The organism is bacterium (genome assembly GCA_019912885.1).
GTDB lineage: Bacteria > Lernaellota > Lernaellaia > JACKCT01 > JACKCT01 > JAIOHV01.
The window spans coordinates 1-55,740 of the sequence record JAIOHV010000197.1 but is presented as its reverse complement, the minus strand read 5'-3'; the positions used below and the strand labels follow the sequence as shown (position 1 = coordinate 55,740).

The 55,740-nt window shown below is 62.3% G+C and carries 61 protein-coding genes and 1 tRNA gene (1 of these 62 only partly in view); 39 read left to right on the top strand and 23 right to left on the bottom strand.

The window, feature by feature from the left end; translation table 11 throughout:
- The 24 genes from K8I61_17350 to K8I61_17235 all read left to right on the top strand — a co-directional run.
- A protein-coding gene (locus K8I61_17350) for a hypothetical protein (GenBank protein MBZ0273809.1) crosses the window boundary here: on the top strand, window positions 1-480 show its 3' portion. 225 nt of this gene lie to the left of the window's left edge; 480 of the gene's 705 nt are visible here — the last part of the coding sequence; the start codon falls outside the window, past its left edge; the stop codon is at window positions 478-480.
- Between the two features lie 50 nt (window positions 481-530).
- Window positions 531-923, top strand: coding sequence for a hypothetical protein (locus K8I61_17345; GenBank protein ID MBZ0273808.1), 393 nt, complete (start codon window positions 531-533; stop codon window positions 921-923).
- Window positions 920-2,521, top strand: a complete 1,602-nt coding sequence (locus K8I61_17340; GenBank protein MBZ0273807.1) for a hypothetical protein — start codon at window positions 920-922, stop codon at window positions 2,519-2,521. Before K8I61_17345 ends, K8I61_17340 begins: the two co-directional genes overlap by 4 nt.
- Before the next feature lie 32 nt (window positions 2,522-2,553).
- Entirely contained in the window at window positions 2,554-3,927 is a 1,374-nt protein-coding gene (locus K8I61_17335) for a hypothetical protein (GenBank protein ID MBZ0273806.1), read from the top strand.
- Between the two features lie 191 nt (window positions 3,928-4,118).
- Window positions 4,119-5,627, top strand: coding sequence for a hypothetical protein (locus tag K8I61_17330; protein ID MBZ0273805.1), 1,509 nt, complete (start codon window positions 4,119-4,121; stop codon window positions 5,625-5,627).
- 7 nt (window positions 5,628-5,634) lie between these two features.
- The gene (locus tag K8I61_17325) at window positions 5,635-5,889 is read left to right on the top strand and encodes a hypothetical protein (GenBank protein ID MBZ0273804.1); all 255 of its coding nucleotides are present in this window, start codon (window positions 5,635-5,637) and stop codon (window positions 5,887-5,889) included.
- Window positions 5,890-6,049: 160 nt separating this feature from the next.
- The gene (locus tag K8I61_17320) at window positions 6,050-6,895 is read left to right on the top strand and encodes an ATP-dependent Clp protease proteolytic subunit (GenBank protein ID MBZ0273803.1); all 846 of its coding nucleotides are present in this window, start codon (window positions 6,050-6,052) and stop codon (window positions 6,893-6,895) included.
- The gene (locus K8I61_17315) at window positions 6,885-8,054 is read left to right on the top strand and encodes a hypothetical protein (GenBank protein ID MBZ0273802.1); all 1,170 of its coding nucleotides are present in this window, start codon (window positions 6,885-6,887) and stop codon (window positions 8,052-8,054) included. Before K8I61_17320 ends, K8I61_17315 begins: the two co-directional genes overlap by 11 nt.
- Before the next feature lie 12 nt (window positions 8,055-8,066).
- Entirely contained in the window at window positions 8,067-8,447 is a 381-nt protein-coding gene (locus K8I61_17310) for a hypothetical protein (GenBank protein MBZ0273801.1), read from the top strand.
- Between the two features lies 1 nt (window position 8,448).
- On the top strand, window positions 8,449-9,324 hold the full coding sequence (locus K8I61_17305; GenBank protein ID MBZ0273800.1) for a hypothetical protein: 876 nt from the start codon (window positions 8,449-8,451) through the stop codon (window positions 9,322-9,324).
- Window positions 9,325-9,349: 25 nt separating this feature from the next.
- Window positions 9,350-9,685: a hypothetical protein gene (locus K8I61_17300; GenBank protein ID MBZ0273799.1), complete on the top strand. Its 336-nt coding sequence runs from the start codon at window positions 9,350-9,352 to the stop codon at window positions 9,683-9,685.
- A gap of 3 nt (window positions 9,686-9,688) precedes the next feature.
- Window positions 9,689-10,129, top strand: coding sequence for a hypothetical protein (locus K8I61_17295; protein MBZ0273798.1), 441 nt, complete (start codon window positions 9,689-9,691; stop codon window positions 10,127-10,129).
- Window positions 10,126-10,536, top strand: coding sequence for a hypothetical protein (locus K8I61_17290; GenBank protein MBZ0273797.1), 411 nt, complete (start codon window positions 10,126-10,128; stop codon window positions 10,534-10,536). Before K8I61_17295 ends, K8I61_17290 begins: the two co-directional genes overlap by 4 nt.
- Window positions 10,536-11,114, top strand: coding sequence for an HK97 gp10 family phage protein (locus K8I61_17285; GenBank protein ID MBZ0273796.1), 579 nt, complete (start codon window positions 10,536-10,538; stop codon window positions 11,112-11,114). Before K8I61_17290 ends, K8I61_17285 begins: the two co-directional genes overlap by 1 nt.
- On the top strand, window positions 11,114-11,674 hold the full coding sequence (locus K8I61_17280) for a hypothetical protein (protein MBZ0273795.1): 561 nt from the start codon (window positions 11,114-11,116) through the stop codon (window positions 11,672-11,674). The genes K8I61_17285 and K8I61_17280 overlap by 1 nt, the downstream gene beginning before the upstream one ends.
- A complete protein-coding gene (locus K8I61_17275) occupies window positions 11,661-12,017 on the top strand; it encodes a hypothetical protein (protein ID MBZ0273794.1) in 357 nt (118 codons plus the stop codon). Before K8I61_17280 ends, K8I61_17275 begins: the two co-directional genes overlap by 14 nt.
- 6 nt (window positions 12,018-12,023) lie before the next feature.
- Complete coding sequence (locus K8I61_17270) at window positions 12,024-13,478, top strand: DUF2586 family protein (protein MBZ0273793.1); 1,455 nt, start codon at window positions 12,024-12,026, stop codon at window positions 13,476-13,478.
- 3 nt (window positions 13,479-13,481) lie between these two features.
- On the top strand, window positions 13,482-13,964 hold the full coding sequence (locus K8I61_17265) for a hypothetical protein (GenBank protein ID MBZ0273792.1): 483 nt from the start codon (window positions 13,482-13,484) through the stop codon (window positions 13,962-13,964).
- Window positions 13,965-13,989: 25 nt separating this feature from the next.
- Window positions 13,990-14,478, top strand: a complete 489-nt coding sequence (locus tag K8I61_17260; protein ID MBZ0273791.1) for a hypothetical protein — start codon at window positions 13,990-13,992, stop codon at window positions 14,476-14,478.
- Window positions 14,479-14,702: 224 nt separating this feature from the next.
- On the top strand, window positions 14,703-17,084 hold the full coding sequence (locus tag K8I61_17255) for a phage tail tape measure protein (protein MBZ0273790.1): 2,382 nt from the start codon (window positions 14,703-14,705) through the stop codon (window positions 17,082-17,084).
- On the top strand, window positions 17,071-17,772 hold the full coding sequence (locus K8I61_17250; GenBank protein ID MBZ0273789.1) for a hypothetical protein: 702 nt from the start codon (window positions 17,071-17,073) through the stop codon (window positions 17,770-17,772). Before K8I61_17255 ends, K8I61_17250 begins: the two co-directional genes overlap by 14 nt.
- On the top strand, window positions 17,772-18,548 hold the full coding sequence (locus K8I61_17245) for a hypothetical protein (GenBank protein MBZ0273788.1): 777 nt from the start codon (window positions 17,772-17,774) through the stop codon (window positions 18,546-18,548). Before K8I61_17250 ends, K8I61_17245 begins: the two co-directional genes overlap by 1 nt.
- Window positions 18,545-19,747: a phage baseplate assembly protein V gene (locus K8I61_17240; GenBank protein ID MBZ0273787.1), complete on the top strand. Its 1,203-nt coding sequence runs from the start codon at window positions 18,545-18,547 to the stop codon at window positions 19,745-19,747. The genes K8I61_17245 and K8I61_17240 overlap by 4 nt, the downstream gene beginning before the upstream one ends.
- Before the next feature lie 566 nt (window positions 19,748-20,313).
- Window positions 20,314-23,127, top strand: a complete 2,814-nt coding sequence (locus K8I61_17235; protein ID MBZ0273786.1) for a hypothetical protein — start codon at window positions 20,314-20,316, stop codon at window positions 23,125-23,127.
- Window positions 23,128-23,363: 236 nt separating this feature from the next.
- On the opposite strand, the gene K8I61_17230 is transcribed toward K8I61_17235, so the two are convergent.
- Both K8I61_17230 and K8I61_17225 read right to left on the bottom strand, forming a co-directional pair.
- Window positions 23,364-23,999, bottom strand: coding sequence for a hypothetical protein (locus K8I61_17230; GenBank protein MBZ0273785.1), 636 nt, complete (start codon window positions 23,997-23,999; stop codon window positions 23,364-23,366).
- Window positions 23,996-24,625 (bottom strand): DUF4145 domain-containing protein, encoded by a 630-nt coding sequence (locus K8I61_17225; GenBank protein ID MBZ0273784.1) that lies wholly within the window; start codon window positions 24,623-24,625, stop codon window positions 23,996-23,998. Before K8I61_17225 ends, K8I61_17230 begins: the two co-directional genes overlap by 4 nt.
- A gap of 401 nt (window positions 24,626-25,026) precedes the next feature.
- Here K8I61_17225 and K8I61_17220 point away from each other — a divergent pair, with 401 nt between their 5' ends.
- The 3 genes from K8I61_17220 to K8I61_17210 are packed head-to-tail and all read left to right on the top strand — an operon-like array spanning window position 25,027 to window position 29,168.
- Entirely contained in the window at window positions 25,027-26,340 is a 1,314-nt protein-coding gene (locus K8I61_17220; protein MBZ0273783.1) for a hypothetical protein, read from the top strand.
- A gap of 9 nt (window positions 26,341-26,349) precedes the next feature.
- On the top strand, window positions 26,350-27,483 hold the full coding sequence (locus K8I61_17215; protein ID MBZ0273782.1) for a baseplate J/gp47 family protein: 1,134 nt from the start codon (window positions 26,350-26,352) through the stop codon (window positions 27,481-27,483).
- Window positions 27,483-29,168, top strand: a complete 1,686-nt coding sequence (locus K8I61_17210) for a hypothetical protein (protein MBZ0273781.1) — start codon at window positions 27,483-27,485, stop codon at window positions 29,166-29,168. Before K8I61_17215 ends, K8I61_17210 begins: the two co-directional genes overlap by 1 nt.
- A gap of 42 nt (window positions 29,169-29,210) precedes the next feature.
- Here K8I61_17210 and K8I61_17205 read toward each other — a convergent pair whose 3' ends face one another.
- The 3 genes from K8I61_17205 to K8I61_17195 all read right to left on the bottom strand — a co-directional run bounded on the left by K8I61_17205 (window position 29,211) and on the right by K8I61_17195 (window position 30,729).
- On the bottom strand, window positions 29,211-29,348 hold the full coding sequence (locus K8I61_17205) for a hypothetical protein (GenBank protein ID MBZ0273780.1): 138 nt from the start codon (window positions 29,346-29,348) through the stop codon (window positions 29,211-29,213).
- A 196-nt stretch (window positions 29,349-29,544) separates the two neighbouring features.
- Window positions 29,545-30,144: a hypothetical protein gene (locus tag K8I61_17200; protein ID MBZ0273779.1), complete on the bottom strand. Its 600-nt coding sequence runs from the start codon at window positions 30,142-30,144 to the stop codon at window positions 29,545-29,547.
- 213 nt (window positions 30,145-30,357) lie between these two features.
- A complete protein-coding gene (locus K8I61_17195) occupies window positions 30,358-30,729 on the bottom strand; it encodes a PilZ domain-containing protein (protein MBZ0273778.1) in 372 nt (123 codons plus the stop codon).
- 9 nt (window positions 30,730-30,738) lie between these two features.
- Between K8I61_17195 and K8I61_17190 the strand changes: the two genes are divergently transcribed.
- Together K8I61_17190 and K8I61_17185 are read left to right on the top strand one after the other, a co-directional pair.
- A complete protein-coding gene (locus tag K8I61_17190; GenBank protein ID MBZ0273777.1) occupies window positions 30,739-30,915 on the top strand; it encodes a hypothetical protein in 177 nt (58 codons plus the stop codon).
- 449 nt (window positions 30,916-31,364) lie between these two features.
- The gene (locus K8I61_17185; protein MBZ0273776.1) at window positions 31,365-33,533 is read left to right on the top strand and encodes a hypothetical protein; all 2,169 of its coding nucleotides are present in this window, start codon (window positions 31,365-31,367) and stop codon (window positions 33,531-33,533) included.
- Between the two features lie 6 nt (window positions 33,534-33,539).
- On the opposite strand, the gene K8I61_17180 is transcribed toward K8I61_17185, so the two are convergent.
- The 10 genes from K8I61_17180 to K8I61_17135 all read right to left on the bottom strand — a co-directional run bounded on the left by K8I61_17180 (window position 33,540) and on the right by K8I61_17135 (window position 39,890).
- On the bottom strand, window positions 33,540-34,610 hold the full coding sequence (locus K8I61_17180; protein ID MBZ0273775.1) for a hypothetical protein: 1,071 nt from the start codon (window positions 34,608-34,610) through the stop codon (window positions 33,540-33,542).
- 84 nt (window positions 34,611-34,694) lie between these two features.
- A complete protein-coding gene (locus tag K8I61_17175; protein MBZ0273774.1) occupies window positions 34,695-34,988 on the bottom strand; it encodes a hypothetical protein in 294 nt (97 codons plus the stop codon).
- Window positions 34,978-35,889 carry a hypothetical protein gene (locus K8I61_17170; GenBank protein MBZ0273773.1) on the bottom strand — a complete coding sequence of 304 codons (912 nt, stop codon included), beginning with the start codon at window positions 35,887-35,889 and terminating at the stop codon, window positions 34,978-34,980. The genes K8I61_17175 and K8I61_17170 overlap by 11 nt, the downstream gene beginning before the upstream one ends.
- Entirely contained in the window at window positions 35,879-37,480 is a 1,602-nt protein-coding gene (locus tag K8I61_17165; protein MBZ0273772.1) for a DUF4041 domain-containing protein, read from the bottom strand. Before K8I61_17165 ends, K8I61_17170 begins: the two co-directional genes overlap by 11 nt.
- Window positions 37,481-37,702: 222 nt before the next feature.
- Entirely contained in the window at window positions 37,703-37,915 is a 213-nt protein-coding gene (locus tag K8I61_17160) for a hypothetical protein (protein MBZ0273771.1), read from the bottom strand.
- Window positions 37,909-38,181, bottom strand: a complete 273-nt coding sequence (locus tag K8I61_17155; protein MBZ0273770.1) for a DUF3606 domain-containing protein — start codon at window positions 38,179-38,181, stop codon at window positions 37,909-37,911. The genes K8I61_17160 and K8I61_17155 overlap by 7 nt, the downstream gene beginning before the upstream one ends.
- 182 nt (window positions 38,182-38,363) lie before the next feature.
- Entirely contained in the window at window positions 38,364-38,669 is a 306-nt protein-coding gene (locus K8I61_17150) for a hypothetical protein (protein MBZ0273769.1), read from the bottom strand.
- 84 nt (window positions 38,670-38,753) lie between these two features.
- Window positions 38,754-38,945 (bottom strand): DUF3606 domain-containing protein, encoded by a 192-nt coding sequence (locus tag K8I61_17145; protein ID MBZ0273768.1) that lies wholly within the window; start codon window positions 38,943-38,945, stop codon window positions 38,754-38,756.
- Between the two features lie 49 nt (window positions 38,946-38,994).
- Window positions 38,995-39,324, bottom strand: coding sequence for a helix-turn-helix domain-containing protein (locus tag K8I61_17140; protein MBZ0273767.1), 330 nt, complete (start codon window positions 39,322-39,324; stop codon window positions 38,995-38,997).
- 293 nt (window positions 39,325-39,617) lie between these two features.
- On the bottom strand, window positions 39,618-39,890 hold the full coding sequence (locus tag K8I61_17135; protein MBZ0273766.1) for a hypothetical protein: 273 nt from the start codon (window positions 39,888-39,890) through the stop codon (window positions 39,618-39,620).
- A 399-nt stretch (window positions 39,891-40,289) separates the two neighbouring features.
- Between K8I61_17135 and K8I61_17130 the strand changes: the two genes are divergently transcribed.
- The 8 genes from K8I61_17130 to K8I61_17095 all read left to right on the top strand — a co-directional run bounded on the left by K8I61_17130 (window position 40,290) and on the right by K8I61_17095 (window position 45,979).
- Window positions 40,290-40,850, top strand: a complete 561-nt coding sequence (locus K8I61_17130) for a hypothetical protein (GenBank protein ID MBZ0273765.1) — start codon at window positions 40,290-40,292, stop codon at window positions 40,848-40,850.
- Window positions 40,847-41,566, top strand: a complete 720-nt coding sequence (locus K8I61_17125; GenBank protein ID MBZ0273764.1) for a glycosyltransferase family 2 protein — start codon at window positions 40,847-40,849, stop codon at window positions 41,564-41,566. Before K8I61_17130 ends, K8I61_17125 begins: the two co-directional genes overlap by 4 nt.
- On the top strand, window positions 41,563-42,315 hold the full coding sequence (locus K8I61_17120; protein ID MBZ0273763.1) for a glycosyltransferase: 753 nt from the start codon (window positions 41,563-41,565) through the stop codon (window positions 42,313-42,315). Before K8I61_17125 ends, K8I61_17120 begins: the two co-directional genes overlap by 4 nt.
- Window positions 42,305-42,973, top strand: coding sequence for a hypothetical protein (locus K8I61_17115; protein ID MBZ0273762.1), 669 nt, complete (start codon window positions 42,305-42,307; stop codon window positions 42,971-42,973). The genes K8I61_17120 and K8I61_17115 overlap by 11 nt, the downstream gene beginning before the upstream one ends.
- Entirely contained in the window at window positions 42,970-43,731 is a 762-nt protein-coding gene (locus tag K8I61_17110; protein MBZ0273761.1) for a hypothetical protein, read from the top strand. The genes K8I61_17115 and K8I61_17110 overlap by 4 nt, the downstream gene beginning before the upstream one ends.
- On the top strand, window positions 43,728-44,861 hold the full coding sequence (locus tag K8I61_17105; protein MBZ0273760.1) for a glycosyltransferase family 9 protein: 1,134 nt from the start codon (window positions 43,728-43,730) through the stop codon (window positions 44,859-44,861). Before K8I61_17110 ends, K8I61_17105 begins: the two co-directional genes overlap by 4 nt.
- A gap of 198 nt (window positions 44,862-45,059) precedes the next feature.
- Window positions 45,060-45,743: an N-acetylmuramidase family protein gene (locus K8I61_17100; protein ID MBZ0273759.1), complete on the top strand. Its 684-nt coding sequence runs from the start codon at window positions 45,060-45,062 to the stop codon at window positions 45,741-45,743.
- Window positions 45,740-45,979, top strand: coding sequence for a hypothetical protein (locus K8I61_17095; protein ID MBZ0273758.1), 240 nt, complete (start codon window positions 45,740-45,742; stop codon window positions 45,977-45,979). The genes K8I61_17100 and K8I61_17095 overlap by 4 nt, the downstream gene beginning before the upstream one ends.
- 165 nt (window positions 45,980-46,144) lie before the next feature.
- Here the strand turns inward: K8I61_17095 and K8I61_17090 are convergent.
- The 4 genes from K8I61_17090 to K8I61_17075 form a co-directional block, all read right to left on the bottom strand.
- A tRNA-Thr gene (locus K8I61_17090) sits at window positions 46,145-46,216 on the bottom strand.
- 73 nt (window positions 46,217-46,289) lie between these two features.
- Window positions 46,290-47,534, bottom strand: coding sequence for a serine hydroxymethyltransferase (locus K8I61_17085; GenBank protein ID MBZ0273757.1), 1,245 nt, complete (start codon window positions 47,532-47,534; stop codon window positions 46,290-46,292).
- Window positions 47,535-47,850: 316 nt separating this feature from the next.
- Window positions 47,851-48,180 carry a hypothetical protein gene (locus K8I61_17080; GenBank protein ID MBZ0273756.1) on the bottom strand — a complete coding sequence of 110 codons (330 nt, stop codon included), beginning with the start codon at window positions 48,178-48,180 and terminating at the stop codon, window positions 47,851-47,853.
- Window positions 48,177-49,991 (bottom strand): short-chain dehydrogenase, encoded by a 1,815-nt coding sequence (locus K8I61_17075; GenBank protein MBZ0273755.1) that lies wholly within the window; start codon window positions 49,989-49,991, stop codon window positions 48,177-48,179. Before K8I61_17075 ends, K8I61_17080 begins: the two co-directional genes overlap by 4 nt.
- A 90-nt stretch (window positions 49,992-50,081) precedes the next feature.
- Here K8I61_17075 and K8I61_17070 point away from each other — a divergent pair, with 90 nt between their 5' ends.
- Window positions 50,082-51,878 (top strand): glycosyltransferase family 39 protein, encoded by a 1,797-nt coding sequence (locus tag K8I61_17070; GenBank protein ID MBZ0273754.1) that lies wholly within the window; start codon window positions 50,082-50,084, stop codon window positions 51,876-51,878.
- Here K8I61_17070 and K8I61_17065 read toward each other — a convergent pair.
- Window positions 51,843-53,036, bottom strand: a complete 1,194-nt coding sequence (locus K8I61_17065; protein ID MBZ0273753.1) for an AI-2E family transporter — start codon at window positions 53,034-53,036, stop codon at window positions 51,843-51,845. The two genes, K8I61_17070 and K8I61_17065, sit on opposite strands and share 36 nt — an antisense overlap.
- On the opposite strand from K8I61_17065, the gene K8I61_17060 reads away from it, so the two are divergent.
- Entirely contained in the window at window positions 53,017-53,460 is a 444-nt protein-coding gene (locus K8I61_17060) for an FYDLN acid domain-containing protein (protein MBZ0273752.1), read from the top strand. The two genes, K8I61_17065 and K8I61_17060, sit on opposite strands and share 20 nt — an antisense overlap.
- On the opposite strand, the gene K8I61_17055 is transcribed toward K8I61_17060, so the two are convergent.
- From K8I61_17055 to K8I61_17045, 3 genes are all read right to left on the bottom strand, one after another.
- The gene (locus K8I61_17055) at window positions 53,457-53,771 is read right to left on the bottom strand and encodes a hypothetical protein (protein ID MBZ0273751.1); all 315 of its coding nucleotides are present in this window, start codon (window positions 53,769-53,771) and stop codon (window positions 53,457-53,459) included. The genes K8I61_17060 and K8I61_17055 overlap by 4 nt on opposite strands.
- Before the next feature lie 56 nt (window positions 53,772-53,827).
- Window positions 53,828-54,634 (bottom strand): nucleoside triphosphate pyrophosphohydrolase, encoded by an 807-nt coding sequence (gene mazG / locus K8I61_17050; GenBank protein MBZ0273750.1) that lies wholly within the window; start codon window positions 54,632-54,634, stop codon window positions 53,828-53,830.
- Window positions 54,631-55,740 (bottom strand): pyridoxal-phosphate dependent enzyme (locus K8I61_17045; GenBank protein ID MBZ0273749.1); only part of this gene is annotated, 1,110 nt, incomplete at its 5' end. The genes K8I61_17045 and mazG, both read right to left, overlap by 4 nt.

Below are 55,740 nucleotides of genomic sequence, written 5' to 3'. Positions count from 1 at the left end.
ATGGTCGGCCGGCGCCGGCGCTTTCTGACGGTCCCGGAGATCGCGCAGGTGATCGAGCGGACGGCGATTTGTGCGGACGACCTGGGCGTGAGCCTTTTCGGTTGGAATCAGTCGAACGGCGACGTGCGCAAGACGCGCGGTTTCGAGCCGTTTGGGCTGACCTCCTGGGTGAGCGGAATTCTCGGCGTCATCGGCCGCGATTTTTATTGGGACGAGGAGCTGATTTTTCGAAGCGACGCGGACTTCAATCTCCGTCACCTTCTGGAGGAGCGCGTGATTTGGAGTGACCAGCGGTTCTCTTTCGTCCAGAAACGCGAGACGAACCGTGGTGGGAACGCGCTCTATCGCACCGCGGAAAAGGTCGAGCGCGAGATGCGCGTTCTGAAACGACGCTGGGGACAATACATCAGTTTCAAACGCCACAAAGGCGTGGTGGGGCTGACCCTCTCGGTCCCGCGGCGGCAATCTCTTCCAACCTAAAAAAATCGCCGCCCTTCAAAACATGAAAACGCGCCGCGCATAAAGGCGGAATGAGCGTCGAATCGACCGCCGGCCGTCCTGCGCATGCCGTTCTTGCCGCGATCAAGGGCGAGGCGGCCTACGAGGACATTGTGCCGCTGCTCGAGGATATCGAGCTGCAGCGCCTCATCGTCGTCTGGTCGAAATTCCCCGTCGTGTTCACGCCCGACGAAAGCGAACCACCGATCAATGCGCGATCGCGGTGGGAGTGGCTTTGGCAATTTTCCCGGTTTGATGAATCGGAACTGGAACGCCACCTCGCGTGCCCTTCCTCGATCCGCGTACTCATCACGCGCGCGAAGGCGACGCGGCTGATCTATCCGGACGGGACGGTCCAAGACAACGCCTTGAAGCTGTTGCGTTCGCGTATCGCGGCCGCGCTCACCGGAAAGCTGAAGCGATGAGCGCCGCACCGTCGCACGGTTACGAAATTGATCCGAGAGCGCTCGAAATCCTCCTTTCGCCGCGGCTTTGGGGCGAAACCTACCTCGTCGATCGCGACCTGTCGAAGCGGAGGTTCTGGGATCACCAGGTCGAAGACCTCGAATGTCCCGATCCCCGGATCATTCATCAGGACGGCCGCGACGTCGGGAAGTCCATCGACATTTCCGGCCTCGGCCTGCATTTCTGTTTCACGAACAAGGGCAAGGAGGTTCTCGTCACCGCGCCGCTTCAGGGGCACCTGGACAACATCGTCGAGGAGATCGAGTGGCAAATCGATCACGTCCCGGAGATCAACGCGTCCGTCGCGAGAAAGCGGGGCGGGCGATCGCTCGATATCAAGCGCGCGCCGTACTACCGGTTGCGCTGGGCCAATGGCTGCCTGCTTCATCTGGTTCCCGCCGGGCATGACGGATCCGCGCTGCGCAGCTATCACGTCGACTTTCTCATCGTCGACGAGGCGGCGCGCCTGACCAACAAGGCGTGGAAAGCGGTGGACGGCTGCCTGAAATCGGGGGGGCGCCTGCGCGCATATTCAAATCCCGATGGCCGCCGCGATACGCCCTACTACCGATACACGAACTCGAAAGACTGGACGGTGTTCAAGTGGCCGTCGTGGCTGAACCCGAACTGGAACGAGGAAACGGCCAGACGCAAGGAGGAACTGCACGGCGGGCGCAACACGGAGGGGTGGGTCCACGAGGTGGCCGGCGAGCACGGCTCTCCCGCGTACGCGGCGTTCAACCTCGATCATTTCTACCGCTGTCAGCGCGAGAAGACCGGATGGAATTATCTGGCGATCAACGGAGAGGATTTCGAGGACATCCTGTCGCTGAGCGACGACGGCCACGGCGTGGAAGAGCCGATCCGCGAGCGGATCGCCGAACTGCTCGGCCCTCTCGCCGGCGTGCCCGGCGTCGAGCATCACGCCGGCGTGGACTTCGGTTATACGAACGATCCGTCCGAGATCGTCATCGCCGCCGTGGAGGAGACCGAAAAGGGTATTCCCATTCTTGTCAGCAAGGTTCGCATCCATTGTGAGCGGCTTCCGTATCCGATCCAGGCGGCGCTGCTTGGCGAGATCGATCGCCTTTACGGCTTCGGCAGTATCGGCCTTGACGCCGGAGGAAACGGCCTTTCCGTCTATCAAGAACTGAAAACGCTCGACGCGTTCGCCGATCTGCGCGGGGACGGTCTGATCGATCGGCTGCGCGTCTATCAGTTCGGTGAAAACATTCTCGTCGATCGCGACGAGGACACCGAAGAAAAGATCCTGCGAAACGCGAAGGTCTTCGCGACGGACCTCTGGTCGAAATGCATGCAAAGGAAGGGCGTCGTTTTCCCAAAGGAAGACGAGCAGCTCGAAGACCAGATCATCGGACACACCTACACCCGAACCGCGCGGACCATCGTTTATCGGAAAGGTTCCGATCACATCCTCGATGCCTATCGCGTTCTTTTCCTCGCGCGCGAGTCCGTGACGCGGCTGGACCGGCTGAAAGAAGCCGTCGAAATCGAAGTTCCTCGGGTGCATTCGCGCTCCACGGAAGCTTTTTGGTGAGGTGAACTGTGGCGGAAGATCAAAGCCAGGGAATGACAACGGGAAACGTCGAGGTGCTGCCGGTCGAGCTGCTCGAAACGAAGGCGAGCCGACGATTTTCGGCTCGCACGGACTCGGCGACCGTTTACCCGAAGACATGGCACGAAGAAGCCTTCAAGGCCGCCGACCATTACCGCAAGGCGGGATATCCCCGTTCGATCGTCAACGCCTTCATCACACTGGCTTTCGGCGACGCCATCTTCGCGCAAAAAGTCGTCGATGAGAGCGGCGAGGATCTCGGCGAAGACAGGCTTAAGGAGGTCAACGGGGCGATCCGGAAAAAGAAGGTTCTCTCGCACTTGAAGCAGCAGATTCAGCAGCTGCTCGTGAAAGGGGATCTCGTCGGTTTCTGGGAAAGCGACCGCGACATGGCGCGCGTCGTCAATCCCATCGGCATCGAACCGAAATACGAGAAGGGCGAGCTGAAAAGCGCGATCCAACTCCCGGTCGACAAAAAGGGGAAGGCGCGAACAGGCGGGCTGGGTGAAAGCCTCGACATCGAGGGTCTTTTTCATGCGCGCTGGGACGCCGCGGAATTCGAGGCTCACGGCAATTCCATGCTGTTGCCCGCGTTTGAAGAGATTGAACTTCTCGGGGATTTGCGAGCCGCGGATCGGGCGATCGCCAAACGCTGGGCGAATCCGATCCTGATCGCGCGCGCCGGCGGCATGTTCGGCAACAAGCTGATTCATTGCACGCAGGACATGCTCGATGACATGGCGAAAAACATCGACGAGTCGGACAAGCGCAGCACGCTGATCTGGCCGTATTACTACGACGCGAAGCTCCTTGGCACCGAAGGCGAGGTTCTCGATACCGATACCCGCAAGAAGTCCGCGCAGGAAGCGATCGCCGTCGCGATGGGATTCCCCCGCACTCTTTTGACCGGCGACGGCGCCACATTTTCGACGGCGCAGGTGGCGAGCGAAAAACTCGCGCTCACGCTCGACGCGATTCGCGAATACGCCTGGGCGTATCTGGATTGGCTGTTCGGCTTTCTCGTGCGTGGCGCGACGGTCGAATGGGGTCATCGCGGTTTTTCCCAGTTCTCGACCACGGCGTTCAAGGAGATGGTCGGGAAACTTCACGAACAGGGAATCATCAGCCGCCGCACCGCCCAGACGTGGCTCGCGATCAATCCCGACGAGGAAGCGGCTCAGGCCGCGCAGGACGAAATCCGCGTGCGCCCGACGATGAGCGTGCAAGACATCATCGGGCTCGTTTCGACCGGTGTCATCACGCCGCAGGACGCAGCGGAGATGCTGGGATTTGATCCGGGCAAGGCCACGGGAAGCGCGACGCAGGACCCGGCGACGGTCGCGGGTCGCGCCAACAACGGTGTGCCGCCCAACGACAAGGCCGCGTAAGCGTCGTGCGCGTTCGCCCCGCCAGAATCGCTCGGGCGCGTGTCGCGAAGAAATTCGCGCCGGCGCTTCGTCTCGCACGGCGGCGCTCGGCGATCGCGCGGTCGCCATCGAAGCACGAGCACCGCGCGGCGTCGATGGGAACAGGCGCGAACGTCCTCGCCGATCGGATACAGCGATCCGCCGACGACGCCATGGCGAAGTTGCGCGAAAAATCCGACGCGCATCTTGGCGAATACTTCGAGCATCTCGCCGCCGCGGAAAAGGACGTTCGGCAGGCGATCGCGGAATTCACGCTGGATCCTCAATCCGAAAGTCCGGCCAAGCTCGCGCGCCTCGAATCGCTGAAGTCCGAAATCGATCGCATCGTCGACGACATGAAGGCGCGGCACGAGGGGCTCGCGGAGCGCCAAACGGAGGAGGGGTTCGACGACGGCATCGGCTCCGGCGTCGCCGGCATGCGCGCGCGCCCCGCCCCCCGTGGATGGGGAGTCCTCACAGACGCGCAGATCGCAACCGCAACGGCGCGCGCGGCAACGCTGATCGACCGGGCGGGGCTGGAGTTTCTCTCCGCGTATCGTCTCGAGCTCGCCGGCAACGTCGCCGACGAACTGAAGTCGAAAATCAAATCGGCGGTCGCCGGCGGAATCGTCCGTGGTGATTCGATATCGACGGTTGTCCAGAACCTCGGCCGGGTCATCACCGACCCGGAAAAATTTCGCCGCGCCGGGCAGGAAACGCCACGGGGATTCGTGGGGCGGGTATTCCCCTCGGCCGCGAACCGGCTTGCCGCGATCGTCGAGACGGAAAACAACCGCGCCCACAATCAGGGGCGCGTGGCCTTTTACACGGATGTCGGCATCGGGCGCGTGCGGTGGCTGACGTCGGGGCTGTATGACTGCCCCGTCTGCTCGCCGCGAAACGGCAAGGTCTACAAGCTCGACGAACTCCCGACGATCCCCGCGCACACGCATTGCGACTGCGTTGTCGTCGGAGAGCCGGATGTCGATGACCGTGACGAGATGAGTGCGATGAAAGCCCCCGGGGATTACGGTGTCGTCGATGAGCCGGATTCGCCCCCGACAAAAAAAACCGGTGCGAAATCGAGGTTTGAGCCGAAAAAAATCAAGCACCTCCGTGGCGTCGAAAACCACATCAAAAGCGAATACGGAATTCAGAGCGTCAGCTTGAAGGACGCGACGATTGAAGTCGCGCAGGAAACGGCGCGCGCGGTGGAGGAGATGTTTCGTCGTGGTTACCCAATGCCGAGGACCATCAGCACCTACGCGCGGAAAGATGGCGTGCTGGCAATGGCGGACCACGAAAGCGTTTCCCTGAACGTGACATCATTGAACAAGATGGAAAAGGCGATTCGTGCCGGCAAGAACAAGATCGATCCGAGGTGGTTCAGGGACAACAGCACGGCAGGCACGGTTAGACACGAATTCGGGCACGTCGCGCATCGCCAAAGCGTACCTGTTTCCGATTTGAAAAAAGCAATGAAAATTTCCGAGGCCAGCCCGCATGACTTTATTGAAAGTCTCGCCGATGGAGTCGAAATCGAGAACTGGATGAGCAAATACGGAATGACGAAAAACGCCGAATTCATCGCCGAGACCATCTCGGCGCACACGGGCGGGCAGCCCGTTCCGCCCGCCGTGTTGAAGGTTTATAATGCGGTTGGCGGCCCGCCGCTGAAATGAGGCAACGATGATCCCCGCGAATGGTTCGCAGTGCGACGCGTGCAAGAATAAGATTGATGACGCCAATCCACATGTCTGGAAGTGCCCCGCCTACCCGGATGGCATCCCGGTGGCGTTTTGGGGCAGCGAGCGCGCGCACGACGCCGTTCAGGACGACCAAGAGGGCGATACCGTATTCGAGCCGGTTGACGGCAAATCGAAGGCCTCCGACTTCATCCCGGACGTTTCGCCTGCCGAGTTCATCAAACGCCTTTTCAGCTAGGGATTGTGTTGATTTTCAGTTCCGCAAACGCCGCTCGCCCAGGTTTCTAAAAAACACGCCGCCCTCCCTTTGTAAAAATTCTCTCGCGTAATCTTCGACTCGCTAAACGAGGCGTAAGCCTGTTGATCGAGGGAAGCGAGTGAATTTCGGTTTCCACAAAATGGGAGCACGTTATGAAAGCCTGCTGAAAGGCGTCGGCGGCTATCTGCGTCGTCGCGAGCCCGTGTTGGAGGCGGCGACGCAGACGGTCCCCGCGCCCGAAATCGGCGCGCCATCGCTTCAGCGCCAGCTTCTCGAAATCGACCTTATGCGCTCCCTCATGACGGGCGCCTCGCGGTTGCCCGTGCCGACCAACAGCGCCGGCCACCACGGCGACATGGTCGCGATGATGCCGGCGCCGCGCCCGCCGATGCCCCGAACGATCTGGGTGCACGGCTTCTGGGACGCCAGTTCTTTCATCGATCAGCTCTACCAGTACGCCGCCGAGGATCCGGAAACCGACATTCTCGTTGCGATCGACTCGCCGGGCGGCCGCGCTTACGGCCTTCTCGCGATGCTCGACGCCATGGATGCGTGCGGCGTTCCGGTTCGCACCTGTGTCTTCGGAACCGCGATGTCCGCGGGTTTTTTCCTCGCGGCGCACGGCGCGAAGGGCAAGCGCTTCGCCATGCCTCGCTCGACGGGGATGGTTCACGAGATTTCCGGCTGGACGATGGGAAGCCTCGGCGACCAGAAGGCCGACATCAAGGAAATGGAGCGACTGAACAATCTCGTGCTCGACATCCTGGCCGCGGACACGGGTATCAGCGCGGACAAGATCAAGGAAGCGCTACGCGAGAACCCGGAAGGCATGCGCGACAAGTTCCTCGATGCGGCGGGCCTTGTCGAATTCGGCGTGGTCGACCGGATCGCCGGGAGCCTCGCCGACGTGGTTCCCGTTTCTCCTGTCGGCGCCGACAGCGCGGGCGATGGCGCCAGCATCACGGGGGGCGGCGATGGCCAATGAGATCCTCGAAATGTTGAAGCGCGACGGACGCGACGGCGAGGAGCTTTTCGCGTTCGCCAGCGTGGCCGACGCCGCGATCCGCATGGAGCCGGCCGCAAAGGGGCAGCCCGGCGAATTTTTCCGATTTGTCCTTGATGCCGTGGGGCGCAACGACAACGGCACGCGCCTCACGCGCGAGGAAGCGGGCGCGGCCGCGAAATCCGCCGTCGGCAAGAAAATCAAGATGGCGACGCAGCCGATCACCAAGCCCGGCGATCTTCACGAGCGCTCCTTCACCTCGAAGGTCGGAAAGATCGTCGAGGCGCAGCTCGTCGGCGACAAGCTCGTTTGCCGAGGGCGCATCTACGACACCACCGAGCATCAGCGCCTTTGCCGGGAGAGCCTGGCGGACGGGGATATCGGATTCGTCAGCAAGGAAAACTCGTTCGCCGAGGGTGAGTGCAGCAAGTGCGGAAAGCATTTCCGCAAGAAGCGCGACATCTGCGCGCACCTGCGCATCGATCCGGCCACCGGCTGGATCATCGGGACGAGCCAGGCCGACGTGATCATGCACGGGGTGACCTATTCGGCGGTTGCGCTTCTGGACAAGCCGGGAGCGCACGCCGCCGCGAGAATTCTTGAAGTCGCGGCCGAAAATCTCGCGACCACGGAGGAAAACATGGACGGAAAAGACGGAAATCTCGAGACGGCCGCGGCGAAGGCCGAGGACCTGCAGGCGGCGGAAAAGCGCGTCAAGGACCTCGAAGAGCAGGTGGCGAGCCTGACGAAGGAGCGCGACGAGCTGCACAAGCGCGTCGAGACCTTCGAAGCCAAGGAGAAGGATCGCGCCGTCGAATCGCTCATCGCGACCATGGAAAAAAAGGGCAAGACGTTCGCCGACGGGAAGGCGAAGGCCGACGAAATCGCGAAGCTCAAGGCCCTTTCGGCCGAGGCGTTCGCCGCGAAAAAGGAGGCCTGGGAGGAGCTGCCCGAGCCGAAAGCCGCGACGGATGAGAAGGCCGGCGACGAGGCCAAGCCCGGGAAGACGGACGAGCCCGCCGGCGAAACCGGCGCGTCGAAGATCAACACCAAAAAGGGTGGCGCTCCCGCCGACCGTTCCGACCGGAACGACGGCGCCGATCCCGTCGCCCTCATGCGTCGCCGCGTCGGCGCGCGCTAACGGAGGGACGACATGGGTTTCATTCGAGATTTGGCGGGTGACGGCTTCGTCGACGGCACCATGGACGCCGCGGAGAACATGACGGCGGCGCAATGCGTGCGCATCACCGACGAGGGCACGGTCGAGGCGAACACGGACGCCAACGTTGCGTCGGCGGGTTTCCTGCTGACGGACGCAACGGCCGGCCAGAAGTGCGCGGTGCTTTCGGGCTCCTCGCTCATGGAGACCAACGCATTCGCATCGGCGCCGACCCCCGGCCAGGCGGTTCGCGCCGGCAGCGACGCTCTCCCGGAAGGCGTCGATCCCGACTCGCTCGGAGACGGGGAATTTTCGCTCGGCATCGTCCGCGCGGTGACCGGCTCGAACATCACGTTCGGCCGCAAGGAGGGCTGACATGGCCGTTGAACTGAACGAACTCGAAACGCAGGCTCTCTCCCGCGAGGAGGATGAGCAGCTCATGGAAACCGTCGCGGAGGCCTACGAGCAGGAGGACTTCGAGACGGTCGCCGAGATCATCGCCGTGCCCTTCGCGAAGGTGGTGAAGCAGCGCGAAATCACCTCGCTCCTGCTCAACAAGGACGTGCGCGACGACGGCGACCGCACGGTCGTCGTGACGACCGACGATCTCGTGGCCTACGTGTCCGACCTGAAGGGCCACGCCAAGCAGGTGGACATCGTGGAGAACGAGGTTCCGGTCTTTTTCCAGCGCATCTTCACGAACCCGATGTTCGACGTTCGCACCTTCCGCAAGGGGCGCATCGGCGATCTCGCGAAGATCATGATGCGCGCCGGCGAAATCGTCGCCGAAAAGCGCGACAAGCGCACCATCGATGTCATCCGCGCGTCGATCCAGCCCGGTTTCACGGTGGACATCAGCTCGGGCTCGGTCTTCACCAAAGCCGCGTTCAAGAGCGCCACGTCGATCGGCGAGGACATCGGCCTGCCGCTGAAATACATCCTGATGCGCGGCGGCCGCAACCAGGATGTCGAGGGCTTCGCCGGTCTCGCCGATCCGGTCGCCGCGGATCTGCAAACGAGGGGGGTCCAGTCGATCACCTTCAGCGGCGGGAACTTCGTCAACTCCGTCCACTGCGAGGACACCGAGGCCTTTTTCTTCTTCGACACGCAGATCGGCGACTACGTCCTCGAGAAGGAGGACCAGGTCGAGATCGAGCAGCCGCAGAAGTTCAAGCAGGGCGTGCTCGCGTTCGAGGAGTCCGGCGTTGCGATCTACAACCCGAAGGTCGTCCGCGTTCGCATCACGACGTGATCCGGGCGTCCGGCCGGGAGAAGGCATGCGATTCAAGATTGTCAGTGAAGCCGCCGTCGTCCACGTCCCCCGGGGCGACGGCGGCGATGAGCTCGTGTTGAAGCGCGGGCAAATCTACGAGCTTGATCCGAAGGATCCGGCGGTCGCGCATCTGATCGCGCGCGGCGGCTACCTGCTGCCCGCGGAGCTTCCCCAAAAGCCCGCGCCGCTTATGGCGCCGCCCCCCGTGGAGGGGAAATCCGGCGCGGCCAAGGCGCCGCCATTGGCCGTGCCGCCGCCCCCGGCGCCTCCGAAGTCCGAAACGAAAACGCCATCGGCGAAACCTCGCCGGGGCCGTCCGCCGAAAGGCGGCCGGAAGTAAGGCATGGAACTGACGAGCCTCATCGACAAACTTCGCGCGGACCTTGGCGAGACGGCGGATTCCCTGCCGCGTGCGACCGCCAAGCGCATGATCGAAAAGGCTCTCGTGCGTCTTGCGGCCGACGGCAAAGGCGCGTTCACGATGACCGGCGACGAGGAATCCGAAACCGTCTCGCCCGATCCCAACGCGACGCAGGAGGAGCTGATTCTTCTTCTCGCCGCGTATTTCTGGGCATCGGTCCAGCGCAAGGCGTCGATCGGCCGGGCGTTCTCGTACAAGTCGGGCGACAAGGCCGTCAACCGGATTTCGACCGCGACGAACTGGAAGGAATTCGCGGCCGAGCTGCTTGCGATGTATCGCGAGGCGGCCGGCCTCGACAAGATACCGCCGGTTGAAGGACGCATCGGCGAGATGGGCGCCGCCTACACCGAGGCGACGGCATGAGCGAATTCGACCTGACCCCCGCCGAAGTCGAGATCGTCCGAAACGACATGCGCGGCATGATCGAGGCGAGCGACACGATCGCCGAGGTGAAGCGCCCGCTCGTCGCGAACGAAGGCGAGTTTGACGGGCCCGTCGAGGAAGACACGACGGCCGTCGCGTCGATCAACATCGAATTCGTCACGGATGCCGATGCGCCGGTCCTCTACGAGGGATCCGACGGCCTGGCCAATTGCCTGCCCGATGCCGACGTGACCAAGCGGGACATCCTGATCGTGACGCGCCCCGGCGGGATCGAGCCCGAGACCTTCCGCGTTCGTCACGTGCAGCCGCTTCAGCTCGGCGCGATCGTCACGCACAAGCGCCTCGAACTCAAACGGGTGCAGGGCGAGGCGGAGGAGGGCGGCTGATGGCGGGCTTTGAGGTCAGCGTGAAGGTTTCCGGGCTCGGCCATGCGACCGCGCTCGTCCGGAACTTCGCGCGCGTCCATGCCCGCGAACAACGGCGCGCCGTCGTCCAGTCGGTGCGCCAGATCGAAAAGTACGCCAAGTACAAGGCGCCCGTCGGAACGACCGGCGACCTTCGCGCGTCGATCGCCGGCCACGTTACCTCGGATACCGAGGGCGCGGTCGGCACGAACAAAGTGTACGCGATGGCCGTGGACAGCGGCGCGAAGCCGCACGCGATCAAGGCCAAAAACGTGAAAGCCTTGACGATCCCGCGCCGCTCGCCAAAGGGCCACAAGTCGCTTACGAAAAAGACAAAAACGGGCCGCGCGAAATTCTACAAACGCCTCCAGTATCGCGACGCCGCGAACGCGCCGAACAAGCGGCACCTGGACGTCGAATTCGATTTCGCGCGCCGCGTTCACCATCCCGGCATCCGCCGGCCGCAGCCGTTCCTGACCTCGGCCGCGCGCGCCGGCAACGGGATCGTCGTGCGCGAAGCCCGGCGGGCCGTCGCGCGCGCGTCGAAGGGAGGCTCCTGATGGCAAGCCTCAAGCGAGCTTTCGGGCAGATCATCGAGGACGCGGTGCCCGGGCTCGAGGCCTTCGCCGACGACGCCGCGAACCGGAAATCGAAGTACCCGTGCGTCGACGTCGCGCAGAACGGGCATCGTTCGATCCGCCGTTTCGCCGGCCGGACGAGCTACTACAAGAAAGACGAGTCCGGAAAGCCGACGCACGCGGTGAAACACAGCACGGTCGCGACGACGCTGACGTTCACGGTGAAGGCCGCGGGCACGAAAGAACTTTCGAGCGAGGACCGGTGCCTGGATCTTCGCAACGCGGTGTATGCCAAGCTCGCGGTTTTGCAGGCGCAGGGCGCGCTTTCCATCGCCGATCCGAAAACGGATGAAGACCTGAACGTCATTCGCCTGGCGGTCACCGGCATGACCGACCCCGCCGTCGACACGACCGGCGAGCCCATCGTCCACGCCGCCTCGGTCGAGGCCGAGGTGCAATTCCGCGAAATCATCGAGCGGCCGATGAACACGTTCATCAAGTCCGCGAAAGTCGTCCACGAGGTGATTCATGTCGGGACGTAAGCGCGGGCATCCGCGCAAGGAGAAAACGCAAGAAATTCAGGCGCCGATTGCGCTGCCCCCGGAGATGCCTTCTCCGCTCGCGCCGCCACCGCCGTCGCCCCCCGCTTCGAGCGGGGTCGAATACGTGCCGCCGGCGCCGATCGATGACGCGCCGCAGGCGTCGGTCGCGGCCAGGCGCGGCCCGAAGCGCCCGCTCGACGCCCTGATCAAAAAGCACCGTGTCAGTCCGCTCGCGGCCCCGATGCTTCGCAAGCAGCTCGGCCTTGCGGCGGGCGACATGATCGACGAACAGACATTCATCGAGGGCTGGGGGCGCTTCCGCAAACAGCCGCTCGGGAGGTAAGCCGCGATGGGCGAGCCGAGAATCGAAACCGAATACGAGGACAATTTCCAGTCCGACGCGCCGACAAGCCTCGAACATCGGATCCTTCTGATGGGCCTTGGCTCCGACGGCCCGCTTCACACGAAGCAGACCTTCTCCGGCATGTCCGGCGTGGCCGCCGCCGAGGAGATGTTCGGCACGTCCCAACGCCTGCCGCGCGCGGTTCGCGAGTCGATTTCGGCGGCGGTGCTGAACAAGAAGCCGCTGACCGTCGACGCGATCCGCTGCGGCGACGGCGCCCAAAAGGCGAGCTTCGTCTGGTGGGACAACGGCTCGTCGGCCGCGTTCGTGAGCTTTGAATACGAATACACGGGCGACGGCGGCAACGACTGGCAGTTCATGGCCGAGGAGGGCGAGGAGGAGGGCGATTACGTCGCCTCGCTCCGCCGCGGCGAGGACGGCGACGTCACGCAATTCGAGGGCACGAAGGAGGAGATCGTCGAGGCGGTCAACGATTCGAGCCTTTCGATCACGGCCACGGCGGGGGGCGGCGAGACCGCGGACCTCCCGGACTGGACGGATTTCGAGGGAGGGACAAACGGCACCTGGACCGGCGACGAATTGATCCTCGCGCTCGACCTTGCCAAGGACGAAAAGACGCTGCCCCTGCTTCTCACGCTCGACAACGTCGGCGAGGGGGACGACGGCCTTCGTGAGGCCCTCGCGACGCACGCCGCCGACATGCTGACAAGCCAGCAGGTCGAGCGCCTGGTCGTCGTCGAACTGAAGGCCTTCGAGACGGAAAATCCCGTCAACTCGAGCGCCTGGCGCGAAGACGTGCAGGCGTGGGTCGATGGCCTCATCGAGGAAACGACGGGCGAGGCGTACCGCGAGCTGATCGGCGTCGCGGGCCAGCGCACCTACACCGACGGCGACGGCGAGGAATACGTCGCCTCCACGGCGGCGCAGTTTCTCGGCGCGTGGTTCGCGGAGAACATCAACCGCTCGCCGGTCAACATCCTCGTTCAGAACGGAGGCGACCTCGAGCCGGAGATCCCGGTCGAGATGCGCAACGACCTGGCCGACGCGCGGATCAGCTATCTGCGCACCGAGGAAGGCCGCGGCGTGATCATCGGCAACGACCGGACGCTCGCCGAAAACACGAGCGACTTCAAATACGCCGAGGTGATCCGGACGATCTTCACCTGCGGCATGGAGGCGCGCGAGGCCGGCAAGGTCATCTGGGGCCAGCCGAACGATCCCGACACGAACGACGGCCTCGCGGCCTTGCGGATGGCGATGGAAAAGCCGCTGGAAAATCGCATGCCGAACAGCCCGAGCGCGGGCCGGCGCGGCACGATCGCCGGGTACGAGAGCGACGTGACGCAGGACGCCGAAGGCGATGTCGATTTCGATATGGGCATTTTGAACACGAGAACGATGCGACGGGTCCGGCACCGGGTCCACGTCGAAAGGAGCTAGCCCATGGCGGCCGAAGAATTTGAAGTCGCAGACGGCCCGACCCTCGAGGACATCGTCGTTCTCGTCGACGGCGTGCCGCTCATGACCTGCCAGAACGCGGACTGGGAGGAAACGCAGGAGAAACCGATCATCCGCGGCCCCGGCGGGAAGAACAAAAATCCGCGCGGCCGCGTGCGCAAGCAGCGCGAATACAAGGTGACGTTCGACTGCACGGGCGTTAACGCCGGCGTCCTCGAACGCCCGGAGGACGTGCCCGCCGGCGCCGGCGACCGCAAATCGTTTTTCCTGAACGGGAAGGAATACAAAAGCCTTCTCGACCTCAAGAACGTCACGATCCAGTTCCGGTACCCGGAGGTCAACGGCTCGCGGCGCACGCCAACCTTCAAGGGTTTCGAATTCACGAAAAACGCCGGCTCGATGTCGCTCGACGACGCCGAGGGGCGAAGCCTCGAAGGCGATGCGACAAGCGGCGAGGGCCTCATCTAAACCCTTTGCCATGCAGGAGTGACGCATGACCAGTGACCAAGCCGCCCCCGTGGACGAAAAGGCGGCGGGAACAAACACGACCGAGCCCAAGCCGACGGAATCGAAGCCGAAGGCCTTTGGCCCGCCGTTCAACGATCTCGATGACATCGACGCCCGCGAAGCCGCGCGCGCGTGGATCAAGGACAACCCGGACGCGAAGCTATTCACGTTCAACATGCCCGACGATCCCCGCGACTTCGTCGGCCGCGTCGGCTCCTATCAGCGGGTCGTCAAACTCGGAAAGGCCGTCGAGAAGAACGAGGGCGACCTGAAGGCCGCCTGGAACCTGATCGACTATCTGCTCGTTTACCCCAAGCCGTCGTACGTGGAACTCGACGACCATTTCGATCCGGGACACGTCGTGAAGATGCAGGGGCTGCTGCTCATCGGCAACGGCTTCGACGGGACGGATTCCGTAAAAAAAATCTGGCCCGCTCCCGGTTCGAATTCAAGCGGAGCGGGTACGAAAAAGTAAGGGCGATCATCTGCCATTGGTTTCCGCGTTACGGCTTCGCGGACATCGACGAGATGGACTTCGACGAGATCGCGGAACACATGGCGGCGGCGGAATATTTCGAAGAGCGCGAGAGGCGGCGATGGAAAGCCCTCGGCGGAAAATAGGAAAGACGCGATTCGGGAAACCTGACCCCAAAACGACGAGCGATGCGATGCTCCTGATTGACGGCCGGGGGCGCTGAAATGTTCGGCGCTCTCGGCAATTTTTTGCACCAGATCCGGATCAACTTCGTCGGCGTCAATAACGTCAGCACGCCGGCCAAGCAGGTGACCAACGATCTGAACAAGGTGAAGTCCGCCATCGCCGGCGTCACCAGTTTCGCCAAGCGCCTGGCCGTCGCCGGCGTCATCACCGGGGCGCTTTTCGCCATCCCCGCCAAAAGCGCGATCGCGTTTGAAACCGGCATGGTCGATGTCCGCAAGACGACGAACCTCGCGTTTTCTGACATCGAGGAGGGCATCACCGGGATCGTCGACAACGGTGTGCCGACGACGATCCAGGGCCTGCAAACGATCGCGGCGACCGCCGGGCAACTCGGCATCACGGGCGCCAAAAACATCTTCAGCTTCACCCAGGCCGTCGCGAAGATGGAGGCGGTCTCGGACCTTTCGGCCGAGGGCGCGTCCTCCGCGTTCGCCGGCTTCGCGAACGTCTTCAAGATCCCGCTCCAGAACGTCGAGAACATGGGAAGCTCGATCAACGAGCTCTCCAACACGACGAACGCCTCCGCGCAATTCATCGTCGATGCCATGGCCCGCATCGGCCGGCCGATCGAGAACCTGACCTTTCAGCAGGTCGCGGGCCTGGGCGCGACGCTTGCGGACATGGGGCTCGGGGCGGAGCGCGGCGGCACGGCGCTTCGGAACGTCTTTCTCCGGATGCAGACGCAGGCCGGCCAGGCCGCGAAGATCATGGGCGTCTCGGTCGGGGAATGGCAGCAGCGCGTCCAGACCGACGGCATCGGCGCGTTCACGGACCTGCTCGGGAAGATCAAGGAAATCAACCCGGCCGTGCGCGCGACCGCGATCAAGGGCATCTTCGAGCAGGAGGCCGTCGAAACGGTCCAGCGCCTGGCCGGCGGGCTCGACAAGATGCGCACCAACCTTGGCCTTTCCAATTCCGCGTTCGCCGAAAACATCTCGCTCACGAACGAGCTGAAAAACGTTCAGGACTCCGCGGGCGGGAAGCTCACGGTCATCGGCAACCAGATCAAGCTGATCGCCGCCTCGCTCGGCACGCCGCTCCTGGACCCGCTGAAAGCGATCCTCGACGGCGTCGTCCCCATCGCGCGCGCGTTCCGGGATTTCGCCCGGGCGCATCCGACGTTCCTCAAATTCGCCGGGGTGATCGGCCTTCTCGCGGCGACGACCTTCGTTCTCGGCGGCGCGTTCCTGTTTCTCGCGGGCAAGGTCGCCTTCGCGGTGATCGCCATCGGCGGGCTGTTCGGCGGCACGGGCTTTGTCGCGCTCGCCAATTGGTTGCAGCTCGCGCGCTTCGGCGTCATCGCCCTGGGCAAAGCCTTTCTCGGCCTGCTCGCCAATCCCGTGGTCCTTGCGATCGCGGCGATCGCGGGCGGTCTCTACCTCGCCTACAGACACTCCGAGACGTTCCGGAATGCCGTGAACGGCGTCGTCTCCGTTCTGCGCGACAAATTCGAGGTCGCGCTGACGAGGATCTCCTACGCGATCGGCTTCGTCTTCGGCTACGCCTACGGGACGTGGATCAAGCTGAAGCGCGTCGCCAACGACGTGTTCCCGTATATCGGCGCCGTGCTTCAGGTGCTTGCCGGCATCTTCGTGTCGGTCCTGAAACCCGCGGTCATGGGCACGCTCGCGCTCTGGACCTCCGCGTGGCCGGTCATCGCCGTCATTTTCAAGGGCGCGTGGAACAACATCGTCGCGATCGTCCGGTTCGCGTGGAATCTGGTTTCGGGCATCGTCGGAACGATGGTCACCACCGTGGCGGGGATCATCAAGGCCGGTGCACAGCTATTGCTCGGCGACTGGCGCGGCGCTTGGGCGACAATCGGCGAAGTGGTCGACGCGAACATCAACCTGGTCGTCGAGCAGCTCAAGAACTTCGGGAATCTGATTTCGTCGCTGTGGGGCAACTTCAAGGAAGCCGGATTCGGCCTCATCACCGCCTTCGTCGAGGGGATCAAGACCGGCTGGACGACGCTCAAGGACGGTCTCGGCGGCGTCCTCGGCAAGGTGCTGGCCTACCTGCCCGGCTCCGACGCGCGCCTCGGGCCCCTGTCCAATCTGACCGGCCGCGGCATGGCCTTCTCGCAAACCTTCGCCAAAGGCATGGACCTGGGCGCGCCGGCGATCGCGTCCTCGGCGAACGAGGCCTTCGGCCCGGTCTTCGACGATTTCGATTCCGGCGGATCCACGACGAACAACACGCGCAGCTCCCGCCAGATCGTCGTCAACATCCAGCCGGGCGCGTTTGTCGTCTCGGGCGCAAACGCGGAGCAGACGCTCGCCGACTTCAAGAAAAATCTCCTGGCGGTCCTGCAAGACATCGGCGACGAGCTCGAGGGCGTGAGCCTTGGCGCCGCTTGAGGACAACCCTTACGAGGATGAACAGCCGATCACCGTCAAGCTCTGCGAGGCGGCCAAAGGCGAGGGCGGGGCCTGGGTGCCCGATTTCGCGACGGTCCTCTACGAGTTCCCCCCCGTCGGATCGGTCGCCGTTCGCAACCAGGCCAAGGTGACCGAGGAAGGCAAAAAGGACGCCTCCACGAAATCCGTGCAGGCCAAGGACTTCGAGCCGGTCGAGATCGTCTTCCAGATCGAAATCCTCTCCGACGAGGAAGGGGGCGACCTGTCCGCGATCGACAAATACGACGCCATGCACGCCGCGCTGAAAGCCAAAAACGACGCGGGGGGCAATCGCCTGTTCGCCGTCCGCCACCCGATGGTCGATCGATCGGACCTCGAATTCGTCTACGTCGCGCAATTCGAAGCCGCGGACACCGTCGGCGCGGACCTCGTCACCGCAAACGTCACCCTCCGCGAGATCAAGGCGCCGGCGACCGCGCGAAAAAAAGGCGACGGCGCCGCCCCCGGTGGAGGGGACGGGGGAAGCGGGCCGGGCGCCGGGTCCGGAGGATCAAGCGGCGCGAACGGCTCGGGCAATTCGGACGCAACCCTCCCGTCCAAATCCCCGAAAACCGAAAGCGAAAAACAGCGCTCCGACGCCTTCCGCGACGGCCTGCGCCAGGCAATGGGGCTTGGAGACAACGGCTGATGGCGCACGTTTTCCAGACGCGGAGCGACATCCTTGTCGCCGGCGGCGTCGAGTTCGCCGACATCGCCAAAAGCGCCGTCGTTTCGGCGTCGGCCTGGGCGCGGCCGCGGACCCTTCGCGGAGTCGTCGAGGACGGCATCGGCGATCTTTCCCCGCTCCTGTCCCAGGACGCCCCGCTTTCGTTCGCCTGGACCTTTGACGGCGAGCGCCAGCCCATTTTCTCCGGCAAAATCTTGAAGGCCGTCCCCCGCGAAAATTTCCAGTACGAGGTCTTCGCCGCGGATGCCTGGAATCTTCTGCAGACCGTAAAATTCACGCGCACGTTCGAGTCGCAGACCGTCGCCGAGATCCTGCGGACGCTTGTCGGCGAGCTTGGCATCGACACCGCTGGCATCGCGGAATCCGAATTCGTCATCGACAAATTGCCCCTGAATGGGCAGTCCGTCGCCGAGGCGATCGCCGCAATGGACCTGCGCGCGAAAACAAAGTCCGTCGCTTTCCTTGACGAAAACGGCGTCTTCACCTGGACGACGCGCACGGCCGCGATCGCCGCCGAGTCCTCGATGACGCTTTACGAGGACGGGGACCTTCTTGACATCGACCGCCTGCGCAGACGGCTGGTGACGTTCGGCCGCGTCATCGAGCCGGCGGCGGTGATCGATCTCGCCGCCCTGGACGAAACCGTCTCCCGCCTGTTCGCCGCGAACGTGGAAACGCAGATCGACGGCCGCGGCTCCCGCGTCATCGTCGATTACGAATGGGTGGGCGCGGCGTGAGCAACCACCGGATCGCGGCGGAGCTAAAGCGCATCTTCGAGTCCGCGCCCCCGGATCTTCGCCGCTTCCTTAGGCCGAACGTCCCCGGCATGGTCATCGCCGTTGACGACGACGCCCACACGGTGGACATCGAGGTGAAACCCGACGAGGACGCCGAGGATCCGACGCCCTGGCTTCTTCCGAAGACGCCGGTATCGTGCCTGGCCGGCGGGGACGGCTTCGGCGTCTGGGCGCTCCCGGAAATCGGGAGCGAGGTCAACGTCAGCTTCCGCGGACAGGACATCACGCAGCCCCGCGTGGACGGGGTGGACTTTCTCGCCAACCGCACGCCGCTCGGCAGCCGCGTCGGGAGCTTCGTCTTCGCGGACAATTCCGGGCAGCGGATCGTCCTGCGTCCGGACACGGGTGAGGTTGTCATTCGCGCCTACAACCTTGACGACGAGGTCGCGGGCACGCGCAGCGAGCGCACGGCGGGCAACGCGAACGGCGAGGTGCAGGGCAACGATTTCAAGCGCGTGGGCGGCAACCGGGAGCGCACCATCGCCGGCGACGACACCGTCACCCTCGAGGACGGCGCGCGCCATTTCGTCAGCAAAAATTTCGAGGAGCACGGCGACTATTCCGAGGAAATGGGCGCCGTCACGCGCGACTATCAGCACGCGAAAATCGTCCACGGGGCGGCCCGCCGCAAGGTTTCCGGCCGCGAGGATTACGACGTCGCCGGCGACCGCAAAAAGAAGGTGCTCGGCGACGAGGACGAGGCGGTTGCGAAGAACAAATCCGTCGTCATCGGCGGCCGCCTGCGCATCATGGCCACGGGCCTTGCGCCCGACGGAAGCCTGCCCTCCGGCGACGATCTCGTCTGCGTGGAAATCGGCGGCCCGGGCCTGAATGTCTTCGGCGGGAAATTTATCCCGGGCACGAGCCAGCCGATGGTGAACGGCTTAAGCCTGGCCGTGTACCTCGCGACCTACCTCGAAGCCCTGAGCGCGGCCGTTGGCGTTTACAACCTGGCCGTCGCCGGGCTTCCGAATCCCATCACGCCGTCGTCCCTGTCCGGCATCACCGCGACGCTGACAAGCTCGATCGAGACGGCGACGACCAATCTCATCGTCGCTCTGTTCGGCTCGCCGGCCGTCCCCGGCCTCCCGGCGCTCCCGATCCTGAGCCCGCGTGTCTATTTCGGCGGGCCGTTCTAGTGGGCGGTTGGAAGCCCGCGAAACTGAAGCTGCGGGAGCAGGCCGCGCCCGTGGTGGAGAGGCTTCGCGAGGAGGCGGAAGGCGAGGAGAGGCGGGCGCGGAAGCTGCTATCGATCGAACCTCACGACTGTCGCGGCAAAAACGGCCGGATGCCCAGCCAGCGCCAATCGACGAACGGCGCTTGAAGGCGTTTTCGTAAATTCCCTTGCAAAGAACATTTCGATCTGATAAAGGTCAAATGAAGCAGAAAATCTGAACCAAGGGGTGCGGGAAGTTGTGTTCGCAATCCATGCAAATTTGCCCGTCGTTGCCGGTCGTGAGTGAAGCCGTTAAAAGGCGGGTTTACGATACGCGTTCTGGGACGCGCGGGCGACCGGAGAATGACGCGCGGGAGCGTGGCCAGCAGCGCGTACGAATTCGGGCGCGGGGGAGGAACATCACCTGGACTGGCGATTCGCCGCGAATCGGGCCTCTTTCGTGCGAGCGGGCTGCGATTTTTTCAACGGTCCTCTAAACAAGCGCGATGATTCTTGAACGATCGATAAGTAAATAAAGGAAACGTAAACATGCCAAATCGCATTAAAGCCGATGATGATTTTTCAGACACGATGGATCATATCACAGACCATGTGTTCCCGCCCCATCCAGTTCACGATGACCCGCGTTATTTTCAAAGTCTAATAATGGACGTTCGCCGCGAGCTGATTGACGGCCAACACGCTAGATTTTGCCAAGATCTCTCTGAACGTGATATCAGCACAGCAGTGGATGTAACATCGCTGGGCCCGTACGAACGTCACACGGTTGCGACGATATTACAAAGTCCTGGTCCTTTGGTAGCGATCGTCGGTGGGGCCGGCGCTGGAAAAACCTCGTCGATTAGATATATTATTAAACATATAATCAAAGGCGAGCGCCGAAATCGAAAGAACCAAGAACATCATAGAGCCTTGCCGTATATTATGCTGGACTTTAACAAGGCGGATTTTAAACAAAAAATGAAAACCTTAGATGGCGACGGTACGGGCCAAGAAAAGTATATCGTCAGGTATTTCGCAAAACAACTCGAATCCGAAATAATTGCAAATATTGATGCAGAAAGTCTCGCTGAAATTCTAATTTTCGCGATCAATTTAAACAGGAGATCAATCGACGAAGGTGGCTTTGAAAGTAAGTACCAACAGTTAAATGATTACGCCCAAGAGGCAAAAGGCGTCAGTAACATTGACCGATTGCTAAAGAATGGCAAAATTAATCACGATTTATTGTTAGCGTGGTGTCGGTCGTTTACAAGTGCAGACCGCCTCATTTTTTGGCTCGCCGTGCTGGATTCAATAAACAGAGATAAAGAGCGCAACTCATTTAAAACCGTACTTCTCATTGACAATATTGACCCGTTGCAGGAGTATTTACAGCAACATATAATAGCACTTCTGCTTCCGATATCGCAATATTTAACGTTTCAGATTCTCGTTCCAGTTAGACTTACAAATTTTGAGACAAATGTCGCTTCACATCCTTTTTTCTATTACTGCCACTCGGGCGCGATGCCAACGGATATTGCCGTTCGTCGTCTTTCGCGATTTTTATTAGATCCGTCTTCGTATGATGCTTATCAAACAATAATTGAGAGTGACGTACGCGCGACGATGTATGCGAGACTTTTCGAGCTGTGGCTACGACTGCAATCACGGGACGACGATTTTCGAAATATATTCGAAGCACTGTGCGGAACAGACATAAGAAATGCGATGTATATTTCCCAAGCGTGGGCAAAAAGTCAAATTATCAATCGGGATTACGCGTATTTAGAGGGAGGCAGCGAAGACGTTCAGGCATCATTATCGACGACGATTGCGTTCACGGCAATTTCAGAATCTATTTATTACTCATCGATGTTTGTCAATAAATACAGCAAAGATAATGGCGTAATTAGTTTGGTAAATGGGCGCGGCGAAGAGGAGGCACAGACACCAATTGGCGAGTTTTTTGCAAAAAAAATCGTTGATGCATGGTGTACTATGTTTATGAGCGTAAGTCAGCATCACGGCGCTAAATCGGGAGCGATGTTAAACGATATATATAGAAAAATTCCGGCCGTTGTCGAACTATATTCGAAGCAAGAAGACTACTATAATTTTTTAAGTCAAGCGGTTGCAATTGCTGTCAGGCGAAATAAAAAGGCGTCGCGTTCGAACGAGTTTAGTGTTGAGGTAATTAATAGTATTATAAAAACTGTCACAAATACGGTATCGACGTCACTACAAAGTATCGGCGTCCCAACTGAGATTACAGAAGTTGTTAAAAATTTTTTAATAGGATCAATTGAAAAAGGGCGCGAGTTCGGATTTGGGGACCGTATTGGGCGACCCCCTTTACGACGAGACCATGTGAAAGATCCGGAAATAGCAAACACGAAAATCGTCCAGCAATTATTGCGAGTAAATAATAGATTTGATGCGGCTAGGGCGCTATTGGTGACTGAGCCATCGGGGAAATCGGGGGATTCTGGATACGCCGCAAATGTGTTTTCGTACGATGGAAAACAATTGATGCCTATGGGTCTTCGTATATTGTATTTATTGAGTGAAATCTCTTCTAATAAAATGCGAGTAGCGCTTTTTTACGACGAGATGTACCGGCATTTCACAGTTTCCGGGCGCTTGAATGAAGAAAAATTTAATACCTATTTGTTGTTGACAATCAACAATATGGCGGATAAAAAACGTCAAGTTGTGTGGGTTGATCGCAGGCTTTCCTTCGAGTCTATCGCAGAGCTTATGGCTCACTCAAATATTTCGAACATATCTTTGTCGATTACAGGTGTAAAATATTTCCAAAATTTGATAAGTCATCCGGTTTACATGCAAACGTATCTATCTCGAATGCCATACATTATTGATAAATACAAAAGTCGCTACGGCGCGTTTGACGAGGGATATATCGAGAGTCGGTTGCGGCTTGCGTTGGTTGGGCTGAATGAATTATTTGACGAGGAGTACTCCAGATTATGTGATATTCAGCGGTCATCTCTGGCGGATGTTTACAGAATGCGGTGTAATGAATTGAACTGCAGATGTTCTGCGACGGACCTTTATGTTCGAAGTTTCAACGCATTTATGGAGTCGTCCACCTCGCATCGGGCCACGTTGACGCGGAAAGGCGACAAGTACCTGCCATACGTATCTGTGATTGATGACTTAATAGTTGATTGGTTCTCCGACTTGGCTGGCCAAATTGAAAAATTAAAGGTGATGTTTGAAAGCGTTCCCGCGAAATGGCTAGAGGAAATCGAATGGGTTTCGAGTTTCGTGGCATCACATGTTCCACAGCTTAGTGATAAAATCGGTATAAGTCTACAGAAAATAAGAGGCGTGTGAACAATATGTTTAAAAAAAATGTTCTTCCAAGATTATTGTTAATAGGTCGGCGATATGAAAACCTTAGGTCGGAAAGCAGCGGGAGGCAGTGAAAAGGGCGTCGAAATATTGGTGGGGCAAAAGCGGCTTGGAGGTGACCTCCGCCGCAGGATCATTTTTCGTCGCAATAGTCTGCCGTTTCATTGCCTTGCAGCGCGCAAAGTTCTTACCCAATCCCGGACGATCCACAAAAATGGTCATGGGTCGTTGTTGGAAAGAGAAGAAATTATATTATTTATGCGTTGTATTTCTCGCTCGATATTTACATGCGCCTGCTGGCCCTTTAACCCGGCTGTCTTTGCTATTGGCATTAGATGACGATCTAGATAAATCGCTCTTGCAGTGAGTTCCGCTTGAAGCCTTTGCGCGCGAGCAGTTTGGGCCATGTTTTCCTGTTGCAGAGCCAAGACGCCTCGTGTCTGTACTGATTCAGCACGAGCGAGTGTGAGTTCCTCCAGTTGTGCCTCAAGCTGCTCTCGTTGAAGTTGCAATTCGCGACGTTGCATTATGAGTGCGACGATGACGCCGGCAAATGCTAGGCCGGAAAATAAGGCGTTGACCGAACCGAACTGATCGCCAAATTGCCCAGCACGTTCGGCATCGCCGGGTGGTGCGATCCAACCGAACAAAAGCCAAAGGCCAAATACGACGCCTGCGACTTTTATTGCGAGCGTGAAAAAAACGCGATTTTCGGCCTTGATTTTTTCGGCGATTTCCCGCTTGCGTTTTTCTGTCTCGAGCTGATTCAAGTTTTTTTCAACGCAGGCTTCGCCTCTTATCGCCGCGTCGTCGATCGTGTTGTGAGGGGTTAGATTCGGTTTGGAGGGGGTCATTTTGTCCTATCTCGTTCTGTCTCGACGCTAGGCTCCAGCATATTTAATCGCCCCGGTCCTTCGTAATGCGCGGCGAGCAGCATGGCCGTGAAGTCCATCGTTCGCCTGGCCTCATCGAGCGTTTGCGGCTCGACCTCGTGGGTCGCTTCGTTGCCAGCCTTTCGAATGCTCTCAACCCATCCTTGCCAACGCGGCGGGATGTGGCCTTTTTTCCGAAGATCGTCGAGATATTCGACGAATTTCAGACCTGGTGTGGCGCCCTCCTCAACGGCAAGGTTCATAATAATTTTTCGACAGCACATGACGGCGGCCGTCGGGGCACCTGCACCCATGGACGCGCGCGCTTCCTCATAAATCGACCCAACATCCGTCGGCAAATGTTCGATTTCTCTTCCAAAACGGGGCAAGGGTTCGACACTATCGTTGGTCATATTCGACCATTTATGGCAATGCGGGCATGCGATGGCAAATTGTCCGGTCGCAACCCAGTCACGCGGGGATCGAGGAGTATATTCCTGCAAAATGCATGTCGTGTTCGCCGAGACGTCGCGTTCGCAATATCCGCATCGGTATGGCACCGTGCGATGAGCGTCGTTTTCGACAAAAAACCAACGAAGTTGCGCCATTCCAGGCCTCCCAAACGCCGGTTTGGCGGGTCAGCGAAAAAAGACTTGCAAGGTTTCTTAACGCGTCTGCGTAACGGCGTCCATAGGCAGGCGAGCCGCCTGCGCTCCCAGGGCTACCCGCGCACTCCGCCATCGCTTCGCTCCGGCCTGCGTTTGCGGCTCAGACGTCGCCACGTTCGCGCTTTGCCGCTTGCGGCACTGACGCTTTTTCGGATACCCGCGCACTTCGCTTCGCTTCGTTTGCGGCTCTGACATTTTCCCTTCGCGTTTCCTTCGCGCCTTAGCGGTAAAAAACGCGCCGCCCTTCCTCCCGCCGCACCTTGCCTCGCACGATCGCGGAGAACGCGGAGGAATCTCGTGACGGCCCTCGATCCTCAATCCCCAATCCTCGATCCTCAAATATGAGCTGGCAGCCCTTCAACGCCGAATCGCTTTTCCCCGGCCCGACGAAATCCGCTCTCCAGGCGACGGGCGCCGTGGCCGAGACGGTCGGATCGAACGCCGAGGCCATCGCGGGCGGCATCGAGACGGTCAGCGATTTTCTGTACGACGTCACGGATCCCGCGCGCGCGGCGATTCAGGCGCTCGTCAAAAAGCTCCGCGACACGCTCACCGACATCCTCGGCACCGGCGTCTATCTCTACTACGACGCGACGGGCTTTCCGTTCTACGCCACGCGCGCCTTCGATGCGAAGCAGCTCGCCCGGATGATGGATATCGACGAATCCGAACGCAAGCGCCGCGTCGCCTACGAAAAGGAGGCCGCGGCCGCGCGCGCGAGAGGCGAGGAGCCGGCGCCCTTCAAGGACGCGGAATTGCCGCTGTCTCCCGGCACCGCCTACGGCTTCGCGGGCTGGACGCGCCGCTGGAAGGCCTCCTTCGAGGACCAAGGCGACGCGCAACGCCCCGCCTTCAGCGATTCGGCGAGCGTCTCCTGCCTGCTCCTCGTCGCCGGGACACCCTCGCTTGACGGCCTGCCCGCGCTCTTGAAGGCGATCGGAACGCTGCTCGGGATCGACGCGTTCAAGAAGATTCTCGACCGCCTGGCGATCACGCAGTTCGCGAGGGCGGGCAAGGCCGGCGACCGCGAAATCTTCGTCACGACGACCGACAATTTTCACGAGGACGACTACGTCTGGATCAAGCGGTCCGCGGCGTCCGCGGATTTCTACAACGACCAGTTCGTCACCGTGAAAAAAATCGACCGGGCCAAAAAGTCCTTCGCGCTCTACGATCCGCTTTCCGCCGACCACGCCGCCGGCACGCCGATCCTGCTGACGGGCACGGGCCCGGCGACAAGCCGCCCCGCCCGCGCGCCGGACTGGAACGCGAAAAAGCTCGGCGACCTGCCGCCGGTGCGCGCCGTCGCCGACGAGGCCAAAAAGATCATCGGCCTGCTCGAGGTGTCCGACGGGATGCTCGCCCTGGTCCAGGAGCTCGCCGACGCCCTGAAGGAAAAGGCGAAAAACCTGCGCGACGCCGCCGAGCGCATCGAGAACCTCATCGAGCGGGTCGAGCAGATCCTCGCCCTGACCGGCGTGTACGTCGTCCGCCTGGACTCGGCCACGGGGGCGCAAGGGCTCTTTGACGCGCTCGACGCCGTCGAGGCCGGCGACGATCGCCTGCCGCTTCCCCCGCGATCCTTTGTCGTCGGCGCCTGCCTGCTCGCGGGCGGGCCCGAATTCGCCCCCGTGGGCGAGCTTTTCGGAGTCTAAGGAGACATCATGCCCACGAAAAAAACCGCCGCCGAGATCAAGGCCGACCTCGCCGAGGGATTCGCCGGCGCCGGCGTCTCGAACTTCAACGCGGGAGGCACGGCCGTCACGCTCATCGAGGCGATCGGCGACACGCAGGCCGCGTTTTACGATTACGGGTCCGAGGCGGCGCGCTCCACCATCGCCGCGACCGCCAAGGGCGTCTGGCTCGACGAGATCGTGAAGGATCGCAGCCTCGTCCGCGAGGACGCCGTGAAGACGCAGGGCGTCGTGTACCTTTCGCGCAGCGCCGCCGCGGACGTGAGCTACCCCATCGCGGCCGGCAAGATCCTCGCGACGAACAAAGACCTCGCGGGCGTCTCCTACCGCTTCCTCGTTCTTGCGGACGCGGAGCTTCCCGCCGGCGAGACGGAGGTCGCCGTCAGCGTCGAGGCCGAAAGCGCGGGCCAGGATTTCAACGTCCCGGTCGGGGCGATATCGAAAATCATCACCGGCATCTCCGGCATCCAGCGGGTCGAAAACCGCGCCGGCTGGATCACCCGCGAAGGCGCGGATCGCGAGAGCGACGAGCGCCTGTATCTGCGCTATCAGCTTGCCTGGGATCGCCTGGCCACCGGCGCGACGAACGCGGCGCTCGCGAGCATGGCGATGGACGCCGACCCGTCCGTGGCGATCGCGTGGGTGGATTCCAATTTCCCGCGCGGCCGCGGCACGACGAACATCTACATCCTGGGCACTGCGGGCCTGCCCACCGCGGGCCTTCTCGCGACGGTGCAGGCGTATGTGGACGCGCACAAGGCCGGCGGCGACGACATCCTCGTCCTTGCGCCGGCGTACCGCACGGTCGACGTGTCGATGACGGTTTACCGCTACGCCAACACGGACGAGGAGGCGCTCGACACCACGATCCGCGAGGCGCTTGCCGCCTACTTCAATCCCCTGGGCTCCGCGCTTTACAAGTGGATCCGGCCGCTCGGCGTCGGGCGCAAGGTCGTCTTCACGCAGCTCGTCGAGATCGTGACGCGCCCGGAGGAAACCTACGACGTCGTCTTTGCCGACCCCGCGGCGGATGTGCCGGTCGGCGAGGACGAGCTGCCCGTCCTGGGGGACGTTGAGATCGCCTACGAGGAGGTCGTCCCCTGATGGAATATTCCGACGGCTTCGACGGCCCCGATCTGTCCGGCAAGTGGAAGACGGAGCTTTCGGATTTCGGCGCCGGCTACGAGACCGGCGCGGTCGAAATCGCGGGCGGCGAACTGCGTCTTGCCGTCAACGAGGCGCCCGAAAGCCTCCCCGACGCGTCCCGGCGCGCGAGCGTGCAGTTCCGGCATCCCGTCGGCCGGCTCGACCTGACGCTGCGCTTCACCGGCGACGATTTCGAGGAATCCGCGGACGGCAACCAATTCGCCTGGTTCGCCCTTCGCGGGACGGGTCCGACGTTCACGCAGGAGCAGATCGGCGTCTTGCGCGACATCGGCGGCGGGCGGAGCGTCGTCGTCTATTCCTGGCGCGGGGATACGATCATCGAGCGGCGCCTGGCGGACCTTGCCGGTTACCCGCTTCTCGTGCGCGTCCGGCGCGACGCGGGCCGTGTTCAGATTTGGGCGGGCGGCGAGCTCGTCTCCAACGTCGACGACTTTCCCCTTGAGCCGGCGATCTTGGGCATGGCCGTGGTCTCCGACGGCGAAGCCGCCGCGGCCGCGACCTTCGACGACTTTGAAATCGAATACGACTCGCCGGCCGGAAATTTCCTCTGGTGGCTTCTTCCGCGGGCGCTCAAGAAATACCCGATGGCCTTCACGGCCTCCGGGGATCTGGCCTTCACACCCGACGGCGTCACCTGCCTTTTGCAGGACGTGGCGAACATCCTCGAATCCCCGCGCGGGGATTTTCACGCGCACCCGAACCTCGGCGCGGGCGTCAACGACTTTCTCGGGGAGCCCGACGCCGGCGACGCGAAATCGCGCCTGGCCGGGCAGATCGCCGCGAGCCTGAAAAGGGAAGGGCTCGCCCCGCGCGTGAAGGCGGGCGAATCCCGCGTCACGGTCAAGGCGATATCGTCAGACGAGATCGAAATCGACACGAAGATCGTCGCGACCGACGGCGAGAGCGTGCTGCCGCTGAATTTCGTCTTCCGCTACGGCATCGACAGCCTCGCCAACATCTTCGCCGCGCCGCCCTCCGCGCCGCTCACCACCGCGCCCGTGGGCGAGGATGGCTACGCCTATCCGGCGTTCGGCCGCGATTTCCGGATGAACCGGAACGATCCCGCCGACACGCAGGCCAAGATCGACGCGCTCCCGCAATTCGCAATGGTGCAGGCCGCCGGCCGCGAGTTCGACGAACAGAGGGCGTACATCGTCGAGCAGCGCGATGCGGCGATCCTCGCGCGCGCGACAGGGGCGAGCCTGGACGCCGTCCACGGGGTCAACCGCGACCTGAAACGAAAGCTCATCGAGGGCGAGGAGGCCTTTCGCGAACGTCTGGTGGCCGAGTTCGGCCAGAAGAAAAAGGACGGCACCGTTCCCGGCTTAACGGAGCTTCTCGCCTTTTACGGCTTTGCCGCCACGGTGACCGAGGGCTACACCGTCGACGGCCCGGCGGACATCCCCGACCTGCATTGGGCGGAGCTGCACGTCAACATGACGGCCGTCGCGGACGTCGAGGTGACCGAGGAATACCTCTACCGCCGCGTCTTCCGCCGCCGCCGCGCCGTGCGCAAGGTCGTCTGGAAAACCATCGCCGGCGACATCCGCCATTTTTCCGAGGGGCGCGTGTGGGACGGCGAGGGCTGGCACGGGGAGCATGGGGTGTTCGCGGCGGCGTAAGGACAGGCAGGCCGGGGGGTTGCCCAGCCTGCCTGCCTTGATCTACTTGTTGCGGTAGATCGGGAAACCACGGATGCCGTATTGCCAAGCGTAAAGAATTCGGCCGTTTTTCAGGCGAATTTTCGACGCAAAGCCAACCAGCTCTCGCGACTTCCCTTTGGACGGTGCGCGTTTCTTCATGCGCCCCTCCTTTCTGAGAAAAGGATGGGGCCGCCCAATTCGGCTTGAAAAATAGGTCGGAAGGGACTAATCTAATTCCCGCCATAACCGGGAAGTCGATTTCCGATCCGAGCAAGCCTCGGCCGGGCGGCTTCGCCAAGAGCGGGCTTTTCAGTGCCCGCGTCCGAAATGAGGCCAGTCGTAGTCGCGACTGGCCTCAGTCTTTTTCGTTCTCAGTCGATTCACGATCTGCAATATCTCCATCTGACGCAACTTGTTCTAAAGCGACGGTATGCGCGTCGTCGCCGTCGCTTTCGTCGATGTTTTCATCGTCAGCGTCGTTTAAATTGCTACTCCCTCCATTACCGGCGATGCTTCTCGTTCGCCGGGCATTCGGGTACCATTCCGCCAATCCGTATGCGCCATTCGTCGGATTGCGATAAATCTTTTTGTCCTTTCCAAGTGCAATGCTGAGTGCGCCTTTGTTGTTCGAATCGTCCTTCTCGTGAAAGGGAAATCCGCCATCCCAAAGCGCGCGATAGATCTCGTCGATCGTTGCAGCACCACGATCTTTGCCACGAAAATCGAGGAACGCTCTCGCCGCGGCACTTGGCCCGGAATAATTTGTGAATTGATCGAACCGGATTTTTTGAATTCCGCTCTTCGGCTCGCTCATCTCTTCTTCCGAAAACGGTTGCTCGTAGCCCTGCGACTTCGCGAGTAGATTCGCTGCTTTTTTCAGTTCGCGTACCGGCTCCATCGCCACTTCGATTTTTCTGGAAAGTTCTTCCAGCATCTTCGCGGTGACTTCATCCATGTGACCCGCCTTTCTAACGGTTTCCCTACTTAAAATCGAAATGCCGCCAAAAGTCAACACGCGCGAAATATCGCGGGCAATGGTCGCCGTAATTCTGATGGCGTCCCGCAACGATCCGTAACTTATTGAAAATAAATCAAATTCTCGCGGGGATTATTTGTCAACTTCGATTTTAAGCGCCGCAGCCTGACAGGTCGAACCGCTGAACTGCAATTATTTTTTGCTAGGGCCTCCTATTCTCTTTGCGTCAATGCGGTAAAATCCAAAACAGCACGCCGCCCTCCCGTTCGCCGACCGGCGGTCGATTACCCTTCGTACCGACAACCTCTGCGTTGCGATGACGTGCTTCACGATCGTCTCGCGGTCCTCGTCCTCGATGTCCTCGAAGTGGATCGCCACGCGCCACGGGTGCTTCGCGTCCGGCGGAAAAGCGCGCTCCGTGCGCACGACGCGCGCGAGCAGGTGCACGGGCTTTGCCGGGCCGTCGGGGCCGACGAGCATGGAGACGCGCACGATCGTCTCCGGCTCGATGGGTTTGGCAGCGGCCACGAGCATTCCGCCGCCGGAGATATCGCAGGTGTCCACCTGGACGAAATGCCGGCGATCGACATTGCTTGGCAGGGCGGCCTGTTTTCGGCGCAGCCGCGCGACCTCAAGCGCCGCCTCGTCGAGCTCGTCCTCACCGAGAATTTGAACGAAAACGGCAAGGAGATCCCGGACACGAACGTATTGACGGCGCTGGGGCCTTTCGTCGTCGGAAGGGGAATTTGAATCGGTCATAAAGAAAAAATACGGTCGTTTGTCTTTTGAGCGCTCGCGCGGGGACACCGCGAAATAACCTCGCGATTGGAATCCCGGCGACAAGAAGCCGCAATCATCCGCCCGGCCCCGGGGGGGTGTCAAGAAAAAATGCCGCGCTTCGCTTGCCGCCGAAATCCCTGAAAATCATTTCCCGGTGTTCACCGCAAAGGCGCAGTGCGCGCCACCCTGATCTCCGTGTTCTCCGCGCGCCCCGTGGTGAAATTTTCTTCGCGACCCGAAAACCCGCGCATTGCGCTTCGCTTCCTTCGCTTCGCTCAAGACTTGTGGCTCTGAACATAGGCACGACCGCGCGCTGTCGCTTGCGGCTCTGATTTTTCTTCGCGCCTTCGCGGTGAAATTCGCGGCCTAAAAATCACGCCGCCCTCCCACGGGCGCGGTCCTGATGCTACGCGGGCGGCATGCCAGCCCACCGCGTTCTATTCCGCTACCACGACGTCGACGATCCCCGGTTTTTCAACGACCAGCTCGCGGGTTTCATCCCCGAGGGCGTCCACCGCGGCTACACCTGCGAAATCGGCAGCTCCCCGGAGAACGTGTCGATCCGGCCGGGGCAGATCATGACCCGCAAGGGCGAGTCGATCTTCCTCGACACCGCGCTTGCGAATTACTTCCGGGCCGACACGCTGAATGAAATCCCCGCGAACGCCGGCGCGAATCCGCGGCACGACCTGATCGTCCTGGAGTTCGTCTACGTGGAGACCTGGCCGGACCAGCCCGAGCCGATCTATTTCATCCTCGAAGGCGCGGACGAGGCCGGCTTCACCCTGCCGACCTACAACCAGTACCAGACGCCGATCGCCATCGGCCGCTGCCAGCCCGGCCAGCAGACCTACGACCTCCTCGTCCCGTTCCCCGAACGCTGGGTGCGTAACGCGGTCTACGATCACGTCGCCGGCGTCTGGAAGATCGTCGACGGCGCCGTCATGGCCGCGCGCATCCAATTCATCGGGAAGGATTTCTCGGAGTTGACGGGCTGGGAGCCCGGCCTGCGCATCGAATTGATCGCGCCGGGGACGCTCGCGGATGACGCCGAGATCGAGGAGTCCGACTGGCAGCTCGTCGCCGACTACGGCATCGGCGGGGAGCGGGTCGTCGCCGATGCGATCACGGAGCTGCATCGCCTGGTCGATCTGCACCTCTGGGACGACGTCATCCAACGCGGCGTCGTCGCCGGCGGCCGGGTGACGAATGACGGAGGGACGGGGATCACCGTCGATCCGGTTACCGTCGTGACGCGCCAGGGCTATCGGGTCGAGCGCACGGATCCCGCGGCCGCGACGATCCCTCTCAACACGGATTCGACGAACACCCGGACGGACCTCGTCGTCGCGCGGCACAATCACACGCCGCCGGGCGCGGTCCCGCCGATGACGATCGAGATCGTTCCCGGGACGACCGCGCCCTCGGTGGATGTCGGCGCGCTGCCCTCGGACGGCGAGATCATCGCCTTCGGCCTGGTCGAGCCGCTGCAACAGCAGTACGCCCACATCGTTCACGCGGGGCGGCGCTGGTACTCCAACTGCTACTACAACGACGACCACGAGATCCGGATCATCTACGGCGATCGCGGGGCGTTTTACGTCGAGGTCTCGCCGAACATCAATCCGACGCTCGGCTACGCCCCGAACATCGCCGTCTACTGGCACGCCGGCGGCGTCGCCGACGACGCGGACATCACGAGCGGGATCGCGAAGGTGTGGGAGCTGAACGGAAGCGGCGTCGTCGCCAACGTCGCGGAAGTCGTCACCGCCCGCGGAAACAAGACCTCGCTCAACGCGCGGCTGAATGTCGTGCTGGACGCCGACGGGAACCTGAAGGCGGACACGGTCGGCAACACGCAGTTGCAAGACGATGCGGTCAACACCAACGAGATCGTCAACAACGCCGTTGTGACGGCCAAGATCAACGACCTGGCCGTGACGACCGGGAAAATCGATAACCTGAGCGTGACGAGCGCAAAGCTCGCCAACGGCGCCGTCACCCTCGGCAAGATCGCCGCGGACGCCGTCGCGACGGCCAACCTCGAGAACCTCGCCGTTGAGACGGCGAAAATCGATAACCTCGCCGTGACGGAGGCCAAGCTCGCGGCGTCAGCCGTCACCAACAGCAAGATCGCCAACAGCGCCGTCGACGCGAACAAGATCGCGGCCTCCTCGGTGGTCAACTCCAAGCTCGGCATCAAGGCGGTGACGGCGGACAAGGTGAATTACTTCACGGTTTCGGGGAACGCGAGCAGGACGGACTCGTACACCGCCGGTTCGCTTACGGACATATTACAGCGAATCAAAGTCGCCGTGCCGACAGGTTTGAAGCTCTATTTGCGACACGCACGATACAGCTTCACCGACGCCTCAATGCACCTGCATGTTTCCGTCTCCGGCGCATCGAGCTGGGAATCTGCCGACAACGAAGACGACATCGATGCGAATATCGAGCTCTACGACAACAGCGCGGGCGGCACGCCAACGGATGTTTTGTTGATCATCCGCGCTAAAAACGCGCACATCAGCGACCCCGCAACGCTCAGCCTGCAGGACGGCTGGTCCTGCGAGTTGTCGTTCGAGTGATCGCTGTTATTGCGTGCACCAGGCGCGAGTCGGATTTTTGGAAAAATTCGACCGGGAAAAGTACGCATCAACGATCGAAATCGTATCCATGAAGAGGCGCGGTAAGTCCGCCGACACTGCAACCGAGTCGTCAAGCGTTCCGTCACCCTCGTCTTCATAGACTCGACCTTCGAGAACGAGATTTTCTTCCACATCATTGTTCAGGCTGACGAAAAGACTGAGCGGCTCGTTGCTGGCGCTGTAATCCGGGTTCGTGCCTTGGCCGTTTGACGGCGAGCCTCCCGTCACACTTCGCGACGTGGTCGGCAACGCATCTGGACCGAAATAGAAAACACTCCGCCCGTCGTCGGGGAAGAGGTTTGCTTCGGCACAGCCGATCGCGTCCTTGTCGTCGGCATCGCCGTAGAAAATTCCCCCCAATACGATGGCTTTGCCATCGAGGACCGAAACTCCAACGGAAAGCGCTAACAATTCGAGCGTTGCGTCTTCTACGAGGAGAAATGTCGCGTCACTTCGACCGGACTCCATATGGAACTGTACCGTATGAACGGCGCCAGGGCGCGACACACGGATCGCGACCTTTGCGTTACCTGCGGGAATATCGAACTCGACTTCTCCATTTTCTCCGGACACCTCTTCGATCGAGGGAACGAATGGATCGCCGGTGGAATCGTTGAGAACCTCGACAAGCGCTTCTTCAATCGGATCTTTCGTCCAATAGTCGACCACGATACCGCTGAGAGTTGTCGGGCCTGTCGTATCATCATCCCCCGCATCGTCATCCCCCGCATCGTCGTCATCATCGTCCCCCCCGCCCGTATCCTCGCAGCATCCTCCTTCGCAGATCCATCCTTCGCCCAGCGCCTCCGTGCATTCCCCCGTCGTCACGCACGCCGCGCATTCGTCGTCGTCGTCCCCCGTGTCGTCATCAGCTTGTCCTGAGCTTGCCGACGAATCGTCGCCGTCGCCCCCCGAGGACGTGGTGCAGGCGAGGGCGGGGAGAAAGAACACCGCAAAGGCGCAAAGGGCGGAAAGGACAACCATCAAGGCGAGCGGCGAAAGGGCAGGGCGTTTCACGGTCGGCTCCTTGCTTCCTTGACGTTGCGCCGGATTCTACGCCCCGCCCCCGTGGAGGGGCAATGAGAATCTCACTTAGATATTTTAGAAAATTAATAGGACCAGACGTTGTGCCAACTCGCGAATTTCGCACGTTTCGATGCCGTAGGACGCGAAGTTGTCGTTCAGGTGCCAGGTAGGAGACGCAGGATATTTGATTTCTGTGTCGCCGTCAGGAATAAGCAGCCCATCGAGATCGTGCTTACACGAAACGATCGCTTTTTCAATCCACACCGTCCCGCCGCGAGTCTCAAAGGCTTGAAAAATTGTCAAGGGTATTGGGTGCCTTTCAGGTCGAGCGAATGCCCGATACCGCTGACCGAGCATCTCAAATTCCACCGTCGCCTCCAGAAGCTTCCTTCGCAAAAAATCGATCGACGGCGCCGCGCGATTCGAGCTTTTCGATTTTTCGCCGCTCGCTTTCGACAAAACCGACGAGATAGCCCGCCCAATAATTCAGGTGTCTGAATCCGTCTTCGGTGAAATTTTCGGCAGCCGGGCGCAGCGTCACCAGGAACGGTGGGTACAAAATCTTGATGGCCGTCACGACGTGCGTGTTCTCCTCCGCCGCCGATCGCCCCTCCACGATCGAGTTTTCGTCACGAAAAGCCTCGATGGGACTTCTGGGGATCTGATCGATCGACGACAGCTTCGAAAACTCAAATGTGGCGGAAAATTCGGTCGGCAAATCCGAAGGTTTGAAACGCGCCGTCGCCTGGCGCCAGCCGGACTCGACCGAAAGCAGTTCCAAAATCGCGCCGTCTTTCTGGATGGTCTCGCGCGGCAGGAGCACCTCGATGTTTTCCGCCATCAACCGTTTCTTGTATTCGCCGAGCGTCTCGGAGGCCAGCCTTGCCAGTTCCGCGTCGATCGCGCCGGCATCGTCGGCGATCTTGTTGAACTCCGTTTCAATTTTCCCCAGCGACGCGAGCTTGATGCGCCCGTCGTCAAGAAAAAAGACCGATGTGTCCACTCCCTTTGAGCGATACGCCGCCTGGTTGCCTTCGCAAAACGTCATCGCGATCGGGTAAAGCTCCGTGTCGCCGGTGACCATCTTGCGAAATGCGACGCTGCGTTCGAAGTCGTAGGCCATCTCCATCAGCGGCGACTGCCAGCGTCCCTGCAAACGCTTCTTGCAACTCGCCGTTTTGTCGCAGCCGGAGTTGGCGGCGGCGAGAATGAAGGCCGTGGCGACAACGCAGAAAAATTTCGCGCGGCCATGACAAATTTTAGCTCGCAACGGCCTCCGCCTCTCCCGCGTCGTCGTCGATGGACATGACCTTCTGGGCGATGAGCTGATGTTCGATCCACTCCCGCTCCTTTTGCTTGTCCTTCGCCATCTCGAGCTCGATCGCCTGCGTCTCCCGAAATTCGCGCGCTTCGGCGGTCACGGTCCAGGAAACGGGCAGGCCCATGCGCTCAACTTCTTCACGGATATCCTTGAGGGCCAGGCGGAAAAATTCCTTGCGCGGATTGACCTTGTTCACCTGATCCCGAAGAAACCGTTTCTGGATATCGCGCTCGAGCCCCGGGGCATCGTCGCTTTGGATCAGCGCGTGCACGTCAAACGAGAATGGAACACTGGCATCCCCAAGTTCCCGGATGCGATCGATCGGCTCCAGCCTTCGGGTCATGCCGATCTTATAAACGTGGTCGCCGAACGATCCGACATTGGAAATCACGTAGACGTGACCCGATTTGGTTTGCTGCGCCATCGACAGCGCGCGTTGCCCTCGCGCCTCGGCTTCCGCCAGTTTGGCCTGCAAGTCCAGCAACTGCGCCTCGAATTGTGCGCGCTGCTCAAGACTTGCCTTGTCAACCTCTTTTTGCATCTTTTCCATGGCTTTCCGGATCCCGTCCTCTTCCTTGGCGGCTTCTCTCACCGCCTTTTCAAATTCACGCTGCGCCCGCTCCTCCTCGCGGATTCTTTCTTTCAGCAGGCGCTGCTCCTCGCGCTCCTTCAGTTTGATTTCGTTGGCGACGGCGGCCCAATGAAGTTCGTCGAGACGGGCCTGCAGGTATTCGGGCGTGATGCGGGCGTTCCGGAAGGCCGACCCCTCACGATTCACGACGGCACAAGCGTCCTTGATTTGCTGGGCCAGCGTGCCGTGGTTATCGCGTTTCAACCGCGACAGGATTTCCTCGACCTTCCCGTTGAACGCGTCGAGGACAAAACGGACGGCCGTCTCTTTCCGATTGGCCTCGACGTAATCACAGGCGGCGGCGGTGCCGCTTTTGATCATGCCCCGGATCTGTTCCCGGGCGGCTTTCAGTTTTTGACCCGCCTCGGTGAACCCGAATTCGTCGGCGAGTTCGTCGAGCAGCGTGTAGGAAGGGATGAGATACCGGTCGCCGTAGCCTTCCACGATATTTTTCATGGCCTTCGCGGTGCGTTCGTAATGATCCGCGTTTTCCTTCGCGTCCAGCGCGTCGCCCGCGATTTCCCGGGCGTGCTTTTGCGCCGCCTCGACGATCCTCTCTCCCTCGATTTTTGCCTGACTGACGATGGCGTCCGCGTTGGCCTTCAAGGTCGCGGCTTCGTTCAGCGCCTCGCGCTTCTTCGCCTCCGAAAACGTTTTGGTCTCTTCGACGAGACGTTCCGCCTGTTTCTCCAGCGCGATGGCTTGTCCTCGTGCGCGCTCGACGATGTCCGACGCGTGGCGCTCGGCTTCAAGCAAAATTTCCTGGGCACGCTTTTCGGCATCGCGGACGACGCGATATTTCTCGAGCGGCCGGAGTTCCGCCTCGACGCGGGTTAGCGTGCGATTTGTTTTCAGGAACAGAGCGAGAAAAATCGCGGCGGAGACAAAAAATATCGCCGTGAGAGTCATCAACGCGACAAGCTCTTGATCGTTGAAGGGCATTGTGGGCCATCCGTTTTAAAGAGGGAACGCCCAATATTCGATAGAAAAATATTCTGATTGACAAGGGGCAACGCGCCCCGTGGACGGGACGAACGAGATTCTGAAACGACGACGGGGGAAGGCTCTTCTGTAATAGGCGGGCGATGGACACCGCCTGCGGCGAGAATACCGCCGCCGCCCGGCCTCACCTCACGGCTTTTTTCCGGAGGCGGCCTCGTTGATCCGCGCTTCAGCGCGCTTCGTGAAAAACGGCAGGCGGTCTTCGATTTCGCGGTCGACGATTCGAAGAAGGTCCTTGTCCGGCAGGTCGGGATGGGTCGCCTTGACCGCGAGGAACATGGCGAGTTCAGAGCGGGCGACGAGCGGCACCAATGTCAGCCAAAAGTTCTTCGCGGTCACCATCGTCGTTGCTCCCGATGACTTGAATTCCAGCTTGTGCGCCCAAGCCATTTTCGGACGACGGCTTCGTCGTCGCCGATCGCGGTGACGAGAAGGCGAAGCTCCTTTTCCGTGACGCCAAGCTCCCGGATCCAATATTCGATTTCGTGGTATTCGCGAAGCAGAATGTGCCGCCGCGACGCGATGCCGTTTCCCGGGACGGCGGCGTCCACGCCGGGGCTTGGCCATTCTCGCGAGAACGCGTCGGTTTCATTGCGATCCTTGTTCATTGCGACCCTTATTCATTGGGGAGCCTTGGGCGGCCGATACGCAAGCTGAAATAACTACAGCGAATTAATGACGCCGCAACAGATTTGGCAAGGGGCGGCAAGAGAAAATCCGGCGGCAATCGAAGATAAAAGGCGTGATTTTTCGACGAAAATTTCAAAGATTCGAGCTCGAAGCTTGATCGCTAAAACTCGTCGTCCCAATAGGCGTCCTCCCAATACACGTCGGGCACTTCGCCGTTTGGACCGAGGCGATAGACGCGTTCCGTCGTTCCGTCGGCTCCCGGGATGATCGCGACGACATCCTGACCATAAAAACCGAAGATCGCCGCGCCGGGATTCCCGTTGCGCCAGATCTCTTTTCCGGTTCGGTGATCGAACAACACGATTTCGCCCGCCGTCCGGACAAAGCGGCGGTGTCCGTCGGGCGAGATGGCGGTCGTTTCCGTGGCCTCCGCCGGTCCGACAGGATCAAAAATGTTGTCGCGCATATCCCCGTGACCTCCACCCGGCGGCCGGCGACGATCCGACACGCGCGCCCCGCGATACGAAATCCCCGCCGGCCGCCAAACGAACTATCCGTTTTCCTTCAGCCACTCGCGGACCTTGCGGACCTTGGCCGTGTATTCGCCAACGGCCCGCACGGCTTCGTTCAATTTCTCCGGGGATACACCAAGCTCCCCGGCCCAATAATCGAGCTCGGCCGGGTTTGAAAGGTGTATTTGCGTGGGATCGACGGGGCGTTCCGGTTTGAGATCATCCGCCATAAAAACAATCGCCTCCCTTTTATCAAAAAAAAAGCCGCCGGCTCGGCCCTCACAGCCTTTCGGTCAGCAACATCCTCACGAGCGTCCTCCGGGTCTCGTTGACCCGCCGCCACGCCTTCAGGAGCCGGCGTTCCTCCTCGTCGAGTTCCACCGCGCCCGCCTCGCCAGGTTTTTTCGTAAGCGGCTCGGCCGGCTCCATTTTCAATCCCGCGCAGAGTTTCAGGTAGACCTCCACGCTCATCCCGCCGCGGCCGGCGAGAAGTCCCTGATAGTGGCGCAGCGAAATCCCCGCCGCGTCGGCCAGGGCCTGCTGCGTCATTCCGGATGCGCGCCGTTCCTTCTCGATGCGGGCGATGACGTCCTTCGGTTTGATCGGCATGCGCGCATCGTAGATTTCGCGCCGCCCTCCGAGAACGAAATATCAGGCGCATAAACTACGCCAGATCGTTCATACGGAGAATCCATGTCCCCGGACGACATCCTGGAACTCGTCGAAAAGCTCGCCGCCAAGGGCTTCACGCCGGCCGAGATCGCGCGCCTTCTCGAATCCCTCGCGCAGCTCACGAAATTGATTTCGTAGGGGCTTCAATTTCACGCGGAGCCGCGGAGGCAGCGGAGGATGGGCTGGGAACGCCGAGCCCCAGCTCGGCAAATCCACGATCCGCGCGACGTTTATGGCAGAAACGTTGCTTCGTCGAGTGATCGATTCACGTCGTCTATTCGTCCTTTCCCGACACGATACAGATCCTGCGCCACACCCTCGATGAGACCGATCGTCATGAGGTTTTTCGCGATACGCACCACGTCCCGACGGGAAATTTTAAGTTCTTCCGCCACCGTGGAAAAACTCGCATTTCCTGCTATCGGATCCCGCAGGTACGCCGTCCGTCCGTGCACTAATATCCAGCGCTCTATCAATCCGTCATCGGGCATGATGTTGCTCATCTCGGACCTCCGGGAGAAGAGTTGCGCCGACAAAGTCGCTTTTTCGTGACAAAGGGAGAGCGGCGTGTCGCGAGCGCAATCTGCAGCACGCCGCTCGACTCGTCACGTCATTCGGGTACGATCCCGTGGTGCCTCCATTCAGCAGCCGTTCGACCCGCATAGGATCACCGCCGTGGCGGAGTTCGGTTCGATTGTAACCGTACGCTGGCTCGTCTCCAACCGCGCACTCCGCTGCGCTTCCGTTTGCGGCTCTGACGTCGCAACTCTCCGCGCGCTCCGCGCCTCCGCGTGAGACGCGATTTCCCTCAATCCTCCTTCGCGTCTTCGCGGTAAAAAGTCCGTTTCTAAAAAACACGCCGCCCTTATCCGCGCGCGCGGCGTCTGCCACACCTGCCGTTCATGAGCCTTGATCAACGCGGCGACGATACGACCCGGCGCGAACGCGAACGCTTTGAGGACCGCATGGAAGAGGCCTTCGATGATCTCGCGAAAAAGCACGGCGAGATCGCGACCCAGCTCGCGACGTTCATCGCCGCATCCAATCAACGTTTCAAGGACGGCGAGCGCCGGATGGACGAGCTTCGCGATTACGTGAAGCGCGTCGAGGACCGGCAGATCGCCGGCGTCGGCGGCCGCCGCCGGGAAGACGTGATCGACGCCGGCGCGGACGGGCAACGGCGGGGCACGCGCGAGACGGACGACCTGAAAACGGATGAGATCACCGTCCGCCTGCCGTTGCCCAAAACGTTTCGCGGCGTGCTCTACCTCATCATCGCCGCCGCCTTTTTCTTTTCGCTCATCGTGAATCTCGTCTTGCAGGCGCGCACATCGGTCAACCTCGGCGATTTCCTGAAAAACGCCATGCCGGTCATGCAGGAGATCGAACGCGCGATGCCGCCCGAACCGGATTTCTCGCCGGTCCCCGCGCCGCCGCCCCCCGAGCCCGCGCAAGCCCCGTGACGATCGATACGCAAATCTTCGTCTCCGTCCGAAACCGGGCCGCCGTCACGCGCGCGACGATCCGGGAGATTCTCATCCACGGGGGAGGCCGGGCCGAGCTGCACATCTTTGATGACCGGAGCGATCGCGAATTCGACCCGCTCCTCGAGCTTTACCGCGAGCTGCGGATGCGCGCGGGCATCGCCGCGATCCACCTGCAACGATCCGTGCCCGAGGGCGTCGCCTGGGGCAAGTCCTACGCCCTTGCCGCCTTCCTCGCGACCATCGCGCACACGCTCCCGGCTGAGCGCCGGCGCTTTGTCGCCATGATCGACAACGACGTCGAACTGCGCCCGGGCTGGCTTGACGAATGCATCGCCTTTCTCAAGTTGCCGGAGGCGAAGGCGCGCCGCATCACCGTCGCCTGCCCGTGGATCGACCCGCACTACACGCGGTTCGAGGAGCTTCGCGCCTTCGGCCGGAGACTTGCCGTTCAGCGCGAGCACGGCGCGGCCGCGTGGGTCTTCGCCTGGGATTTTGTCGAGCGGCACGGCCTTCCCGACATCCACGATCCCGTCGGGCCCGGGCACGAAGAGGCCTATTACGTCCGCTCGATGCGGCGCAACGGCGAGTGTTTCGGGAGCCTCGCCGATCTTGCCGATCCCTACGCGCGCGGCCGCGTCTCCGAACGCGAGCTTCAGGAGAGCCTGCCGGCGCGCGGGGCGAGGGCGGTGTGACGGCTCCCCGCATCAGCGCCGTGATGCCCGTTTACCGGACGCCGCCGGATTTCGTCCGCCGCGCGATCGCCTCGCTCCTGGCCCAAACCTTGCCCCCCGTGGAGGTGTTCGTCATCGAGGACGGCTGGCAGCCGGGGCTTGCCGCGCTTGTCCGCGAATTCGCGGACCCGCGCCTTCGCCTGATCCGCCTTCCGCAAAACGTGGGCCCGCTCTGGGCGCGCCGCGCGGGCATCGAGTGCAGCGCCGGCGAATACATCGCGCTCCAGGACGCGGACGACGAGAGCCTGCCCGCGCGCTTCGAGAAGCAGGCCGCCTGGCTCGCCAAACGGCCGCGCTGCGCGATCGTCTCCTGCAATCTCGATCACACGCGCGGGACGACCAATCGCGGCCGCGTCCTGACCCGCGCCAACGAGCTGCACGGCGGCCCCTGCCTGTTTCGCCGCGAGGCTTACGAGCAAGCGGGCGGCGTCGACGGGATTCTCGCCTGGTGCCCGGACGCGGCGAATCTCTACCTCGCCGAGGACTACGCCCTCTGGCTTTCCATCCTCGCCCACGGCTGGGAGTGCGCGCGCCTGCCGGAGATCCTCTATCGCCGGGGCCGGCACGCCAACTCCGCGACCGCGAAGTTCGCACGCGAGTGCGACGCCGCCGGCGCGCGGCTGCGGGAGCTCATCGCCGCCAAATTGAAAGCGGAGCGCAGGCCCAGGCCGCGCGTCTCCCTCGCGGGCGGGGTGATCCATGCCGCGTGACGGGACGCTCGACCGCCCGGAGGATTACTGGCGCACGCACCTTTCCCGCGAGCGTTTCCGCGATCGGCGCGGCGCGCACGCCGGCGAGACGATCTTCATCCTCGGAAGCGGGCCGTCGCTTCTGGCCAACGACCTTTCGCTTCTCGCCCCGCATCGCGTCCTTTGCGTCAACCACACGATCTTTTTCGCCGACAAGGCCGAGCCCGATTTCTGGGTCTTTCTCGATTCGCTCCCGGAGTTCAAGGCCTACCTGCCCGGCGCGATCCATCGCGGCGTCACCTGCTTCGTGAACCAGATGTGCGGCTGGGAAAAGCTCCCCGAGCCCGTCTACTTCAATCCCTGCGACCTGCCCGGCCATTGCATGTACAGCACGACGGATGCGGCGCTCGGCCTTACGGTCCACCTCGGCTTTGCCCGCGCGTTTCTCGTGGGTTTTGACGGCGGGAACGGGTTTGACGGAAAGAGCGGCCACGTCTTTCACCGGCACCTCGCGAGCAATCCGACCTCCTACCGCTGGGCCGACGAAGCGATCCGCCGCAAGCAAGCCTTCATCGAGATCGAAAGCGCGGGCGCCTTTCACGGCCTGGAATTCCTTGCGCACCGCGCGCTGGCCGACGCGATCGCCGCCGCGCCCGCGGAAAGCGGGGTGCGTTCATGAGCCTTGTCCTCACCTGCGGCGACGCCGGCGCGTTCGCGCACCTTGACGCGCAGTTTCTCCCCTCCCTGCGCGCGTCCGGCAAATTCGACGGCCTGGTCGTCATCGTCGATTACGGATTCGCCGAGGGGCAGAAGGCGCAGCTCAAACGCCAGGGCGACGTCGAGATCGTGACGGTGCGCCGCCATCCCGCGCACGTCATCATCCCCGTCCTTCGCCTGCGCGATTTCGCGATGGTGCTGGGGCGCTTTGCCCCCATCGAGCGCGTCGCCTGCTGGGACGGCGGGGACGTTTTCTTTCAGGGGTCGGTCGCGCCGCTTTTCGCTTCCGACACCCCGGCCGCGGCCGCGGAGATCAACCCCCGGCTCCTTCGCGACAACGCGACGATGAAGCGCTGGGTCGGCGCCGATCCCTTCGGCCGCTGGCTCCTCACGAGCTTCGCGGCGCTTCCGGTCATCAACGGCGGCTTTTTTTACGGCGCCGTCGAGATCGTCCGGGAGTACTGCCGGTGGGCGTTTCGCCAATGCACCACGGGCGCGCTTGCGACGATCGGCGGCGCGGACCAGTGGGCGCTCACGTGGGCGGTGCACGGCCGGATCTGGCCGTTTGACGCGCATCAAAACGAGACCTGGAACTACACCCTCTGCACGCTCGCCCCGAACCTCGAAAAGGGCGTCGTCCTGGACGCGGCGGGGAAACGTCCGGCCGTGATCCACAAAAACGCGCGCTCCTGCCCGCACGTGCATTGGAGCGCGCCGTGAAAACGATCGCCTTCTACAAGATCCGAAAGCCCGGCGGCGCCGTCGTCAGCCTGAAGATCGACGACGTGGTCGTCGGGAACGAGGCGCACGTCTTCACCGACACCATGGCCGAAAAATTCCAGACGAGCGCGTGGGCGCCCTACATCCGCGAGATCAACGACATCGAGGTACGCCAATACGCGGGCGAAGATCTGAACGGGCGCACCGTTCTGCTCTGGCGAAACGGCGGATACGGCGACCTGCTCATGATCACCCCGGCGATCCGCGAATTGAAGCGGCGCTATCCCTTGGCCCGCATCAAGTTCGCGACGGTCGATCGCTACCGCTCCGTCCTTGCGGGCAACCCCGACATCGACGAGATCGTGAGCGTCCCGTTTCCCGCGGCGGCGCTTTCGTCCGTCGACTTTCTCCTCACGTTCAACAACACCATCGAGTCCTCGACCGACGCCGCGCTTCCCGGCGTGGACATCTTCGCGGCGCGCGCGTGCGTGACGCTCGCGGCCGATAACCGCGTCCCGGTTTACAACGTCTCGCCGGCGCGCGCCGATGCGATCGCGAAGACGCTTGCCGCCTTCGCCCCCGTGGAGGGTCTGCCCTGGGTCGCGATCCAGATGCGGGCAAGCTCCCCGGTGCGCACATATCCCCTGGATGCGCTCAAACGCGTCGCCTGGAAGCTCGCCCAGTCGTCCTACGTCTTTTTGTTCTCGGATCGGCCGAAAGACTTTACGCAGGATCTTCGCCGCGCCGGTATCGTGAATCTCTGCGGCGTCCTGCCCGACATGGCCGACGTCGCCGCCGCGCTCGCCGGCTGCGACGCCCTGGTCGCGCCGGACTCATCCCTTGTCCACTACGCCGCGGCCCTTGGCGTGCCCACGATCGCGCTCTACGGCCCGTTCCCGGGCGCGATCCGGACGAAGGACTATCCCCTCTGCACGACGCTCGAGGTCGACCGCGCCGCGTGGCCGTGCGCGCCTTGCCTGCTTCACGGGCACGCGCCCTGTCCGAAGGCGGTCGAGCGGGGCCGGCGCGACTCCCCGTGTTTTGAAACGCTCCCGCCGCGCGCGGTCGTTGCCGCCGTCCGGGACATCCTCGCGAACAAGAAAGGCCAAACGCATGCGGCTGCCGTGTGACCAACGCAAGGATATCCCCGCCACGGGGGGCGATCCGGACGGGATGCTTCAACCGGCGCCGGGGCAGGGCGAGCTCTGCGCCGACTGCGCGCGTCGCCACGGCCCCGCGGATTGCGCCGAGCGCTCCGAGGCGGATCTCCGCAAATTCTCCGACGCCTCGGAATGGTGCGCGCTGTACGTGCAGGAAGGGGCGCGCCGATGACCGACGAGCAGCTCCGGCTCATCGCGAAATACGCGCATGCGCATCGCGTGCCGGTCGCGCACGCGATCGCGGTCTTCGAGGTGGAAAGCGGCGGAACGATCGCGAATCCGGACGGGACTCCGACGATTCGCCTGGAGGCGCACAAACTTTTCACCTACGCGGGGAAGGATGCGCCGTCCATCTTCGATACGCACTTCCGCCCGCGCACCGGCTGGCGCGGACAGCAGTTTCGCCAGAACGCCTGCGAAACGTGGCGCGCGATTCACGTCGACCGTCAGGACCGCGAGCACGAGGCGTTCGCGCTCGCGCGCGCGCTTTTCCCCGGCGACGGGCCGTACCTTTCGATCAGCGTCGGCCCGGGCCAGATCATGGGTTTTCACTTTTCGATGCTCGGTTACGTCAGCGCGCGCGCGATGGTCGAGGCTTTCCACGACCTTCCGACGGCGATCGCCGCGGTCTTCGAGTTCATCGTGAAAAAAAACGCGCTTGACGCGCTGCGCGAGGCCGACTGGAGGACGTTCGCTAGGATCTACAACGGCAGCAATGTCGATGACTACGCCGCGCGCCTTGCGCGGGCATGCGCCGAGGCCAGGCGCAGCGGCCTTCACCTTGTCCAGGTCTCGGACGTGCCGCCGGGAACGGCCGTCTGGCCGAACGGCAAACCGGAGGGGCGGGGATGAAAAATCTCTCGGCCGCGTTCGCGAATCTCGTCTCGAAAAAGCTCGTCTCGACCGGCGGCGCCATCGGCACCATCGCCTGGCTCGTCTCTCTTGTCGCCGCAGGCACACTCGCCGCGCCGGTGGCCCTGGGCTTTGCCGGCCTCATCGCCGCTGTGGCCGTGACGCACAACATCCGCCAGGGCCGGATCGACGAGAAAAAAGCCGCCGCCGCGCCGCCCGCGCCGCCCGAATCCTGACCGCCGAACGCCATTCCGATTTGCAATAGGTTTGCAACGACGCCGCGAATTTGCAGTAATTTGCAACAAATCGCCGCATAAAACGCACCGCGCCCGCCTCCCCATCCGCAAAGAAAAACCCCCGAACTCCGCGATAATTCGCGGTTTTTCGAGGGTTTTCTCATTAGCCGCCGAGTGGAATCGAACCACCGACCACCTCCTTACCAAGGAGGTGCTCTACCCCTGAGCTACGGCGGCAAAGGCGCGCACATATTAGCCACGCGCGTTTTGAATGCAAGATTTTCGCGACCTGTCACGCGGGAGGGCGAACTTACTTCGGTTCGTCGAAACTGAAGCGCACGGCCTGAAATTGGGTGCGGAATTCGGCGACCTCGTTGCGGACCATTTCACCCTTGACGCACCGCGCGAACAGGCCGGCGATCGTCTTCATCTCCGCGCCCTTCATGCCGAATCGCGTCATTTCCTGGACGCCCGTGCGGATACCGTCCGGGTTCATGGCGTTTTTCAGCGGCTCGTACGGCAGCATGTTCATATTGGTGATGATGTTGTTTTCGGCGAGTCGCCGGCTGACATCCTTGCCGCCGCCGAAGTCCCTGACCGACACGGCGACCTGGTGCGTCTCGGTGTAGCCGAATTCCTTGCCCTGCACGTCAAGGCCCTCGGACGCGAGCGCTTCGGCGAACGACTTCGCGTTTGAGACGACCTGCCTCGCGTAATCCTTGCCGAACGATTTCCATTCCTCGACGACGAGGCTGAACGCCGCGAGCGTGTTGAGGTGGTGGTTGCTCGTCGAACCGGGGAAAACGCCCCGATCGGCAAGCTTCCACATCTCGTCCTCGTGATTCGACAGGATCACGCCGCGCTGCGGGCCGAAGAAGGTCTTATGCGTGCTGCCGGTGAGGAAATCCGCGCCCTCGGCAAGCGGATCCTGAAACGCGCCGCCCGCGATGAGTCCCAGCACGTGCGCGCCGTCGTAGAAAAGGCGGATGCCGCGCGCCTTGCAGATTTGGGCGAGATCGGCAACCGGCTCGCGGCGCAGGATGAGGCTCTTGCCGAGAATCAACAGTCCCGGTTTTTCCGCGTCGATGAGATCGCGCGCGGCGGCGACGTCGATCGTGTAGCCGTCCGGGCTTCGCGGAAAATCGACGATCTTTTTGGCGAACTTGCCGACCGAGCCGGCCTTGTGGTGGCTGATGTGCCCGCCGCCGGGTGTCGAGTTCACCATCACCGGCCGCTCGTCGCGGATGAAGCGCGAGAAGAGCGCCTCGTTGGCGACATTACCGGAATACGGCCGCACGTCCGCGTTCGCGGCGCCGAAAATCTCTCTGACGCCGGCCGCGGCGCGCGACTCGAGCTCGTCGATGAACGCCGTGCCTTCGTAGTAACGCTTGCCGGGATGGCCTTCGGCGTATCGGTGCCCGAAATCGGACGACAGCATCGCGCGCGCGCGCCGCGAGAGCACGTTTTCGCTCGCGATCAGGTTGATGCAGGCGGCTCGCCAGACCTCGTTTTCCGCGACGATGCGTTCGATTTCGCGGGCGTCCTCGATCGACATAAATGACCTCGTGGGGATCGGATTCGGAACAGGAGGCGCGATTTTAGGCAGGCGCCGCGGGGGTGTAAAGGAAGGAGGAGGACGTAGGAAATAGGAAAGAGGAAATAGGAAAGAGTGGAATCGCAACAGCCGGAGCCATTTTTCAATGTGCTCTCGTCGACTTGTCTTCCCGATGGTCGCGTAGCGGCGGTCGTTACCGAGCGGAGCAAAGGGTCTCTGTGGTTTGCCTTCTCTTCGCTCAGAACGACAAACTCGCGCGACGGGGACAGGCGCGGGAAAACGCGGCGGCGGAGGGTATGTCGGCGAGGGACGGCCGCTATAGCGCGCAGAGTTCGAAGCGCTTGGCGGCCTCTTCGCAGTCGTCGGCGTCGCAGGCTGCGGCGACAAGGCACTTGTAAGCGTCCTCGGCTTCGCCGCCCTCGTCGAAGGCGTCGAGGCACGCGCCGGCCAGCGTCGCCGCGTCGGTGATGTCCGGGTCGCCGAGAATCTCGCCGTTGCACTCGCCGTACACCAGCGCGGCCAGGCCGCTGCAACTGCATTCGACGTTCACGCGGTCGCGGTCCATGCCGTCGCACGTGCACGCGGGCGCGACCAAAGCCGCGGCGAAAAGGATCAGCGCCAAAATCAGGATTCGCGGTTGCATCATGGCCTCGAAATATTAGCACGGGGATGCGCGTAGGTCTTGCGGCTGCCTTCTTCCTCTTCGTTGAAAATCCAACCCACGATCTCCCCGATGTTCATCTCCCGCTTGCCGTCGCGGGTGACTTCGTAGCGCTTGCGGTGCGTTCGGCTGCTTGTCGCGATGTCCGAGCCGCGCCGCGATTCCTTGCCGGTGGCAATTTCCGCGGTGAGCCCTTTTGCCCGCGCGATCCAAAGGCGCATGTTCGTCTCGCGCAGATCGACCCAGCCGTCGTGCGCGCAGCGGTCGCGCGTCGCCGCCGTCAGGCGCACGCGGTCCGCTCCGCGCCAGGCGGGGATGGCCACGCGCGGCCCGCGCAGAAGCGAAACGCCGTCCGGCAGCAGGATCGGAATGCCGATCGACACGACGCGCGAGCGAAGCTCGGCGTCCTTTTTTACGAGATCGGCAAGGCGCGCGCTCATGCGGGCCGGATCGGCCTTGGCGATCGCGGATAAGGTGCCGAACGTGCGCCGCAACGTCTCCGCCTCGAACAGCAGCTTGGAAAGGCGCGGCGGACCGAGAATCTCGAACGCGATTCCGGCGCCGTGCTTCAACTCCAGCTCGCGAAGCTCCTCGAGCGCGTGCTCGCGCATCACGCCCGCGCGGTAGGTCGATTTCATGACCGTGTTCGAGAGCATGCCGATGATGTCGTATCCGGTGTTCGCGCCGGTCAGCTCTTCCTTGACCGCCTGCGCGATCTCCTCCGGCGTCACGTATTCCATCTGCCCCGTCGTGGTGATCGCCTCAAATTCGCTCGAGGAAAACAGGCCGTTTTCGCCGGTATTGATGAAGACCGCGCGAAGGGGCCGGCCCAGCGACGAGATTCTTTCGTCGTTCGCGACACGGATGTCGATCGACTTCGAAACGTCAAACGGGCGCGCCGGGTCGGCGTCGAAAAGCGCGATCGGCTCGCCGCCGCGCGCGACGGGGCCGTGATCGATCGCCTTCCACGCGATCGCGGCCGCGGGCTTGACCTCCATCGTGAACGCGAATCCCGGCGTGCTGTTCATCAGAAAAAGTAGCAGCGAATGCGCGCCAGCGACGGCCGATTTCGAAAGCAGTTTCTGGCTCGGGCGCTCCTCGCTGTGCGTGTAGGGGATGTTGAGGCCCATGCCGCCGGTGCCCGTCGTTCCGATCTTGCAGTACGCGCGCGTGCCGGCGGCCTTCATCGCCGTATAAAGCACCTGCACATGACGCACGAGGCGCGGCAGGTAAATCGACGTCAAATGCAGGCGCAACGAATCGACAAGCCCGCGGACCTCGTCGCCGTACGCGGGATCGACGGGCGACATCGTTTCGACGCGGCGCATGCGCAGGCGCAGGTCGAGCACCGTGGCGTAGACGTCGCGATAGGCGACGCCCGTCGCGGTGTTGACCGCGTCGATGACGATCTGCGGCTTGTATCGTGCGACGATGCGATAGAGGAAATTTTCGTCGAGCCGGGCGATTCCCGGATCATCGAAGGTGTCGGCGATGATGCGATCCAGGTCGGCCGGGTCAGTGATCGCGCGCATGTCGCGGTCCTTCAGCGATTCGCGAAGGAAGATGTCGCCGTGCTCGCCGATGATCTTCGTCCGGATCTTGCGCCGTCCGGTCTCATTCAAGCGCGCGACCTCGCCGGCGAGGTCCGCGACGGCCTCGGCACTCTCGCTTTCGCGCAAGGAGCAGACGACGATGCGCTTCGGGTTTTCTTTCAGCAGTTCGTAGCAGACCGCGCGGCCGACAAGGCCGAATCCGCCAAGAACGACGACGGTTTGTCCGGAGAGGGTGGGCGGCACGAAAGGCTCCCGCCGTGGAAAGTTGTCGGAAGTTGCGCGCGGATGATAGGAGTGGGTCATGCGCGCTGTCAACAAAAACGGGGCCCACGCGTGAGCCCGATGTCCGGCGATCCTTCGATGCTTTCGCGGACGCGCGAGGAGTTTGAACGCGTGCGCCGGATCGTCTCGCCGCTGCGCGGCCGGCTGACGGCGCACGAGTCCGTGCCCCCGCTTGCCGCCGCGCTTGTGCTGACGGCGATGTTGGCGGTGCACCTTGCCATCGCGGTCGTCTGGTTTGAACGCGACCGCACGTTGATGGGCAACGATGCCGCGGATTACTTCCAGCATTTTCTCGTTTACGAGGCGCGCATCGCCGAGGCGGGCTCGTCGATCGCGGGTCTTCTCGAAACCTGGGGATGGCAGGAACGCACCACCGCGCCGCCGCTGATGTTTCTCCTGACCTGGGTCGTGACACGATTTGTTCACACGCCCGATGCCGCGCGTTTTACGGTATTCTTCGCGAAAATCGCGCTCGTGCTTTTCACTTACGGTGCGGGGCGGCGCATGTTTGGCCGCGACGGGGCGCTTGTCGCGGCGGCCGTGGTCGGATTTTCGCCGGTCATCAACGTCCTTTCGTTGCAATTCAATCCCTTCGTGCTCGTCGCGGCGAGCGCCGCCGCGTGCGCGTACGCGTGCGTCGCGTCGGATGCCTTCCGGCGACTCGGTCCTTCGCTTGCGTTCGGCGCCGCCGCGGGATTCGCGGCGATGACCGAGCGCGGCACGGGCGCGATCTTCGCCGCGACGGTGGTGGGATACGGGCTTGCGCATCGGGTCCTCGGGCGGCGCGACGAATCGCGCGCCGCGGCCAGTCGGAATGGATCGCCGTGGATCCCTGTGGCGCTCGCCGGCGCGATCGCGCTTGCGATCGCCGGCCCGTACGTCTACCAGTATCTCCGGCAGGGCATGGAGCACGTGGCGGATTTGTCGGCCACGGCCGTCTATCCAAGCCGCGAGGGAAATTACTACGAGCGCGTGCTGCATCGGCACGTCACGGGCGCGCTGTTTGTTTACGCCGGCTATCCTTTCGCCGCGCTGTATTTGCTCTCGCGGCAACGCCATCGGTTCATGGCCGCCGCGATCGTCGTGGCGCCGATTTTATTTTTCGACCGCATCGCGACCAGGGATCTCGAATACATCGTCGCCGGCGTCGTCGGGGTGGCGCTTGCGATCGGCGGCGGCTATGCGCTCATCCCGTGGCGCGCGCTACGCTGGGGTCTTGGCGCGCTGGTCGCAATTGCCGCCGCCGCGAACGCGCACCTGTCGGTGATTTCGATTCCCGATCCCGAATCGTCCCTCGGCGCGTTGCAGCGGCGATGGACGACGACCGGGAAGCCGGGACTTTTTTACCACCGGGCCCAACCGGACCTTCGCGCGGCGTCGGCGGCGATCGCCCGAAACGCGAAAGACCTTCTGCAGCCGCTTTTTATCTATGGCTATCAACGCCCGGGCGAGTTGAACGTCACGATGCACGTCCTCATGAACAAGATGATGATCCGCGTGGGATTCGCGCATCCGGGCGCACGTCATCTGGTCGTCCTGGAAAATGTTTTGCCGGATGCCGCCGGCGTGCCGCCGGGCGATTTTTGGGTCGCGATCGCGCCGCAGGGGACGCGCCTGTCGAGGCACTTTCGCGCGCGCGGTAGCTGGCGCGTCCTTCGCTCTCCCGTCGAGGTCGCCGGAGAAGGCTTGATCGACAATGCGGTGCTGCGCGAGACGCTCGAGGGCACGTCGTTCGAGATTCGCGAATGGGCCGATGTGCCGTACGGCGAGCGACCGCGCCTTGCGATTCTGCGGGCGTCGGATAGGCCGGCCTTAGTCGATGACGGCGGACCCGGCGAGGGCGGCTGAGGTCTCGAGCGGGCCGAGACCCGGCACGCGCTCGAGTTCGTGGCGAAGGAAAAGCACGAGCGGAATGGCGAGCATCAAGCCCACCACGCCAAGCAGCACCTCGCAGATGACAAGCGACGCGAGCGTGACGGACATCGGCAGCTTGACGATGTCGCCGATGATCTTCGAATTCAGGAAGTACTCGAGTTTGTGGATGACGATAAGAAGCCCAAGGCAGATCACCGCGCCAAGCGGGCCGTAGGAAATGAGCGCGATCGCCGTGAGAATCGAATTCGACACGAGATTGCCGACGACCGGGAACAGGCCGCAGGTGAACACGATCGCGATCAACAGCACGGGCTTGGGCAATCCGAGCGCGAAGATCACCGCCGCGGAGATGACGGTGTTGATCGCCGAGATGATGATCTGCCCGCCCATGACGCGCTTGAGGAAAAAATAAAAGGTGCGCGCGCGCGTCATCAGGAAACGGTAAAGGAAGCTCATCAGGCTGCCGGGCCGGCGCGCGAAAACGGCGTCCACCTTGCTCGTGTCGTGGTAGAGCAACAGGTTGATGACCAGGGCGAAGATGAAATAGATGGCGACCTTGTAAACGCTCGTCATCTCGAGCGCGATCGCCTTGATGGCGGTGCCTGTGGCTTCGAAGATCCGCGAACGAACCTCCATCGGATCGACGTATTGCGTCAGGTTCCAGCGCACGTTCGCCGCTTCGAACTGGTTGATCGCCTCCGTCTGGATGTCCACGGCGAACTGCGGCACCTGGCGCAGGACATTCGGCAGCGTGTTCAGGAAAAACACGGTCAGCAGCGCGATCACGGCGACGTACAGCACGGAAAACAGCAGCGCCTTGGGAAGGATCGGCATGAGCCGGCGCACGTCGTTGGTCATCACATCGGAGATCAGATACAAAAATACAAAGGCCAGGACGAACGTCGTCAGGTGCGAGGCGAGCATGGTCCCGGCAAGGAGCGCGAGAAAACCGTAGCCGACCAGAAACGGGTGCCTCGCGACAAACGGGTTCGCCGGCTGGTCCCCGGCCTCGCCCGCGCCGATCGGGGCGCCGATCCCCGCGTCACGCGCCTCGTTCGGGCCCGGGTCGAAGGTGACCGCCGGGTTCGTCACCCGCGGCTCGTCGCGTTCCATGATCGGTTCGGCGGTCATAAGTTTCGGTCCCAGTCTACGACGGATCGAACGCGGCGCGAAGTTTCCGCGTTCGCGCGTTGCGTTTCTTCTTGATTGCCGTGAATTCCTTTGCTATAGGGGCATCCGATCTTCGACGGAGTTGCCCATGGCGCCCAAGGCTCAGAAGGATCTCGGCAAACGCTTTCGCTGCTACGAATGCGGTACGGCGTTTTATGATCTGAATCGCCCCAAACCGATCTGCCCCAAGTGCGGAGCCGATCAGTCGTCCGCGCCCAAATTCGAGGTCCCGGCGGAAATCAAGTCCTCTCGCGTTCGGGACCGCGTCATCTACGCCGTTCCCGAGGCGGACGCGGAGGAGGAAACGGCGGAGTTCGACGAATTCGGCGACATCGTGGCGGCGACCGACGACGACGACATCGAATACGAAGAAGAAGAAGACTAGGCCCGACGCCCGGCGCCTTTTCCGAGGCGCCACGCGTCGATCGACGCATACACCCATAGCGCCGTCGCCGGGACGCCTCCGAAAACGACCCCGGTGAGCATCCGCTTGCCCGCCGCCGATTGCACCGACGCCGGATCGGCGCCCGGGTCCGCAAGCGCCGTCAACAACTCGAAGTATGCGCCGAATCCCCGCGCGAGCTGAACCACGAAAAATCCGACGAACGCCAGCGTGAGCGCCGCGATGATCGCCCCGCGCGCGCGATGCCCGAGATAGATCTGCCCCGCCCCCGGCAAGACAAGCCCCGACAGCATCAGCGCCCGGCGCGCGCGCGCCTGCGCCTCGTCTTGCGTTAAGCGACCCGGAGCACCTAGCGGCGCTCGGCCTTGATCGCCTGCCAAAACGCCTCCAACTCGTCGATCGAACAATCGCGCATACGCCGTCCCTGCGCGGCCAGGCGATCTTCCATTTGCGAAAAGCGGTCGGCGAACTTGGCCATCGTGCGGCGCAAGCCGTCCTCCGCGCTGACGTTGGTGTGCCGTCCGAGATTGACGAGCGCGAAGATGATGTCCCCCAACTCGTCCTCCACGCGGTCCGCGTCGCCCGTTTCGATCGCCTCTTCGAGCTCGGCAAGCTCCTCGCGCACCTTGTCGAGCACCTCCGACGGGCGCGCCCAGTCGAATCCCTCCTTGGCGGCGCGCTCGCCGACGCGAAATGCGCGCAAAAGGGCCGGCAGGGCTTGCGGCACCTTGTCGAGCACGTGCGTCACGCCGCCCGTGCCGGGCGCATCGCGCTTTTCGGACTTCTTGATCTCCGACCACATCTCGATCACATGATCGGCGTCGCGCGCCACCGTGTCGCCGAATATGTGCGGGTGGCGGCGCACCATCTTTTCGCCGAGAACCTGGCAGACGTCGCTCGTGTCGAAATGCCCGTCCTGTTCCGCGATCCGCGCGAGGAACAGGATTTCCCACAGCACGTCGCCAAGCTCTTCCTTCAGGTGCGGAAAGTCGCGGCGGTCGATCGCGTCGAGCGCCTCGTAGACCTCCTCGAGGAAATATTTGCGCAGGCTCTCGTAGGTCTGCTCGTTGTCCCACGGGCATCCGCCCGGCCCGCGCAGGCGGCGGATGATCGCAACGCACGCATCAAAATCGTATTTCGCTTTTTCGTAGGTCATGACGCGCCGGAGTCTACGCGCAACGCGCCGCCCGTCAAAGGCGCCGTGACCTCCGGGGCATCCAGAAAACGCCGCAGCGAGGGCGGAATCGACTCGTCGATCGAGGCGGGCGGATCGGGCAGGGGCTGCGTGTTGTAGGTGTGCCAAAAGAGAACGGGGCCAAGGCGCGAACTGCGATCGCCAAGATAGGCGGCCATGCCGGCGAACGCCTTGCCCGTATACGTCGTTTCGAGCGTCAGGCCGTGCGCCGCGGCAAGCTCCACCGCGTCGCGCGCCGCCGCCGTCGGGCGGCCGTATTCGCCGCCGAAGAAATCGTGGAGGATCGTGATGTCCTCGTCCGTCACGCGCGCGTCACGGATGTCCGCGCCGGCCTCGCGCATGAGAGCGAACGCGCCGTTTCCGAACTTGCGCGCGATCGCGCCGTTGGCGACGACGCGATCGACGACGCGCACGCCGACAACGCGCGTGGCAAGTCGCGTCAGCTTCATGCCCGCGACAAGGCCCGCGTATGTCCCCGTGGAGCCAAGCGCGCAGAAGACGTACCGCGGCTCCGGGCATTCGCCGCGCGCGACCTGGTCTTCCAGTTCGAGCGCCGCGTTGACAAACCCCAATGCGCCAAGCGCGCTCGATCCGCCGGGCGGAACGAGAAAAAGCGCCGGGCCATCGCCCAGGCGCGATTTCGCCATCTCCCGCGCGACGGACCAGGCGGTTTTGGCGTATCCCCCCGCGTGGTGGCAAATCGCTCCCTCGTGGTGGAAAAGACGAAGGTTTCGCTTGACGGCGGCCGTTACCGGTTGATCGAATAAAACCAGGTGGCACGCAAGGCCGAGCTTGCGCGCGTAGATCGCCGTCGCGAGCCCGTGATTCGTGCCGATGCCGCCCATCGTCACGACGCCGCCCGCGCCCTGGCGCATCGCCTCGCCGAGAAGATACTCGAGCTTGCGCGGCTTGTTGCCGCCGTAGGGGCGGGCGCTCGTGTCGTCGCGCTTGACGTACAGGTCGCCGTAGCCGATCGCGCGGCCAAGCGCCTCGAAGCGCTCGACCTCCGTTGGCGCGTCGAAATCGTGGACGCACCAACGGAGGTCGAGCGCTTCGAGGCGCTTGGC

What these genes read in the sequence shown, in the direction of transcription:
- K8I61_17345 (MBZ0273808.1), top strand. Translation starts at nt 531, where the DNA reads ATGAGCGTCGAATCGACCGCCGGCCGTCCTGCGCATGCCGTTCTTGCC.
- K8I61_17260 (MBZ0273791.1), top strand. Translation starts at nt 13,990, where the DNA reads ATGACCAGTGACCAAGCCGCCCCCGTGGACGAAAAGGCGGCGGGAACA.
- K8I61_17305 (MBZ0273800.1), top strand. Translation starts at nt 8,449, where the DNA reads ATGGCCGTTGAACTGAACGAACTCGAAACGCAGGCTCTCTCCCGCGAG.
- K8I61_17295 (MBZ0273798.1), top strand. Translation starts at nt 9,689, where the DNA reads ATGGAACTGACGAGCCTCATCGACAAACTTCGCGCGGACCTTGGCGAG.
- K8I61_17270 (MBZ0273793.1), top strand. Translation starts at nt 12,024, where the DNA reads ATGGGCGAGCCGAGAATCGAAACCGAATACGAGGACAATTTCCAGTCC.
- K8I61_17160 (MBZ0273771.1), bottom strand. Translation starts at nt 37,915, where the DNA reads ATGGTGACCGCGAAGAACTTTTGGCTGACATTGGTGCCGCTCGTCGCC.
- K8I61_17265 (MBZ0273792.1), top strand. Translation starts at nt 13,482, where the DNA reads ATGGCGGCCGAAGAATTTGAAGTCGCAGACGGCCCGACCCTCGAGGAC.
- K8I61_17110 (MBZ0273761.1), top strand. Translation starts at nt 42,970, where the DNA reads ATGAGCCTTGTCCTCACCTGCGGCGACGCCGGCGCGTTCGCGCACCTT.
- K8I61_17130 (MBZ0273765.1), top strand. Translation starts at nt 40,290, where the DNA reads ATGAGCCTTGATCAACGCGGCGACGATACGACCCGGCGCGAACGCGAA.
- K8I61_17290 (MBZ0273797.1), top strand. Translation starts at nt 10,126, where the DNA reads ATGAGCGAATTCGACCTGACCCCCGCCGAAGTCGAGATCGTCCGAAAC.
- K8I61_17320 (MBZ0273803.1), top strand. Translation starts at nt 6,050, where the DNA reads ATGGGAGCACGTTATGAAAGCCTGCTGAAAGGCGTCGGCGGCTATCTG.
- K8I61_17225 (MBZ0273784.1), bottom strand. Translation starts at nt 24,625, where the DNA reads ATGGCGCAACTTCGTTGGTTTTTTGTCGAAAACGACGCTCATCGCACG.
- K8I61_17220 (MBZ0273783.1), top strand. Translation starts at nt 25,027, where the DNA reads ATGAGCTGGCAGCCCTTCAACGCCGAATCGCTTTTCCCCGGCCCGACG.
- K8I61_17230 (MBZ0273785.1), bottom strand. Translation starts at nt 23,999, where the DNA reads ATGACCCCCTCCAAACCGAATCTAACCCCTCACAACACGATCGACGAC.
- K8I61_17135 (MBZ0273766.1), bottom strand. Translation starts at nt 39,890, where the DNA reads ATGAGCAACATCATGCCCGATGACGGATTGATAGAGCGCTGGATATTA.
- K8I61_17115 (MBZ0273762.1), top strand. Translation starts at nt 42,305, where the DNA reads ATGCCGCGTGACGGGACGCTCGACCGCCCGGAGGATTACTGGCGCACG.
- K8I61_17165 (MBZ0273772.1), bottom strand. Translation starts at nt 37,480, where the DNA reads ATGACTCTCACGGCGATATTTTTTGTCTCCGCCGCGATTTTTCTCGCT.
- K8I61_17080 (MBZ0273756.1), bottom strand. Translation starts at nt 48,180, where the DNA reads ATGATGCAACCGCGAATCCTGATTTTGGCGCTGATCCTTTTCGCCGCG.
- K8I61_17060 (MBZ0273752.1), top strand. Translation starts at nt 53,017, where the DNA reads ATGATCGGTTCGGCGGTCATAAGTTTCGGTCCCAGTCTACGACGGATC.
- K8I61_17095 (MBZ0273758.1), top strand. Translation starts at nt 45,740, where the DNA reads ATGAAAAATCTCTCGGCCGCGTTCGCGAATCTCGTCTCGAAAAAGCTC.
- K8I61_17325 (MBZ0273804.1), top strand. Translation starts at nt 5,635, where the DNA reads ATGATCCCCGCGAATGGTTCGCAGTGCGACGCGTGCAAGAATAAGATT.
- K8I61_17275 (MBZ0273794.1), top strand. Translation starts at nt 11,661, where the DNA reads ATGTCGGGACGTAAGCGCGGGCATCCGCGCAAGGAGAAAACGCAAGAA.
- mazG (MBZ0273750.1), bottom strand. Translation starts at nt 54,634, where the DNA reads ATGACCTACGAAAAAGCGAAATACGATTTTGATGCGTGCGTTGCGATC.
- K8I61_17210 (MBZ0273781.1), top strand. Translation starts at nt 27,483, where the DNA reads ATGGAATATTCCGACGGCTTCGACGGCCCCGATCTGTCCGGCAAGTGG.
- K8I61_17185 (MBZ0273776.1), top strand. Translation starts at nt 31,365, where the DNA reads ATGCCAGCCCACCGCGTTCTATTCCGCTACCACGACGTCGACGATCCC.
- K8I61_17335 (MBZ0273806.1), top strand. Translation starts at nt 2,554, where the DNA reads ATGACAACGGGAAACGTCGAGGTGCTGCCGGTCGAGCTGCTCGAAACG.
- K8I61_17065 (MBZ0273753.1), bottom strand. Translation starts at nt 53,036, where the DNA reads ATGACCGCCGAACCGATCATGGAACGCGACGAGCCGCGGGTGACGAAC.
- K8I61_17255 (MBZ0273790.1), top strand. Translation starts at nt 14,703, where the DNA reads ATGTTCGGCGCTCTCGGCAATTTTTTGCACCAGATCCGGATCAACTTC.
- K8I61_17140 (MBZ0273767.1), bottom strand. Translation starts at nt 39,324, where the DNA reads ATGCCGATCAAACCGAAGGACGTCATCGCCCGCATCGAGAAGGAACGG.
- K8I61_17100 (MBZ0273759.1), top strand. Translation starts at nt 45,060, where the DNA reads ATGACCGACGAGCAGCTCCGGCTCATCGCGAAATACGCGCATGCGCAT.
- K8I61_17215 (MBZ0273782.1), top strand. Translation starts at nt 26,350, where the DNA reads ATGCCCACGAAAAAAACCGCCGCCGAGATCAAGGCCGACCTCGCCGAG.
- K8I61_17085 (MBZ0273757.1), bottom strand. Translation starts at nt 47,534, where the DNA reads ATGTCGATCGAGGACGCCCGCGAAATCGAACGCATCGTCGCGGAAAAC.
- K8I61_17310 (MBZ0273801.1), top strand. Translation starts at nt 8,067, where the DNA reads ATGGGTTTCATTCGAGATTTGGCGGGTGACGGCTTCGTCGACGGCACC.
- K8I61_17340 (MBZ0273807.1), top strand. Translation starts at nt 920, where the DNA reads ATGAGCGCCGCACCGTCGCACGGTTACGAAATTGATCCGAGAGCGCTC.
- K8I61_17285 (MBZ0273796.1), top strand. Translation starts at nt 10,536, where the DNA reads ATGGCGGGCTTTGAGGTCAGCGTGAAGGTTTCCGGGCTCGGCCATGCG.
- K8I61_17245 (MBZ0273788.1), top strand. Translation starts at nt 17,772, where the DNA reads ATGGCGCACGTTTTCCAGACGCGGAGCGACATCCTTGTCGCCGGCGGC.
- K8I61_17330 (MBZ0273805.1), top strand. Translation starts at nt 4,119, where the DNA reads ATGGCGAAGTTGCGCGAAAAATCCGACGCGCATCTTGGCGAATACTTC.
- K8I61_17205 (MBZ0273780.1), bottom strand. Translation starts at nt 29,348, where the DNA reads ATGAAGAAACGCGCACCGTCCAAAGGGAAGTCGCGAGAGCTGGTTGGC.
- K8I61_17280 (MBZ0273795.1), top strand. Translation starts at nt 11,114, where the DNA reads ATGGCAAGCCTCAAGCGAGCTTTCGGGCAGATCATCGAGGACGCGGTG.
- K8I61_17155 (MBZ0273770.1), bottom strand. Translation starts at nt 38,181, where the DNA reads ATGAACAAGGATCGCAATGAAACCGACGCGTTCTCGCGAGAATGGCCA.
- K8I61_17300 (MBZ0273799.1), top strand. Translation starts at nt 9,350, where the DNA reads ATGCGATTCAAGATTGTCAGTGAAGCCGCCGTCGTCCACGTCCCCCGG.
- K8I61_17190 (MBZ0273777.1), top strand. Translation starts at nt 30,739, where the DNA reads ATGCCGGCGATCGACATTGCTTGGCAGGGCGGCCTGTTTTCGGCGCAG.
- K8I61_17200 (MBZ0273779.1), bottom strand. Translation starts at nt 30,144, where the DNA reads ATGGATGAAGTCACCGCGAAGATGCTGGAAGAACTTTCCAGAAAAATC.
- K8I61_17055 (MBZ0273751.1), bottom strand. Translation starts at nt 53,771, where the DNA reads ATGCTGTCGGGGCTTGTCTTGCCGGGGGCGGGGCAGATCTATCTCGGG.
- K8I61_17315 (MBZ0273802.1), top strand. Translation starts at nt 6,885, where the DNA reads ATGGCCAATGAGATCCTCGAAATGTTGAAGCGCGACGGACGCGACGGC.
- K8I61_17150 (MBZ0273769.1), bottom strand. Translation starts at nt 38,669, where the DNA reads ATGCGCGACAACATTTTTGATCCTGTCGGACCGGCGGAGGCCACGGAA.
- K8I61_17235 (MBZ0273786.1), top strand. Translation starts at nt 20,314, where the DNA reads ATGCCAAATCGCATTAAAGCCGATGATGATTTTTCAGACACGATGGAT.
- K8I61_17145 (MBZ0273768.1), bottom strand. Translation starts at nt 38,945, where the DNA reads ATGGCGGATGATCTCAAACCGGAACGCCCCGTCGATCCCACGCAAATA.